The sequence below is a fragment of the Nocardioides sp. GCM10028917 genome (assembly GCF_042666175.1).
Lineage (GTDB): Bacteria > Actinomycetota > Actinomycetes > Propionibacteriales > Nocardioidaceae > Nocardioides.
The window spans coordinates 1,257,253-1,314,332 of the sequence record NZ_JBHTFL010000007.1; the positions used below are offsets into that span (position 1 = coordinate 1,257,253).

At 71.8% G+C, this 57,080-nt stretch carries 50 protein-coding genes and 1 pseudogene (1 of these 51 running past the window's edge); 34 read left to right on the forward strand and 17 right to left on the reverse strand.

Going from position 1 to position 57,080, the window contains the following annotated elements:
• On the forward strand, positions 1-72 hold the 3' end of the coding sequence (locus ACFQW6_RS15390; protein ID WP_378547587.1) for a diguanylate cyclase domain-containing protein. Its footprint begins 108 nt before the window's first position; only the last 72 of its 180 coding nucleotides appear in the window; its start codon lies off the left edge, out of view; its stop codon occupies positions 70-72.
• Positions 73-123: 51 nt separating this feature from the next.
• On the forward strand, positions 124-960 hold the full coding sequence (locus tag ACFQW6_RS15395) for a PfkB family carbohydrate kinase (RefSeq protein WP_378547590.1): 837 nt from the start codon (positions 124-126) through the stop codon (positions 958-960).
• Between the two features lie 21 nt (positions 961-981).
• On the opposite strand, the gene ACFQW6_RS15400 is transcribed toward ACFQW6_RS15395, so the two are convergent.
• Both ACFQW6_RS15400 and ACFQW6_RS15405 read right to left on the reverse strand, forming a co-directional pair.
• Positions 982-3,174: a glycoside hydrolase family 15 protein gene (locus tag ACFQW6_RS15400; protein WP_378546956.1), complete on the reverse strand. Its 2,193-nt coding sequence runs from the start codon at positions 3,172-3,174 to the stop codon at positions 982-984.
• Positions 3,175-3,249: 75 nt separating this feature from the next.
• Positions 3,250-4,263: a LacI family DNA-binding transcriptional regulator gene (locus tag ACFQW6_RS15405; protein ID WP_378546959.1), complete on the reverse strand. Its 1,014-nt coding sequence runs from the start codon at positions 4,261-4,263 to the stop codon at positions 3,250-3,252.
• 200 nt (positions 4,264-4,463) lie between these two features.
• Here ACFQW6_RS15405 and ACFQW6_RS15410 point away from each other — a divergent pair, with 200 nt between their 5' ends.
• From ACFQW6_RS15410 to ACFQW6_RS15470, 13 genes and pseudogenes are all read left to right on the forward strand, one after another.
• On the forward strand, positions 4,464-5,981 hold the full coding sequence (locus ACFQW6_RS15410) for a sugar ABC transporter ATP-binding protein (protein ID WP_378546962.1): 1,518 nt from the start codon (positions 4,464-4,466) through the stop codon (positions 5,979-5,981).
• Positions 5,978-7,081: an ABC transporter permease gene (locus ACFQW6_RS15415; RefSeq protein WP_378546965.1), complete on the forward strand. Its 1,104-nt coding sequence runs from the start codon at positions 5,978-5,980 to the stop codon at positions 7,079-7,081. The genes ACFQW6_RS15410 and ACFQW6_RS15415 overlap by 4 nt, the downstream gene beginning before the upstream one ends.
• Positions 7,078-8,160, forward strand: a complete 1,083-nt coding sequence (locus tag ACFQW6_RS15420; protein WP_378546968.1) for an ABC transporter permease — start codon at positions 7,078-7,080, stop codon at positions 8,158-8,160. Before ACFQW6_RS15415 ends, ACFQW6_RS15420 begins: the two co-directional genes overlap by 4 nt.
• A gap of 22 nt (positions 8,161-8,182) precedes the next feature.
• Complete coding sequence (rhaS, locus tag ACFQW6_RS15425) at positions 8,183-9,229, forward strand: rhamnose ABC transporter substrate-binding protein (protein WP_378546971.1); 1,047 nt, start codon at positions 8,183-8,185, stop codon at positions 9,227-9,229.
• A gap of 127 nt (positions 9,230-9,356) precedes the next feature.
• A complete protein-coding gene (locus ACFQW6_RS15430; protein WP_378546974.1) occupies positions 9,357-9,746 on the forward strand; it encodes an L-rhamnose mutarotase in 390 nt (129 codons plus the stop codon).
• Positions 9,743-10,924, forward strand: coding sequence for an L-rhamnose isomerase (rhaI, locus tag ACFQW6_RS15435; protein ID WP_378546977.1), 1,182 nt, complete (start codon positions 9,743-9,745; stop codon positions 10,922-10,924). The genes ACFQW6_RS15430 and rhaI overlap by 4 nt, the downstream gene beginning before the upstream one ends.
• 29 nt (positions 10,925-10,953) lie before the next feature.
• Positions 10,954-13,008 carry a bifunctional aldolase/short-chain dehydrogenase gene (locus ACFQW6_RS15440; RefSeq protein ID WP_378546979.1) on the forward strand — a complete coding sequence of 685 codons (2,055 nt, stop codon included), beginning with the start codon at positions 10,954-10,956 and terminating at the stop codon, positions 13,006-13,008.
• Positions 13,005-14,501: a rhamnulokinase family protein gene (locus ACFQW6_RS15445; RefSeq protein WP_378546981.1), complete on the forward strand. Its 1,497-nt coding sequence runs from the start codon at positions 13,005-13,007 to the stop codon at positions 14,499-14,501. The genes ACFQW6_RS15440 and ACFQW6_RS15445 overlap by 4 nt, the downstream gene beginning before the upstream one ends.
• Before the next feature lie 58 nt (positions 14,502-14,559).
• On the forward strand, positions 14,560-17,640 hold the full coding sequence (locus ACFQW6_RS15450) for a glycosyl hydrolase (protein ID WP_378546984.1): 3,081 nt from the start codon (positions 14,560-14,562) through the stop codon (positions 17,638-17,640).
• A gap of 4 nt (positions 17,641-17,644) precedes the next feature.
• Entirely contained in the window at positions 17,645-17,881 is a 237-nt protein-coding gene (locus ACFQW6_RS15455) for a response regulator transcription factor (protein WP_378546987.1), read from the forward strand.
• 42 nt (positions 17,882-17,923) lie between these two features.
• Positions 17,924-18,652 (forward strand): annotated as a pseudogene (locus ACFQW6_RS15460) ((Fe-S)-binding protein); the annotation flags it as partial.
• A 197-nt stretch (positions 18,653-18,849) separates the two neighbouring features.
• Positions 18,850-20,334, forward strand: coding sequence for a lactate utilization protein B (locus ACFQW6_RS15465; RefSeq protein WP_378546990.1), 1,485 nt, complete (start codon positions 18,850-18,852; stop codon positions 20,332-20,334).
• A gap of 86 nt (positions 20,335-20,420) precedes the next feature.
• Positions 20,421-20,990, forward strand: coding sequence for a lactate utilization protein C (locus tag ACFQW6_RS15470; protein ID WP_378547593.1), 570 nt, complete (start codon positions 20,421-20,423; stop codon positions 20,988-20,990).
• 103 nt (positions 20,991-21,093) lie between these two features.
• Here the strand turns inward: ACFQW6_RS15470 and ACFQW6_RS15475 are convergent, their stop codons facing one another.
• Entirely contained in the window at positions 21,094-21,330 is a 237-nt protein-coding gene (locus tag ACFQW6_RS15475) for a hypothetical protein (RefSeq protein ID WP_378546993.1), read from the reverse strand.
• A gap of 82 nt (positions 21,331-21,412) precedes the next feature.
• Entirely contained in the window at positions 21,413-22,081 is a 669-nt protein-coding gene (locus ACFQW6_RS15480; RefSeq protein ID WP_378546996.1) for a hypothetical protein, read from the reverse strand.
• Positions 22,082-22,193: 112 nt separating this feature from the next.
• Between ACFQW6_RS15480 and ACFQW6_RS15485 the strand changes: the two genes are divergently transcribed.
• The 9 genes from ACFQW6_RS15485 (at position 22,194) to ACFQW6_RS15525 (ending at position 35,320) form a co-directional block, all read left to right on the forward strand.
• Entirely contained in the window at positions 22,194-23,186 is a 993-nt protein-coding gene (locus ACFQW6_RS15485) for an aldo/keto reductase (protein ID WP_378546999.1), read from the forward strand.
• 25 nt (positions 23,187-23,211) lie between these two features.
• On the forward strand, positions 23,212-23,601 hold the full coding sequence (locus ACFQW6_RS15490) for a DUF1801 domain-containing protein (protein WP_378547002.1): 390 nt from the start codon (positions 23,212-23,214) through the stop codon (positions 23,599-23,601).
• Positions 23,602-23,725: 124 nt separating this feature from the next.
• The gene (locus ACFQW6_RS15495) at positions 23,726-24,601 is read left to right on the forward strand and encodes an NAD(P)-dependent oxidoreductase (RefSeq protein ID WP_378547005.1); all 876 of its coding nucleotides are present in this window, start codon (positions 23,726-23,728) and stop codon (positions 24,599-24,601) included.
• 761 nt (positions 24,602-25,362) lie between these two features.
• A complete protein-coding gene (locus tag ACFQW6_RS15500; protein WP_378547008.1) occupies positions 25,363-28,965 on the forward strand; it encodes a family 78 glycoside hydrolase catalytic domain in 3,603 nt (1,200 codons plus the stop codon).
• Between the two features lie 84 nt (positions 28,966-29,049).
• Positions 29,050-32,481, forward strand: a complete 3,432-nt coding sequence (locus ACFQW6_RS15505) for a glycosyl hydrolase (RefSeq protein WP_378547011.1) — start codon at positions 29,050-29,052, stop codon at positions 32,479-32,481.
• 547 nt (positions 32,482-33,028) lie between these two features.
• The gene (locus tag ACFQW6_RS15510; RefSeq protein WP_378547013.1) at positions 33,029-33,361 is read left to right on the forward strand and encodes a hypothetical protein; all 333 of its coding nucleotides are present in this window, start codon (positions 33,029-33,031) and stop codon (positions 33,359-33,361) included.
• Positions 33,362-33,718: 357 nt separating this feature from the next.
• Positions 33,719-34,384 carry an AIM24 family protein gene (locus ACFQW6_RS15515; protein ID WP_378547016.1) on the forward strand — a complete coding sequence of 222 codons (666 nt, stop codon included), beginning with the start codon at positions 33,719-33,721 and terminating at the stop codon, positions 34,382-34,384.
• A 67-nt stretch (positions 34,385-34,451) separates the two neighbouring features.
• Positions 34,452-34,601: a hypothetical protein gene (locus ACFQW6_RS15520; RefSeq protein WP_378547019.1), complete on the forward strand. Its 150-nt coding sequence runs from the start codon at positions 34,452-34,454 to the stop codon at positions 34,599-34,601.
• A 116-nt stretch (positions 34,602-34,717) separates the two neighbouring features.
• Positions 34,718-35,320 (forward strand): hypothetical protein, encoded by a 603-nt coding sequence (locus ACFQW6_RS15525; RefSeq protein ID WP_378547022.1) that lies wholly within the window; start codon positions 34,718-34,720, stop codon positions 35,318-35,320.
• 62 nt (positions 35,321-35,382) lie between these two features.
• Here ACFQW6_RS15525 and ACFQW6_RS15530 read toward each other — a convergent pair whose 3' ends face one another.
• The gene (locus tag ACFQW6_RS15530; RefSeq protein ID WP_378547025.1) at positions 35,383-36,006 is read right to left on the reverse strand and encodes a response regulator; all 624 of its coding nucleotides are present in this window, start codon (positions 36,004-36,006) and stop codon (positions 35,383-35,385) included.
• Positions 36,003-37,220 (reverse strand): sensor histidine kinase, encoded by a 1,218-nt coding sequence (locus ACFQW6_RS15535; protein ID WP_378547028.1) that lies wholly within the window; start codon positions 37,218-37,220, stop codon positions 36,003-36,005. Before ACFQW6_RS15535 ends, ACFQW6_RS15530 begins: the two co-directional genes overlap by 4 nt.
• Before the next feature lie 141 nt (positions 37,221-37,361).
• On the opposite strand from ACFQW6_RS15535, the gene ACFQW6_RS15540 reads away from it, so the two are divergent.
• Both ACFQW6_RS15540 and ACFQW6_RS15545 read left to right on the forward strand, forming a co-directional pair.
• Positions 37,362-38,336, forward strand: a complete 975-nt coding sequence (locus tag ACFQW6_RS15540) for an SMP-30/gluconolactonase/LRE family protein (RefSeq protein ID WP_378547031.1) — start codon at positions 37,362-37,364, stop codon at positions 38,334-38,336.
• Complete coding sequence (locus ACFQW6_RS15545; protein WP_378547034.1) at positions 38,333-39,637, forward strand: ankyrin repeat domain-containing protein; 1,305 nt, start codon at positions 38,333-38,335, stop codon at positions 39,635-39,637. The genes ACFQW6_RS15540 and ACFQW6_RS15545 overlap by 4 nt, the downstream gene beginning before the upstream one ends.
• Before the next feature lie 24 nt (positions 39,638-39,661).
• On the opposite strand, the gene ACFQW6_RS15550 is transcribed toward ACFQW6_RS15545, so the two are convergent.
• The 5 genes from ACFQW6_RS15550 to ACFQW6_RS15570 all read right to left on the reverse strand — a co-directional run bounded on the left by ACFQW6_RS15550 (position 39,662) and on the right by ACFQW6_RS15570 (position 42,732).
• A complete protein-coding gene (locus tag ACFQW6_RS15550; protein ID WP_378547037.1) occupies positions 39,662-39,958 on the reverse strand; it encodes a hypothetical protein in 297 nt (98 codons plus the stop codon).
• Positions 39,959-40,046: 88 nt separating this feature from the next.
• Positions 40,047-40,931 (reverse strand): homocysteine S-methyltransferase family protein, encoded by an 885-nt coding sequence (locus ACFQW6_RS15555; RefSeq protein WP_378547040.1) that lies wholly within the window; start codon positions 40,929-40,931, stop codon positions 40,047-40,049.
• Entirely contained in the window at positions 40,928-41,221 is a 294-nt protein-coding gene (locus tag ACFQW6_RS15560; protein WP_378547043.1) for a virulence factor, read from the reverse strand. Before ACFQW6_RS15560 ends, ACFQW6_RS15555 begins: the two co-directional genes overlap by 4 nt.
• 145 nt (positions 41,222-41,366) lie before the next feature.
• Positions 41,367-42,203, reverse strand: a complete 837-nt coding sequence (locus ACFQW6_RS15565) for a hypothetical protein (RefSeq protein ID WP_378547046.1) — start codon at positions 42,201-42,203, stop codon at positions 41,367-41,369.
• Positions 42,196-42,732: a sigma-70 family RNA polymerase sigma factor gene (locus ACFQW6_RS15570; RefSeq protein WP_378547048.1), complete on the reverse strand. Its 537-nt coding sequence runs from the start codon at positions 42,730-42,732 to the stop codon at positions 42,196-42,198. Before ACFQW6_RS15570 ends, ACFQW6_RS15565 begins: the two co-directional genes overlap by 8 nt.
• Before the next feature lie 233 nt (positions 42,733-42,965).
• On the opposite strand from ACFQW6_RS15570, the gene ACFQW6_RS15575 reads away from it, so the two are divergent.
• The 3 genes from ACFQW6_RS15575 (at position 42,966) to ACFQW6_RS15585 (ending at position 45,813) form a co-directional block, all read left to right on the forward strand.
• The gene (locus tag ACFQW6_RS15575) at positions 42,966-43,550 is read left to right on the forward strand and encodes a hypothetical protein (protein ID WP_378547051.1); all 585 of its coding nucleotides are present in this window, start codon (positions 42,966-42,968) and stop codon (positions 43,548-43,550) included.
• A 117-nt stretch (positions 43,551-43,667) separates the two neighbouring features.
• Complete coding sequence (locus tag ACFQW6_RS15580) at positions 43,668-44,720, forward strand: aldose epimerase family protein (protein WP_378547054.1); 1,053 nt, start codon at positions 43,668-43,670, stop codon at positions 44,718-44,720.
• Between the two features lie 70 nt (positions 44,721-44,790).
• Positions 44,791-45,813, forward strand: coding sequence for an NADPH:quinone reductase (locus ACFQW6_RS15585; RefSeq protein WP_378547057.1), 1,023 nt, complete (start codon positions 44,791-44,793; stop codon positions 45,811-45,813).
• Here ACFQW6_RS15585 and ACFQW6_RS15590 read toward each other — a convergent pair.
• Positions 45,800-46,960, reverse strand: coding sequence for an MFS transporter (locus ACFQW6_RS15590; protein WP_378547060.1), 1,161 nt, complete (start codon positions 46,958-46,960; stop codon positions 45,800-45,802). The genes ACFQW6_RS15585 and ACFQW6_RS15590 overlap by 14 nt on opposite strands.
• 38 nt (positions 46,961-46,998) lie before the next feature.
• Here ACFQW6_RS15590 and ACFQW6_RS15595 point away from each other — a divergent pair, with 38 nt between their 5' ends.
• A complete protein-coding gene (locus ACFQW6_RS15595) occupies positions 46,999-47,568 on the forward strand; it encodes a TetR/AcrR family transcriptional regulator (protein WP_378547063.1) in 570 nt (189 codons plus the stop codon).
• Between the two features lie 11 nt (positions 47,569-47,579).
• Here ACFQW6_RS15595 and ACFQW6_RS15600 read toward each other — a convergent pair whose 3' ends face one another.
• Positions 47,580-48,161, reverse strand: a complete 582-nt coding sequence (locus ACFQW6_RS15600; protein WP_378547066.1) for an exonuclease domain-containing protein — start codon at positions 48,159-48,161, stop codon at positions 47,580-47,582.
• A gap of 116 nt (positions 48,162-48,277) precedes the next feature.
• Positions 48,278-50,131, reverse strand: coding sequence for a DUF294 nucleotidyltransferase-like domain-containing protein (locus ACFQW6_RS15605; protein ID WP_378547069.1), 1,854 nt, complete (start codon positions 50,129-50,131; stop codon positions 48,278-48,280).
• Between the two features lie 118 nt (positions 50,132-50,249).
• On the opposite strand from ACFQW6_RS15605, the gene ACFQW6_RS15610 reads away from it, so the two are divergent.
• Both ACFQW6_RS15610 and ACFQW6_RS15615 read left to right on the forward strand, forming a co-directional pair.
• Positions 50,250-52,454, forward strand: coding sequence for a carbon starvation CstA family protein (locus ACFQW6_RS15610; protein ID WP_378547072.1), 2,205 nt, complete (start codon positions 50,250-50,252; stop codon positions 52,452-52,454).
• Entirely contained in the window at positions 52,451-52,639 is a 189-nt protein-coding gene (locus ACFQW6_RS15615; RefSeq protein WP_378547075.1) for a CstA-like transporter-associated (seleno)protein, read from the forward strand. The genes ACFQW6_RS15610 and ACFQW6_RS15615 overlap by 4 nt, the downstream gene beginning before the upstream one ends.
• Before the next feature lie 9 nt (positions 52,640-52,648).
• On the opposite strand, the gene ppk2 is transcribed toward ACFQW6_RS15615, so the two are convergent.
• Together ppk2 and ACFQW6_RS15625 are read right to left on the reverse strand one after the other, a co-directional pair.
• Positions 52,649-53,455: a polyphosphate kinase 2 gene (gene ppk2, locus ACFQW6_RS15620; RefSeq protein ID WP_378547078.1), complete on the reverse strand. Its 807-nt coding sequence runs from the start codon at positions 53,453-53,455 to the stop codon at positions 52,649-52,651.
• A 53-nt stretch (positions 53,456-53,508) separates the two neighbouring features.
• Positions 53,509-53,952 carry an SRPBCC family protein gene (locus tag ACFQW6_RS15625; protein WP_378547081.1) on the reverse strand — a complete coding sequence of 148 codons (444 nt, stop codon included), beginning with the start codon at positions 53,950-53,952 and terminating at the stop codon, positions 53,509-53,511.
• 97 nt (positions 53,953-54,049) lie between these two features.
• On the opposite strand from ACFQW6_RS15625, the gene ACFQW6_RS15630 reads away from it, so the two are divergent.
• Positions 54,050-54,547, forward strand: coding sequence for a nucleoside deaminase (locus tag ACFQW6_RS15630; RefSeq protein ID WP_378547084.1), 498 nt, complete (start codon positions 54,050-54,052; stop codon positions 54,545-54,547).
• A gap of 9 nt (positions 54,548-54,556) precedes the next feature.
• Here ACFQW6_RS15630 and ACFQW6_RS15635 read toward each other — a convergent pair whose 3' ends face one another.
• Positions 54,557-55,351, reverse strand: coding sequence for an SDR family NAD(P)-dependent oxidoreductase (locus ACFQW6_RS15635; RefSeq protein WP_378547087.1), 795 nt, complete (start codon positions 55,349-55,351; stop codon positions 54,557-54,559).
• Positions 55,352-55,425: 74 nt separating this feature from the next.
• Here ACFQW6_RS15635 and ACFQW6_RS15640 point away from each other — a divergent pair, with 74 nt between their 5' ends.
• On the forward strand, positions 55,426-57,036 hold the full coding sequence (locus ACFQW6_RS15640; protein ID WP_378547090.1) for an amidohydrolase: 1,611 nt from the start codon (positions 55,426-55,428) through the stop codon (positions 57,034-57,036).
• The last annotated feature ends 44 nt before the right edge of the window (positions 57,037-57,080 follow it).

Genomic DNA, 57,080 nt, shown 5'->3' on the forward strand with positions numbered 1-57,080 from the left:
GCGGCGCTCTACCGCGCGAAGGCGACCGGCCGGAACCGCGCCGTCCACCACGCCGCCCGCGACGCGAGCTGAGGCGCGATGGGCTCGGTGGTGGTCGTCGGCTCGATCAACGTCGACGTCGTGATGCACGTGCCCGGCTTCCCCGCGCCCGGGGTCACCCTCCTCGCCGACCGCGTCGAGCGCTCGCCCGGTGGCAAGGGGGCGAACCAGGCGGTGGCAGCCGCTCGGGCCGGTGCGGCGACACGCCTCCTGGGAGCGGTCGGTGACGACGGTGACGGCGCGCCCCAGGTCGACGCACTGGTCGCGGCGGGGGTGGACGTGTCGGGAGTGGAGACCTGCCACGGGCGGACCACCGGGACCGCGTTCGTGATGGTCGCCCCGTCCGGTGAGAACGCCATCGTGGTGGACGCCGGTGCCAACGGCGCCCTCGACGTACGTCGTGTGGTCGCCGCGCTGTCCGACCGCGGGGACGCGGCCCCGGACGTCGTCCTCCTGCAGTCGGAGGTCGGCGCCGCGGTGGTCGACGCCGCGGCCGCCGCGGCGCACGAGAGAGGGGTCCGGGTGGTCGTCAACAACGGCCCCTGGCTGCGCCTCGCGGCGGCGACGCTCGAGGCGGCGGATCCCCTCGTGGTCAACGAGCACGAGGCGGCCGAGGCCTGCGACGGGTCCGGCGCCGAGGGCGCGGACGTGGCTGACGCCGTACGACGGCGACACGGCTGCAGGTCGGTGGTGGTCACCCGCGGCGCCGGGGGAGCGTCGATCAGCGGCGCGGAGGCGTCCGAGAGGCTCGCCGCGCCGACCGTGGATCGGGTGCTGGACACGACGGGCGCCGGGGACGCCTTCGTCGGGACGCTCGCTGCGGTCCTGGCGCAGGACCAAGGCCTGAGGCGTGCGGTCGAGGAGGGACAGCGCGCTGGTGCAGCCGTCGTGGCCCGCCTGGGAGCTCGCGGTGACGGCTGACCACCGTGAACGGTGGGCGGCTCAGCGCAGGTAGCGCCTGGCCACGACCCCCTGCTGGTCGACCGGGGCGCCGCGCTGCATCGTCCAGGCCAGCCGGACCAGGCCGGCGTGGGACCAGGTCAGCGGCGTGGCGGCGCGGGTCCCCTCGCCCGCGGGGCAGCAGGCCTCACCCGTGGGCGGGCGGCCGTCCCAGACCTGCTCCGAGATCATGTCGCTCGTGCCGGCGGCCGCCGCCATCGCGGCGAGGTAGGACGTCGCGTCCTGCCCGGCCGTGACGGCGTACTCACCGCGCTCCCCGGTCAGCAGCGGCCAGGCACGACCGAGGGTCGTGCGGGTGTCGTCCTCCGTGATGTCCCACTGTCCGCCGTCGCGCTTCTCGCCGTAGCCGTCGAAGCTGAAGCGGTGCCAGAACGGCCCGTGGGGCGTCTCGACCCGCAGGTCCTCGTCCACGACTGACAGCGTGGACAGCACGTCGGGGTCGTCCGCCTCCTCGAGCCCGAGGCGGACCAGGTCGAGGAAGCTGGGGTCGACCACGCGCCGCTGGTCGACGGCGGACGGGCCACCGTCGCCGATGGCGTACTCCGTGCCGCGGTCGGGACGACCGTCCTTGGTGATCCGGAGGTAGTAGGGGCTGTCGCTGAGCGGGCCCGTGGTGGTGCGCGTCCACTGCTTGACCTTGGACTGCCAGCGGTCCGCCAGTCGCAGCCAGCGGCGCGCGGACGCGCGGTCACCGTTCTTGCGGGCGATGTCGGCGGCGCAGACCAGCCCGGCGACCTGGGTGGCGATCGAGTTCGGGGAGTAGCCGGACTGGTTCTCCCACCGCTCCTGCGGCGAGAACGGCGCCCGCCGCCCCGTCTCCTCGTCGCGGAAGCGCACGAGGAAGTCCGCCGCCCGCTTCACGCCGCGGTAGGTGCGGGGTCCGTCGCGGCCGACCAGCCGGGCCAGCACGATCGGCAGGGCCACCTCGTCGAGCTGGAGCTCGGACCAGACCGGTGTCCCCTCGACGTCGGAGTTCTGCGGGAACGAGCCGTCGGGCAGCTGCTGCACGTCGAAGAGCCAGTCGACCGAGCGGCGGGCGGCCGCCTTGTCGCCCATGGCCCACAACGCCGTGCCGAACTGGTAGGAGTCGCGTGACCACACCAGGTGGTAGGCGCCCGACGGGGAGGACAGGTCCTTCACCTCGTCACCCCACACCCATGGCGCCGACGGCGAGGCCACCAGCGCGCCCGGGTTCCGCTTGTCCTCCGCGGCGGCCAGCACGAGCGCCGAGGCGAGGTAGGTAGGGCGGACGGCCGCCGCACTGGCCGGGACCTGCCGGAGCGTGCGCAGGTAGCGGTGCCAGCCGCGGTCGTAGCGCGCAGCCGTGCGGCTGGCGCCTGCGAGGAGGCCTGCCCGGGCGGTGCGCTGCGCCTCCGCGCCGCTCCGCCCGTAGCCGAGCACCAGCGTCGCGCGCTGCTCACCGGCGAGCCCCGTCACGCCCGAGACCCGACCGGTCTGCACGACGTTGCCCGGACCCGCGACGCGCCTGCCCTCGTCGAGGCGCTGGTCGTCCTCGAGGTCGGTCCAGCCGTCGTCGAGGCCGAGGAGGCCGGTGCTGCTCCTGCCCAGGCCGGGACGCGAGACGAGGGCGGACGCGACGCGCTCCTTCGCATCGGTGGCCACCAGGGCCGTGCGCGTCGTGCGCCCGCGGTCGTCCATGCCGGAGTTGGCCAGCGCGGGGTCGTGGACGGCGTACAGCCGGTAGCTGCCTCCGTCGAGCGACTCGAGGCGGACGCGGACGACGAGCACGTCGCGGCGCGGGTCGGTGACGTACGTCTTGGTGATCCGGTAGCGGCCGGAGGTCGCGGTGCCGACCTGCTGGAAGCGCAGGCTGCGCTCGTCGGGACGCGTGGTCACCACGTCGACGTCCTCGGTCTCGCGGTCGGTGAACGTGCGGCCGTCCGTCACCACGAGCTCGAGGCTGCGGGTGCTCGGCGTCGACAGGTCGGGGTAGAACACTTCGCTGACCCGGCCGTCCTGCAGCGTGAACCACACGTTGCTCCGCCGCGTGCGCGCCGTGCCGAAGCCCGCCTTGTCGGCCTCGGTCCACGTGCTCTTCGAGCCGCGGTCGGGGACGGCGCGCTCGGCCGCACCGGGGCTGGCGCCCACGGTCGGGCCGAGGGTCGCCACGGCGAGGGAGAGTGCGATCGGACCGACGAGCAGGCGCAGCGACATGAGGGCCTCCGAGATGGGTTCCTCCCGTCGTACTCCTGCCGTGGGACCCGGGGCCACACCCCGCCGGGTACGGCGTCAGCCCCGGGTCGAGCGACGGGCGACGAGCTCGGGGGTGAAGACGACCTGCTGGTGCAGGTGGTCAGGGTTCTCGGCCTCGTCGAGCACCAGCTCGGCGGCCCGGCGTCCGAGCTCCTGGCGCGGCTGGCGCACCGAGGTGAGGGGCACGGCGGCGGCAGCGGCGTACTCGATGTCGTCGTAGCCGACGATGGCCAGGTCCCCGGGCACCGAGAGGCCAGCGGTGCTGAGCTGCTGGAGCAGGCCGAGTGCCAGCAGGTCGTTGGCGCAGAACGCCGCCGTCGGGCGTCGGCCGCTGGCGATGCCCATCACGCGCTCGCCCGCCGAGCGTCCTTCGGCGACGGTGAGGGCTTCGGTGCCGACCACGACCAGCTGGTCGTCGGGCAGGCCGGCGGCGGCCCAGGCCGCGCGGGCGCCCGCGAGGCGGTCGCGCACCTGCCCGATCGTCTGGGGGCCGCCGATGAACGCGACCCGGGTGTGCCCGGCCTCCACGAGGTGCTCGACGGCCAGCCGACCGCCGAGGACGTCGTCGACCGCGACGGAGCAGAAGTGGTCGTCGTCGCGCGTGCGGTCCACGATCACCAGCGGCGTGCCGTTGCGGCGTACGTCGTCCAGCGCGGCGGCGTTCGGGTCGACGGGCGTGACGAGGATCCCCTGCACCCGCTGCTCGACGAGGTGCGCCAGGTAGTCACCCTCGCGGGAGGCCCGGTTGCCGGAGTGGCACAGGAAGAGCGAGAGGCCGGCCGACTCGGCCGCGAGCTCCGCGCCCTGCGCGACGTCGGTGAAGAAGGGGTTGCGGGCGTCGAGGAGGACGTAGGCCAGCGTGCGGCTCCGGCCGGCGCGCAGCTGGCGCGCGGACTCGTTGCGGACGAACCCGAGGTCGCGCATGGCCTGCTCGACCTTGGCCCGGGTGGCGGGGGAGACCCGGTCGGGTCGGTTGAGGACGTTGCTCACGGTGCCGAGCGAGACGCGGGCGAGGGCGGCGACGTCCTTGACGGAGGAGGCCTTCGCCACGACAGGGCCCCCTCTCGCACCAGCCGTCCGTCGCGAGGGTCGCGCCGTGGCGTTGAAACGATTGTCGACGGGAGCGTACGCCATCGCGCCCCTCGGCGTGGCGAGCCGACACGGAACTGCAAATGACCCGTGACGACCCTTGACACGTGTGACGACCCTCACCTACCTTTCCGTTGAAACCTTTCAAACCGAGGAGCCACATGCCTGCCAGCAACGCCGCCGCACCGGTGCTCGAGCTGCGCGACGTCTCCAAGTCGTTCGGGCCCGTGGTCGCCCTGCGCTCCGGCAGCCTGCGCGTCGAGGCCGGCTCGATCCACGCCCTGGTCGGGGAGAACGGCGCCGGCAAGTCGACGCTGGTCAAGGTCGTCGCCGGCGTCCACCGCCGCGACTCGGGCACCTTCGAGCTCGGCGGCGAGCCCGTCGACTTCTCCTCCACCGCTGAGTCCAAGAAGTCGGGCGTCGCGGTGATCTACCAGGAGCCGACGCTCTTCCCCGACCTCTCGGTCACCGAGAACATCTTCATGGGCCGCCAGCTCCTCGCCCCAGGCCGGCGCATCGACCGCGCGGCGATGTACGCCGAGGCGGAGCGGCTCTTCGAGCGGCTCGGTGTGCGGATCGACCCCCGCCGTCCCGCCGAGGGCCTCTCGATCGCCGACCAGCAGATCATCGAGATCGCGAAGGCCATCTCGCTGGACGCCCGGCTGCTGGTCATGGACGAGCCGACCGCCGCCCTGAGCGGCGTCGAGGTCGACCGGCTGTTCGCCGTCGCCCGCAGCCTGCGCGACGAGGGACGTGCCCTCGTCTTCATCTCCCACCGCTTCGACGAGGTCTTCGACCTCGCCGACACCGTCACCGTCATGCGCGACGGCTCGTACATCGACACGAAGACGATCGCCGGGACCACGCCGTCCGAGCTGGTCTCGCTGATGGTCGGCCGCGACGTCGACGACCTGTTCCCCAAGGTGGCCGCCGAGATCGGCGAGCCGGTCCTGCAGGTGCGTGGCCTCAGCCGCGCCGGCGTCTTCCACGACATCGACCTCGAGGTCCGGGCCGGCGAGATCGTCGGACTGGCCGGCCTGGTCGGCGCCGGGCGCAGCGAGGTCGCGCGAGCGGTGTTCGGCGTCGACCCCTACGACTCAGGGTCGGTCTCGGTGTCCGGCAGGCCGGTGAAGGCCAGGGCCCCGCGCTCCGCGATCCGCGCCGGCATGGCGTTCATCCCCGAGGACCGCCGCAAGCAGGGCCTCGTCATCGACTCCTCGGTGACCCGCAACGTCGCCGGCGTCATCCGCCGCAGCATCGCGAAGGCCGGGCTGCTCACCTCCTCCATGGAGAACCGGGCAGCCGGACCCTGGGCCGGACGCCTCGAGGTGAAGACCAGCGCGCTGGACATGACCGCGGCCACGATGAGCGGCGGCAACCAGCAGAAGGTCGTCATCGCCAAGTGGCTGGCCACCGACCCCAGGCTGCTGATCATCGACGAGCCCACCCGCGGCATCGACGTCGGCACCAAGGCCGAGGTGCACCGGCTGCTCTCCGAGCTCGCCGGGCAGGGCCTCGCGATCCTGATGATCTCCTCCGAGCTCCCCGAGGTCCTCGGCATGGCCGACCGCGTCGTCGTCCTGTGCGAGGGCCGGATCACCGCCGAGCTGGACCGCGCCGACGCCACGCCCGAGGCCGTCATGCACGCCGCCACCCACCACCTGGAGACCGTCCGATGAGCCACACCGACGTCGAGCGCCCCGAGACGGGACCCGGGTCCGAGCCGGACCACAGCGACGTGTCCGCCGGCGAGGCGCTGCTGGTGGAGCCCAGCCGGCTGTCCCCGACGCGCCGCGCGCTGACGACCGTGCTGCGCTCGCGCGAGCTGTCGATCTTCCTCGTGCTGGTGGCCGTCGTCGTGCTCGCGACCACGAAGAACAACGCCTTCCTCTTCAGCAGCGACGGCTGGCGCAACTTCCTGCTCAACCCGTCGATCCTGGTGCTGCTCGCCGTCGGCCAGGCCGTCGTCATCATCACCCGCAACGTCGACCTGTCCGTCGGCTCGGTGATGGCGCTGACCGCCTACCTGACCGGCCGGCTCTTCATCGAGCAGCCGAACATCCCGATCGTCGCGGTGCTGGCCGCGTGCCTGCTGCTCGGCGCGGTCCTCGGCCTCGTCAACGGCGTGCTGGTGGCGTACGGCGGCGTGCCCGCGCTGGTCATCACGCTCGGCACGCTCTACATCTACCGCGGCATCATGCTCACCTGGGCGGGCAGCGACCGGATCAACGCCGGCGACCTGCCACGCGAGTTCCTCCAGCTCGGCACCCAGTCGGTGCTCGGCGTGCCCCTGCTCACGATCCTCGCGCTCGTCGTCCTGGCCGTCGTCGGCTACTACCTCTACACCGCTCGCGGTGGTCGCGAGCTCTACGCGATCGGCTCCGACCCGGACGCCGCGGTTCTTTACGGCCTGCCCGTACGCCGGCGCCTGCTCGCCGCGTTCGTGCTGAGCGGCGCCCTGGCGGGTCTCGCCGGCGCCCTCTACACCGCCCGCTACGGCACCGTGAGCTCGAGCGTGGGGCTGGGCATCGAGCTGCAGGCCGTCGCGGCGGCGGTCATCGGCGGCGTCGCGATCTTCGGCGGCAGCGGCACGGTGTGGGGCGCGGCGATCGGCGCCTTCCTGCTCGTCACCATCAACCGGGCCCTGCCCAGCCTCGGCATCGAGGACTTCTGGCAGCGCGCCGTCGTCGGCGCCCTGATCCTCGGCGCGATCGTGCTCGACCGCGTCCTCGCCGTCAGACAGGCGCGCAAGCTCGCCGAATCGAGGGACCACTCATGACGACCACCCAGTCCCCGGCCGCCCCCGCTGCGCCGACCCGGACGTACGCCGACTACTCGGCGCCGCTGTGGCGCCGCTGGCTCCTGACCCGCGAGATGGCCGTCATCGCGCTGACCGTCGCGGTCTTCGTCTACGCGACGCTCAACGTGGAGAACTTCGACGGCCCGCTGACCGTGAAGTTCCTCCTCCAGGACATCGCACCGATCCTGCTGATCGCCCTGCCGATGACGCTGATCATCATCACCGGCGAGATCGACCTGTCGGTCGCGAGCATCATGGGCCTGAGCAGCGTGCTGCTAGGCGTCTTCCACGACAGCGGCATGTCGATCCCGGCCGCCGCGGTCCTCGCGCTGCTGGCCGGGCTGCTGTGCGGCGCGCTCAACGGCTTCCTCATCGCGTACGTCGGGCTGCCGTCGCTCGCCGTCACCATCGGCACGCTCGCGCTCTTCCGCGGCATCGCGGTCGGCCTGCTCGGCACCACGGCCATCACCGAGTTCACCGACTCGTGGGCGGACCTCGCGACCAACACCATCGGCGAGTCGCGGATCCCCCTGGTGATGATCCCGTTCGCGGTGCTGACCGTCGCCTTCGTCGTGCTGCTGCACTTCTCCACCTTCGGGCGCGGCATCTACGAGATCGGGCTCAACGACGAGGCGGCCCACTTCACCGGCGTCAACGTCGCCCGGACCAAGTTCATCCTCTTCGTCCTCTCGGGCGTGGTGTCCGCCTTCGCCGGCATCTACTTCACCCTGCGCTACGGCTCGGCCCGCGGCGACAACGCCACGGGCTACGAGCTCCAGGTGATCGCCGCGGTCCTCCTCGGCGGCGTCTCGATCTTCGGCGGCCGCGGCCGGCTGCACGGCGTCCTCGCCGGCGTCGTGCTGATCGGCGTCATCTCCAGCGCCCTGCGCCTGGAGAGCGTGACGGTCAACGTCACCAACATCATCGTCGGCCTGCTGCTCGTGGCCTCGGTGATCCTCCCCAGCGTCCTTGCGTGGGCCTCGTCGAGGTTGCCGCGCAAGGCAACGACTCCTCCCGAGTCGAGCCCTACCCCGAACGCCGCATCCGCCGGCGTCTAGGAACACGAAAGGCAGAACCGACATGAAGTTCCACACCCGGCGGCCGATCGCTCTGGCTGCGATCATCCTCACCGCCTCCGCGGCGCTCACCGCGTGCGGCAGCGACGACGGCGGCGACAGCGGCTCTGACAGCGGCAGCGACGGCGGCGGCGAGCTCAGCATGACGATGCTGCCGAAGAACCTCGGCAACCCCTACTTCGACACCAGCACCGACGGTGCGGAGGCGGCGGCGGAGGAGCTCGGTGTCGAGATCGAGGAGGTCGGTCCCGAGACCGCCAGCCCCGACGCCCAGGTGTCCTACATCAACACCGTCGCTCAGCAGGGCAAGGACGCCCTGATCCTGTCGGCCAACGATCCCGAGGCCCTCTGCGACGCGATCGACGAGGCCCGCAGCGCCGACGTCAAGGTCGTCACCTTCGACGCCGACACCAACCCCGACTGCCGTGACCTGTTCATCAACCAGGCCACCGCCGAGGGCATCGCCGCCAAGCAGCTCGAGCTGATCTCCGAGCAGATCGGCGGCAAGGGCGAGATCGCCATCCTGTCCGCCGCTGCCAACGCGACCAACCAGAACGCGTGGATCGAGATGATGGAGAAGGAGCTCGCCGAGAACCCCGACTACGCCGACATCGAGCTCGTCGACACGGTCTACGGCGACGACGACGACCAGAAGTCGTTCGACCAGACCGAGGCGCTGCTGCAGAACCACCCCGACCTGAAGGGCATCATCTCGCCCACCACGGTCGGCATCGCGGCCGCGGCCCGCTACCTGTCGGACTCCTCCTCCAAGGGCAAGGTCGCGCTGACCGGCCTGGGCACCCCCAACCAGATGCGCGAGTACGTCGAGAACGGCACCGTCGAGTCCTTCGCGCTGTGGAACCCCAGCGACCTCGGCGCCCTGGCCACCTACGCCGCGGCCGCCCTGGCCAACGGTGACATCTCGGGCGAGGAGGGCGACTCCTTCGAGGCGGGCGAGCTCGGCGAGTTCGAGGTCGGCGCCGACGGCGTCGTCCTGCTCGGTGAGCCGTTCACCTTCAACGCCGACAACATCGGCGACTTCGACTTCTGAGTCGGACCACCACTTCGTTGGTCGAGGAGGCGCCCCAGCGCCGTCACGAGACCCCTCCAGCCGGGTCTCGTGACGGGCCTCCGGCCCTCCTCGACCAACGGACACCACCCACCGACAGGAGACCGCGATGCACCGCGTCTGCTTCACCCTGCAGGTCCGCACGGACCGCATGGAGGAGTACGCCGAGCGCCACGCCGCCGTGTGGCCCGAGATGCTCCGCGCCCTCCACGACACCGGCTGGACCAACTACTCCCTCTTCCTGCGCGAGGACGGCCTGCTCGTCGGCTACCTCGAGACGCCCGACCTCGCCGCCGCGCAGGAGGGCATGGCCCGCACCGACGTGAACGCCCGCTGGCAGGCGGAGATGTCCGAGTTCTTCGAGGACCTCGACCTCCCGCCCGACCAGGGCTTCTGGCAGCTGGCCGAGGTCTTCCACCTCGAGGACCAGCTCGCCGCCCACACCCCCACCAGCACGGCCACCGACTCACCCACTCCCACAGCTCAGGACCTGTCATGACCACCTCTTCCGGCCCTTCTGGCTTCTCCACCATCAGCGACCGACTCGGCGAGCTCGCGATCGAGGTGCCGTCCTGGGCGTACGGCAACTCCGGCACCCGCTTCAAGGTCTTCGGCACCCCCGGCACCCCGCGAACGGTCGAGGAGAAGATCGCCGACGCCGCCACCGTGCACCGCTTCACCGGCCTCGCGCCCACCGTGGCGCTCCACATCCCGTGGGACCAGGTCGACGACTACGCCGCGCTGGCGGCGTACGCCAAGGAGCAGGGCGTCGCGCTCGGCACGATCAACTCCAACACCTTCCAGGACGACGACTACAAGCTCGGCGCACTGACCCACACCGACCCGCGGGTGCGGCAGAAGGCGATCGACCACCACTTCGCGTGCATCGAGGTGATGCACCAGACCGGCTCGCAGGACCTGAAGATCTGGCTCGCCGAGGGCACCAACTACCCCGGCCAGGGCGACATGCGCGCCCGCCAGGACCGTCTCGCCGAGGGCCTCCGCACCATCTACGACCGGCTCGCCGAGGACCAGCGGCTCGTGCTCGAGTACAAGTTCTTCGAGCCGGCGTTCTACCACACCGACGTCCCGGACTGGGGCACGTCGTACGCCCACGTGGCCGCCCTCGGCGACCGCGCGAAGGTGTGCCTCGACACCGGCCACCACGCGCCCGGCACCAACATCGAGTTCATCGTGGCGCAGCTGCTGCGCCTCGGGAAGCTCGGCTCGTTCGACTTCAACAGCCGCTTCTACGCCGACGACGACCTCATCGTCGGTGCGGCCGACCCGTTCCAGCTGTTCCGCATCATGGTCGAGGTCATCCGCGGCGGCGGCTTCGGCGCCGAGAGCGACGTCGCGCTGATGCTCGACCAGTGCCACAACATCGAGGACAAGATCCCCGGCCAGATCCGCTCGGTGCTGAACGTCCAGGAGATGACCGCCCGCGCGCTGCTCCTCGACACCGAGGCCCTCGACGAGGCGCGGTCCGCCGGCGACGTGCTGCGTGCCAACGAGATCTTCATGGACGCCTTCTACACCGACGTACGCCGTGACCTGGCGGCCTGGCGCGAGGAGCGCGGCCTGCCGGCCGACCCGATGCGCGCCTACCTCGAGTCGGGCTACCAGCAGCAGATCGAGGCCGACCGCGTCGGCGGCTCGCAAGCCGGCTGGAACTGACCCCCACAACCCGTAAGGAAACCTGCACCGTGAGTGACCTCAAGCCCACCGTCAACCCCACCGTGGAGCAGCTCGTCGAGCGCTCCAACCGGCTGGGCGCCGACCCCAGGAACACCAACTACGCCGGCGGCAACACCTCCGCCAAGGGCACCGAGACCGACCCGGTCACCGGCGAGGACGTCGAGCTGCTGTGGGTGAAGGGTTCCGGCGGTGACCTCGGCACGCTGACGCCGGGCGGCCTGGCGGTCCTGCGGCTGGACCGGATGCGCGCGCTCGTCGACGTCTACCCCGGCGTGGACCGCGAGGACGAGATGGTGGCGGCCTTCGACTACTGCCTGCACGGCAAGGGCGGTGCTGCTCCCTCCATCGACACCGCGATGCACGGCCTCGTCGACGCGGCGCACGTCGACCACCTGCACCCCGACTCCGGCATCGCGATCGCGACTTCCGCCGACGGGGAGGAGCTCACCCGGACCATCTTCGGCGACGAGGTCGTGTGGGTGCCGTGGCGCCGCCCGGGCTTCCAGCTCGGCCTCGACATCGCCGAGATCAAGGAGAAGAACCCGCAGGCCCGCGGCTGCATCCTCGGCGGCCACGGCATCACCGCGTGGGGCGACACCAGCGAGGAGGCCGAGGCCAGCTCGCTCTGGATCATCGAGACGGCCTCGGCCTACATCGCCGAGCACGCGAAGGCCGAGCCGTTCGGTCCGGCGCTCGAGGGGTACGCCGCCCTGCCGGAGACCGAGCGCCGCGCGAAGGCCGCCGCCCTCGCGCCGACCATCCGCGGTATCGCCTCGGCGGACCGTCCGATGGTCGGCCACTTCACCGACGCCGACGTCGTCCTCGAGTTCCTGGCGCACGCCGAGCACCCGCGCCTCGGCGAGCTCGGCACGTCGTGCCCCGACCACTTCCTCCGCACCAAGGTCAAGCCGCTGGTGCTCGACCTGCCCGCCTCCGCCTCGGTCGAGGAGAGCATCGCCCGCCTCCAGGAGCTGGCGGTCTCCTACCGCGAGGACTACCAGGGCTACTACGACCGCAACGCCACGCCCGACAGCCCCGCGATCCGCGGCAAGGACCCCCTGATCGTGCTGGTGCCCGGCGTCGGCATGTTCAGCTTCGGCAAGGACAAGCAGACCGCCCGCGTCGCCGGCGAGTTCTACGTCAACGCCATCAACGTGATGCGCGGCGCCGAGGGCCTGTCGTCGTACGCCCCCATCGACGAGTCGGAGAAGTTCCGCATCGAGTACTGGGCGCTCGAGGAGGCCAAGCTCCAGCGGATGCCGAAGCCCAAGCCGCTCGCGACCCGCGTCGCCCTCGTCACCGGAGCCGCGTCGGGCATCGGCCTCGCCACCGCGAGGAAGCTCGCGTCCGAGGGCGCCTGCGTCGTCATCGCCGACCTGTCGCTGGAGAAGGCGCAGGCCGCGGCCGCCGAGATCGGCTCGGCCGACGTCGCCGTCGGGGTGCAGGTCGACGTGTCCGACGCCGCCGCCGTCGAGGCGGCCCTCCGGGCCACCGTGCTGGCCTTCGGTGGTGTCGACCTCGTCGTCAACAACGCCGGCCTCTCGCTGTCGCGCTCGCTGCTCGAGACCACCGAGCAGGACTGGGACCTCCAGCACGACGTGATGGCCAAGGGCTCGTTCCTCGTCGCGAAGGCCGCGGCCAGGGCGATGATCGAGCAGGGGATGGGCGGCGACATCGTCTACATCTCGTCGAAGAACTCGATCTTCGCCGGCCCCAACAACGTCGCCTACGGCGCCGCCAAGGCCGACCAGGCGCACCAGGTGCGGCTGCTGGCTGCCGAGCTCGGTGAGCACGGCATCAAGGTCAACGGGGTCAACCCCGACGGCGTGGTGCAGGGCTCGGGCATCTTCGCCTCGGGCTGGGGCGCCAACCGCGCCGCGGTCTACGGCGTGGAGGAGCAGGACCTCGGCAAGTTCTACGCGCAGCGCACGATCCTCAAGCGCGAGGTGCTGCCGGACAACATCGCCAACGCGGTCTTCGTCCTGTGCACCGACGACCTGAGCCACACGACCGGGCTGCACATCCCCGTCGACGCGGGCGTGGCGGCGGCCTTCCTGCGATGACCCAGCCTGCGATGACCCTGCGCGTCGCGGCCGTCGACCTCGGGGCGACGAGCGGCCGTGTGATGGCTGCCCGCGTCGGCCCGGGGCAGCTCTCGCTGAAGGAGGTGCACCGCTTCCCCAACGGCGGCGTCCCGGTCGGCGGCTCGCTCTTCTGGGACGTCCTCGGCATCCACCGCGAGGTGCTCGCCGGTGTCGCCGAGGTGGCACGCACGGGGGAGCTGCACGGCATCGGCATCGACTCGTGGGCGGTGGACTACGGCCTGCTCGACCGCGACGGCGAGCTGCTCGGCAACCCCTACAGCCACCGCGACCCGCGCACCCGCGACGTCCCCGAGCTGGTCGCCAAGACGGTGAGCGTGCAGGAGCAGTACGCCGTCAACGGCCTCCAGCAGCTGCCGTTCACCACCGTCTTCCAGCTCGCCGCCGCCCGCGGCACCGCCGCGCTGGAGTCGGCCCACGCCATGCTCCTGCTGCCCGACCTGCTCGGCTACTGGCTGACCGGCGAGGTCGGTGCCGAGCGCACGAACGCGTCGACGACCGGGCTGCTCGACGTCCGCACCGGCGAGTGGTCCAGCGAGCTGGCCGGCCGTCTCCAGCTGCCCTGGTCGATCCTGCCGCCGCTGCGGGACGCCGGCTCCGTGGTCGGACCGCTCCGACCCGAGGTCGCCGCCGGCCTCGGCCTCGCGCCGGACGTGCCGGTGGTGGCGGTCGGCTCGCACGACACCGCCTCCGCGGTCGTCGCCGTCCCCGCGGACCCGGGCACCTCCTTCGGCTACATCTCCTCGGGCACGTGGTCGCTCGTCGGCCTCGAGCTCGATGAGCCGGTGCTCACCGAGGAGGCCCGCGAGGCCGACTTCACCAACGAGGGCGGCGTCGACGGCACCGTCCGCTTCCTCAAGAACGTGATGGGCCTCTGGGTGCTTTCGGAGTGTCTCAAGGCCTGGCGCGACCGCGGCACCCCCGCCACCGACCTCGCGTCCCTGCTCGCCGACGCCAGCACCGCGGCGCCGCTGCGCACCGTCGTCGACATCAACCACCCGTCCCTGCTGGGCCCGGGCAGCGCCACCGACCCGATGCCCGAGCGCGTCGTGCGGCTGGCGCGGGACGCCGGCGAGCCGCTCCCGCAGACCCCCGGCGAGATCACCCGCTGCATCCTCGACAGCCTCGCGCTCGCCTACCGACGGCACCTCCGCACCGCCGCCCGGCTGGCCGGCCGCGACCTCGAGGTCGTGCACGTCGTCGGCGGCGGCTCCCACAACCACCTGCTCTGCCAGCTGACCGCGGACGCGCTCGGCGTACCGGTGCTGGCCGGCCCCGGCGAGGCCGCCGCGCTCGGCAACGCCCTCGTCCAGGCGCGCGCCCTCGGCGCCGACCTGCCCGACCTCGCCGCCATGCGTGCCCTCGTCCGCGAGACGCACGACGTACGACGTCACGACCCCCGCCCCGGCCTCGACTGGGACGCCGCCGACCGCCGCGTCGGCCCGACCGCCTAGCCACCGCTCCGACCGCCCCGCCACCCACAGGCGCCACCCCACCCCCCAGGGAGACCCGATGGACCAGCCCGGCCCGACCCACCTCACCCGCCGCACCCTGCTCGGTGCGTCCGCTGCCGCGGCGGGCTTCGTCGCCGCCTCCTCCTCGACCGCGGTCGCCGCCGCACCCGGCGGCGCCTCGGCCGCGACCGAGTGGCTGCCCAAGGACCTGGTGCGCCGCTTCGCCGCCCCGGGCACCGCGACCGCGGCCGGCTTCCGCTGGTGGTGGCCGCACGGCCTCGTCGACCCGGTCGAGATCGCCCGCGAGGTCGACCAGGTCGCCGACGCCGGGTTCGGCGTCCTCGAGGTCGCCGACGTCACCCACAGCCTTCGGGCGCGCAACATCACCATCGACGTCGGCACGCACGGCTGGGGCACCGCCCCGTGGGTCACCGGCGTGAAGGCCGCGCTGTCTCGAGCGGCCGAGCGCGACGTGCGCATCGACATCACCGTCGGCCCGTCGTGGCCGGCCGCCGTCTCCACCATCACCCCGGACGACGACGCCGCGTGCACCGAGCTGGCCCACGGCCTGGTCAACCTCGCTGCCGGAGCGACGTACGACGGACCGGTCCCCGAGGCCGTGCTGCACGCCGAGGGCGCCGTCACGAAGCAGGCGCTGGTGGCGCTCCAGGCCCACCGCTACACGCCCTCGACCAACACCCGCGTGCTGCCGCAGGTCGACCCGGACTCCTACGTCGACCTGCTCGACCAGGTGGTCGACGGCCGGATCACCTGGACCGCACCTGACTCGCCTGCGGGCGGCTCGTGGGTGCTGCTGTCCTTCTGGCAGCGTGGCTCGGCGCAGGAGCCCGAGGCGGCGCCGCACACCAGCCCGCGGTCGTACGTCGTCGACCACTTCAGCGCGCTGGGCTCGCAGGCCGTCGTCGACCTGTGGGAGACGAAGGTCCTCGACCGCGAGCTCCGCGGCCTCCTCGGCCGGGCCGGTGGGTATCTCTTCGAGGACTCGCTGGAGATCGAGACCGAGGCGACCATCTGGACGCCGCGGATGTTCGAGGAGTTCGAGAAGCGCGCCGGCTACGACCTCCGGCCCTGGCTGCCGGTCGTGATGGAGCTGAAGGAGAAGTACCTCTACGACCTCGGCACCGGCACCAACGCCGCGACGACGGACAGCCTGCGCACCAACCAGGTCCGCGACGACTACAACCAGGTCCTCTCCGACCTCTACCGCGACCACCACCTGCTCCCGCTGCAGGCCTTCGCCCGCACGCTCGGCATGGGCCTGCGGGTCCAGCCCTACGGGCTCGAGACCGACACGGTGGAGCACGCGGCGCTGCTCGACGTCCCCGAGACCGAGTCGCTCGGCTTCAAGAACCTCGACGACTACCGGGTGATGGCGGGCGGTCGCGACATGGCCGGTCACACGATCCTGTCCTGCGAGGCGATCTGCTACAACGGGGCGGCCTACAACACGATGCTCGGCGGCAACAGCGCCAGCCCGACCCAGCAGAACCAGGCGCTCTTCACCCTCAACAGCATCTTCGCCGCGGGCGTGAACCAGGCGATCATCCACGGGTTCCCCTACGCCGACGCGCCGGGCGTGACGTGGCCCGGCTTCGCCGCCTTCTCGCCCTACTACAACGGTGCGATCGGGTTCGGCGAGGCGTGGGGACCCCGCACCCCGCAGTGGCAGCACATGCCCGACATCGCGGCGTACCTCTCCCGCACCCAGCTCGTGCTGCAGACCGGGACGCCCAAGTACGACGTCGTCTTCCTGCGGCAGAAGGGCTGGACGTCGACCGGCATCGGCGCCTTCTGGGCGACCAACGACGGCATCCCGCTCGGGTGGACCCACTCCTTCGCGACGCCGGCGCTGCTCGACCTGCCGCTGGCGACGGTGCGCGGTGGCCGCCTGGCCCCCGACGGCCCGGCCTACAAGGCGATGATCATCGGCACCGACCAGTTCCGAGGCCAGGTCGCCACGATGGCCGTCACGACCGCGCGACGGGTGCTCGAGCTCGGCCGCGCCGGGCTGCCCATCGTCTTCGTCCGCGACTGGTCCGACCCGCGCCCCGTCGGTCTGCCCGAGGGTGCCTCGGACGCCGAGGCCGCCGAGCTCCGCGACCTGGTCGCGCAGATCAAGGCGTTGCCCACGACCCGTGTCGCGGCGGCCGACGCCGACATCCCGGTCGCGCTCGCCTCGCTCGGAGTCACGCCCGACGTCGAGCACGAGCGGTCGACCGTGATGACCCTGCGGCGGGTGGTCGGCGACGTGGACCTCTACTACGTCGCCAACGCGCGGCACGCGGAGAACCGCAGGCTCAACCGGGTGACCCACGACGTCTGGCTGACCACCACCTCGCCGCGCGCGGTGCCGGTGGTGCTCGACGCCTGGACGGGTGAGACCCGCCCGGTCGGCCTCTGGGAGCGCCAGGCCGACCGGGTGCGGGTCCGGGTCGACCTCGCCCCGGGCCAGTCGACCGTGATCGCCTTCGCGACGCCGCAGTCGGCCGACCCCGCCCAGCTGCACGCGATCGCCACCACGGCCGTCGACGTCCTGCGCGAGCCGGGCAGGCTCGTGGCCCGTGCCGGCACCGCCGGCGACCACACCGTCACGCTCGGCGACGGTCGTACGGTCCCCGCGAAGGTCGACCGTGTCCGGGACCCGGTCGTGCCGTCGTCCTGGCGTCTCGAGGTCGAGGACTGGCAGCCCGGCGCGTCGGCCACCGAGACCGTCAAGCCGGTGCGGACGGTGCAGCTCACGACGCTCGTGCCGTGGAGCCAGATCCCCGGGCTCGAGGACGTCTCGGGCCTCGGCCGCTACGCGACCGAGGTCGACCTCGGCTCCGACTGGACCGACCGCGACGGCGCCTGGCTCGAGCTGGGCGAGGTCACCGACACCTTCCGGGTCACCGTCAACGGCGTGGCGGTGGGTGGCTGCGACCCGCTCCACCCGCGCGTCGACCTCGCCGGCCTGCTGGGCCGCGGCACGAACGTCATCGAGGTCGAGGTGGCCTCGACGCTGCTCAACCGGCTGCGCACGGTGACGCCAGCCGTCTACGGCGTCGCCCAGCGCCAGGCGTACGGCCTCCTCGGACCGGTCCGGCTGGTGCCGTACGTCGACCAGCCGGTCCGACGCTGAGCCGATGGGGGCGCCAGGGGGGCGGCCGTCGGAGCCGGTCGGGCCCGAGCGGGTCCTCGGCGTCGACGAGCTCACCGTCCTGCGGCTGATGGCCGAGGGCAGGACGGTGCCGGCGGTCGCGCGGCAGCTGGACATGTCCGAGCGCACGGTGCGTCGCAAGGCGCGCAGTGCCTGCGACAAGCTCGAGTGCGACTCCACCATCGAGGCCATCGTGTGGGCCGTGCGCCACCGGATGTTCTAGCCCGGGAGAGCAGACTGTGAACGAGACGAGAGGAACGGTTGCGTGAAGGTCGCCCTGCAGGTCACCTGCGTCAACGACGCCATGTTCCCCGACACGGGGAAGGCCGTCGTGCGGCTGCTGCGCCGGCTGGGGGTCGAGGTCGACTTCCCACAGGCCCAGACGTGCTGCGGGCAGCCGATGGTGAACACCGGCTACCTCGACGAGGCGGTGCCGGTGGTGCGGACCTTCGTCGACGCGTTCGCAGGGTACGACGCCATCGTCACGCCGTCGGGCTCGTGCGCCGGATCGGCACGGCACCAGCACTCGATCGTCGCCGACCGGTCGGGTGATCCTGCGCTGGTCGCGGCCGTCGCCGAGACCGGACCGCGGACCTACGAGCTGAGCGAGTTCCTCGTCGACGTCCTCGGCGTGACCGACGTCGGCGCCTACTTCCCGCACCGGGTGACCTACCACCCGACCTGCCACAGCCTGCGGATGCTCGGCGTCGGCGACCGGCCGACCCGGCTGCTGGAGGCGGTGCGCGGCATCGAGCTCGTCGACCTCCCCAACGCCACTGAGTGCTGCGGCTTCGGCGGCACCTTCGCCCTCAAGAACGCCGACACGTCCGTGGCGATGGGCGCCGACAAGGCCCGCCACGTGCGCGACACCGGGGCCGAGGTGCTCGTGGCCGGTGACAACTCCTGCCTGATGCACGTCGGCGGGATGCTCTCGCGCCAGCGCGCCGGCGTCCGCGTGATGCACCTCGCCGAGGTGCTCGCCGCCACGGAGGACACCGAGGGCGACACCGAGCCCAGCAACCCACTGGTCGAGGAGGCCGCGATGCGGCCGTCACGAGACCGTGCCCCCCGAGACCGAGCCCCCCGAGAACGAGGCACCCGATGAACGCCCCACGCCGTTCTTCTCCTCCGCTTCGCTCCCCCGAACAACGCCGCGGGGACCCCGAACAGCGCAGCGGCACCTTCGTCGGCATGCCGGCCTTCCCGGCCGCCGCGCGCGAGGCACTGGCCGACACCCAGCTGCGCCGCAACCTCGCCCACGCCACCCGCACCATCCGCGACAAGCGCGCCGCGGTCGTCGCCGAGGTCGAGGACTGGGAGGAGCTGCGCGTCGCTGGCGCCGCGGTCAAGGAGGCCGCGCTGCGCGACCTCGCCACCCACCTCGAGACGCTCGAGGCATCCCTGGTGCGCGCCGGCGCGACCGTGCACTGGGCCCGCGACGCGGAGGAGGCGTGCGCGATCGTCGCGTCGGTCGCCCGCGACCACGGCGTCGACGAGGTGGTGAAGGTCAAGTCGATGGCCACCGGGGAGATCGGCCTCAACGAGGCCCTCGAGGCCGAGGGCATCGCCGCCTGGGAGACCGACCTCGCCGAGCTGATCGTCCAGCTGGGCGACGACCTGCCGTCCCACATCCTGGTGCCGGCGATCCACCGCAACCGCGCCGAGGTGCGCGAGATCTTCCGCCGCCGGATGGGCGACGTCGGGCGGCCCGCGCCCCCCGACCTGACCGACGAGCCGGCCGTGCTGGCCGGGGCGGCGCGCGAGCACCTGCGGGAGAAGTTCCTGCGGGCCAAGGTCGCCGTCAGCGGAGCCAACTTCGCGGTCGCCGACACCGGCACGCTCGTCGTGGTGGAGTCCGAGGGCAACGGGCGGATGTGCCTGACCCTGCCTGACGTGCTGGTCAGCGTCGTCGGCATCGAGAAGGTGGTCGCCACCTGGTCCGACCTCGACCCGATGCTGCGGCTGCTGCCGCGCTCGTCGACGGGGGAGAGGATGAACCCCTACACCTCGACCTGGTCGGGCGTGACGCCCGGCGACGGCCCGCAGGAGGTGCACGTCGTCCTGCTCGACAACGGCCGCACGCGCGCCCTCGCCGACGACGTCGGCCGGCAGGCGCTCCGCTGCATCCGCTGCTCGGCGTGCCTGAACGTCTGCCCGGTCTACGAGCGGGTCGGCGGCCACGCCTACGGCTCGGTCTACCCCGGCCCGATCGGCGCGATCCTCAACCCGCTCCTCAACGGCGTCTCCGACGAGCAGACGGCCTCCCTCCCGTACGCCTCGTCGCTCTGCGGCGCGTGCTTCGAGGTCTGCCCGGTCCGCATCGACATCCCGTCGGTGCTGGTCGACCAGCGCGCCGCCGTCGTCGACTCGCACCGCGGCGATCGCGTGCCCAAGCCCGAGGCTCTCGCGATGAAGGCGGCGGCGTGGACGTTCTCCGACTCGCGTCGGCTGCGCTGGGCCGAGCGCGCCTCGGGTGTGGCCGGTCGCGTCCTCGGCCGTTTCTCCCGTACGACGCTGCCCGGCGGCCGCACCGCCGCGGGCCGCCTGCCCGGGCCCGCCGCCGGGTGGACCGGCGCGCGCGACCTCCCCGCCCCGCCGACGGAGTCCTTCCGCGAGTGGTGGGACCGCACCGACGGTGGGCACCGTCCCGACGACGAGCAGGAGGGCCGTTCGTGATCACCCCACGACGTTCTTCGACTCCCCCGCTCCGCTCCTCCGTCGAACAACGCCGCGGGGACCCCGAAACTAGCGCCCGCGACGAGATCCTCGGGCGTGTCCGCTCGGCGCTGTCCGGCGTGTCGCCCGCGGTCGACCTTCCTCCGGCCCCTCGCACCCCGGACCGCGGTGACCTGGTGGCGCTGTTCGTGGAGCGCGTCGAGGACTACCGGGCGGTGGTCACGCGGTGCGCCCCGGACGACATGGGCTCGGTGGTCGCCGAGGTGCTCGGGTCGGCGACCAGCGTCGTACCTCCCGGGCTCGGTCTCGACGTCGCCGGCTCGGTCGTGGACGACGGACTGTCGGCCGCCGAGCTCGACCGCATCGATGCCGTCGTCACGCGCGCCCGGGTCGGGATCGCCGAGACGGGCACGATCGTGCTCGACCACGCGCCCGACCAGGGCCGCCGGGCGATCAGCCTCGTGCCGGACCTGCACGTGTGCATCGTCGACGCGGCGCAGGTCGTGGCCGACGTGCCCGACGCGATCGCCCTGCTCGACCCCGTGCGACCCACGACGTGGATCAGCGGACCGTCGGCCACGAGCGACATCGAGCTCGACCGGGTCGAGGGCGTCCACGGGCCTCGGACGCTGCACGTGGTCCTCGTCGTCTCCTGACGCCGACCGGGCGCCGCCGAGCGGTGCCTGCTCCCCGTAGGCGTGCCTCGTCAGGCTCGAAGATCACTCGTACTGGGTGCGAGTGATCTTCGAGCTTCGGGCGCTACGGGATGGCGTTGATCTGTTCCCAGTCCCGGATCCGCCCGTTCCACCGCTCCAGCACCCACGGCCACTTCTCGCGGAGCTCCGGCGGTCGCTGCTGGTTGCGGCTGGTCGCCCACTCGCGTGCGGCCTTCTCGGCCTCACGGCCGGTCACTGCGGTGAAGTCACGGAGCGTGCGGTCGCGCTCGGGCGGATCCTCCGGCCCGGGCGCGTAGGCGACGCGGTACATCACGTACATGAGCCCTCCTGAGTTTCTTCCTCCACCCAGACAGGAGAGGTCGGGAGGGACTTTGATACGCCGGCGCGTCAGGCCGCAGTCCTCACGGGCTGATGGAGAGCCTCGCCGCCTCGTCGGGAAGCTGGCGCAGGACGTCGGGCAGGAGGTGCTCGAGGACACCGACCTCCTCGACGTTGTGCCTGATCCACGCCTCGGCCATCGCCTCGGGGAAGACGCGTGAGGTGAGGTGCCGGTTGACCGGCGTGGCTGCCCGGAGGCGGGAGCCGAGGTCCATCACGCTGACGTAGTGCGTCCCGTCGGGTCCCCACGACCAGGTGTGCTCGAGCTGGAAGATCCGCACCCCGGCGATCCGACGCACCAGCCGGATACCGGTCTCGTCGAGCTTCTCGACGCGTTCGACGGAGTCGACGCGGAAGCGCTCGTCGCGCCCGAACGCCTCGACGATGCGATAGCTCGCACCCTCGTCGGCGCCGCCACCGGGCGCCGGCCTGGCCAGCTCCCACGTGATGTGGTCGAGCGGGTGCCAGGCGAGGTAGGCCGACATCCGCTCGCCGGCGTAGTCGATGTCGTCCCCGATGTGGCGGAACCACCACAGCAGCATCGGCGGGGTGATGCCGGCCAGCGGCTGGTGGTCGATGGTGACCCGCATCCGGTGGTGGGAGAGCCGGCGGATGGTGCTGCGGGCCGAGTCGGTGGTGCGCAGCGGGTGGAGCACGGGTCGCGGCTCCGGCAGGGTCATCGGACGGGCCACGGTCGTCACCTCCGGTCGGGGGCTCCCACGCTAGGGGTGGAGCTGCACGGCGGGCCAGAGGTCACCCCGTCGTGGGAGGCCGCGGCGTGCCGGGCCTGTGAGACTTGCGCCCATGGAGCACCGCACCCTCGGAAGGACCGGCCGCGAGGTCTCGGTCGTCGGTCTCGGCACGTGGCAGCTCGGCGCCGACTGGGGTGACGTCAGCGAGGCCGATGCGATGGCGGTGCTGGAGGCGTCGGCCGAGGCGGGTGTGACGTTCTTTGACACTGCCGACGTGTACGGCGACGGGCGCAGCGAGCAGCTGGTCGGTCGCTTCGTCGCGGCCCACCCGGATGCCGGGTTCACCGTCGCGACCAAGATGGGCCGTCGTGCCGAGCAAGTGCCGGCGAGCTACGTTGAGCCGAGCTTCCGTGACTGGTTGGACCGCTCGCGTCGCAACCTGGGGGTGGACACGATCGACCTGGTGCAGCTGCACTGCCCGCCGAGCGAGGTCATCGACGACGACGCGACGTACGACGTGCTCGACCGGCTCGTCGACGAGGGTGTGGTCGCGGCGTACGGCGTGAGTGTCGAGACGGCCGCGCAGGCGCTGAGCGCGATCACGCGACCTCACGTGGCGAGCGTGCAGATCATCCTCAACGCCTTCCGGATGAAGCCGCTCGCCGAGGTGCTGCCCGCGGCGGCTTCCGCGGGTGTGGGGATCATCGCCCGGGTGCCGCTGGCGTCGGGGCTGTTGTCCGGGAAGTACGACCTGGACACCACGTTCGCCGCGGACGACCACCGCACCTACAACCGCGACGGCAGCGCCTTCGACGTCGGCGAGACCTTCTCGGGTGTCGACTACGCGACCGGTGTGGAGGCGGCGCGGGAGTTCTCCGCGCTCGTCGCCTCGTCCGGGATGGACGTCACCCCTGCGCAGGCCGCGATCGCGTGGATCTGGCAGCAGCCGGGCGTGTCGACCGTCATCCCGGGTGCGCGGAACGTCGACCAGGCGCAGGCGAATGCTGCCGCCGGGCTGGTCGGGGAGCTGCCAACGTCGTTCCTCGACGGCGTGGCCCAGCTCTACGACCGGCGGATCCGGGAGCAGGTGCACGCTCGCTGGTAGGTCGGATCGCTGCCACAATCCCTCCATGACGGACCGGGCACATCCAGGGGTCGACGCCTACATCGCGAAGCTGCCCGAGTGGCAGCAGTCCATCTGTGAGCAGCTGCGCGAGATCATCTGGGCCACGGATCCTGAGATCGAGGAGACGATCAAGCGGACGGTGCAGCCCTACTTCGTCCTCGAGGGCAATGTCTGCGCCCTGTTGGCGACGAAGGACCACGTCAACCTGTTCCTGTACGACCCGACCGTGAGCGACCCCGCCGGCGTCATCAACCAGGGGCACGACAACCTGACCGCCCGGTCGATCCAGATCTACGAGGACGACGAGATCGACCGAGACGCGATCACCGGCATCCTGGGCGAGATCGTCGAGCACAACCGGCAGGGCGGCTGGCGTCGACTGACCCGGCCGTGACCGTCCTGGCGCCAATCCGGCGACAGCTGGCCGGATGCGCGCTCGTTCGCACCCGGGGCAGCGCGGCACGCTGTGAGCACGGCACGGGCCCGAAGGGAGCACGTGGGAGTCGCAGGAGGCATGCATGAGTGTCGGATTCATCGGGCTCGGGCACATGGGCCTGCCCATGGCCCTCAACATGGTGCGCGCGGGTACGCCGCTCACGGTCTGGAACCGGTCTCGCGACAAGGCGGAGCTCGTGGCCGAGGCCGGCGCCGTGGTCGCTCCCAGTCCGGCCCAGGTGTTCAGCGAGGCGAGGACCGTGTTCCTGATGCTGGCGAACGGCACGGTCATCGACGAGGTGCTCGAGCGTGGTACGCCGCGCTTCGCCCAGATGGTGGCCGGCCGGACTCTCGTCCACATGGGCACGACGGCGGCGTCGTACTCGGAGCAGCTCGCCGAGGACACCACGTCGGCAGGCGGCCGCTACGTCGAGGCGCCGGTATCGGGGTCGCGCCGCCCCGCGGAGGCCGGTCAGCTGGTGGGGATGGTGGCCGGCCCCGACGCATCCGTCGATGCTGTCCTTCCCCTGCTCGCACCGCTGTGCGCGACGACCGTGAGGTGCGGTGAGGTCCCGAACGCGACGCGCATGAAGCTGGCGGTCAACCTCTTCCTCATCGCCCAGGTGACGGGGCTGGCGGAGGCGTTCCACTTCGCCGAGAACAACGGCCTGGACGTGGAGGCCTTCCGTTCGGTGCTGGACTCCGGGCCGATGGCCAGCGCCGTCTCGCGGCTCAAGCTGGAGAAGCTGGTGCACGGCGACTTCGAGGTGCAGGCATCGATCAGGGACGTGCACTACAACAGCCGCCTGGTGGCGGACGCAGCCCGCGGGTCCGGCGTGTCCTCGCCCGTCCTCGGCACGTGCCGCGACCTGTTCGCGGAGGCTGAGCAGCTGGGTCACGGCCACGAAGACACGGTTGCGGTGCTGCGAGCGATAGAGGCGCGCACCGACGGAAGGTGACGTCGACGGGTGCACCCCAACGGCGGGTCGCGGCCGGCGCGAAGAAAGTCGCGCGTTCAACCATGGTTGTGCCGAGCCGACGCCCGGGGTAGACCTAGTCCTGCTCACGGGGTGCCCGAAGGTGCTCGCTCACGCAGCGAGCGCCGGCGGGCACCCGGTGAGACCAAGGCTGCGCGACCCCGGTGGTGAACGACCGCCCGCTCGAGGCACAGCCCCGACGCGGCGGAACCTGCGGGCCAGCGTGTATCGGGAGTGGCTACCTGGGAACAGGATGACAGCCATCCACGAGCGAGGGACCCAGTCATGAGCAGCCCGGACGACAAGACGGCCAAGCCCGCATCCGAGGAGCGACGCGCAACGCCGAACTCGTCGGGTCCTGAGGGAGCGGCCGGCGGCATGGGCTCCAGCAGCGAGCGCGTCGGTCCCACCGGGAGGGGCCAGGTGGGAACCGATGGGCTTCGGGACAACTCCGTGCTGGACACCCCGGCGGAGGCACCGCCGGAGCAGAGTGCAGGTGGAGCGGAGCCGCAGCCGGAAGGCGTGGAGCCGAAGGCGGGCTATCCCCGACTGGACCCGCGGCACGATCAGAAGCCCTACCGCCCCTGATCCGCTACGGGTAGGTCTGCGTCGGACTGCTGCCCCGCGGTATTCGACGCGTTTCAGGCGAGCCCCCTGTCCGAAACCGGACAGAACTCTTGTGCCTACCGTCACCCCGTGTGACCCTCCTCACTGAAACGATTCATTGACCTGAGGAGTCCATCGTGCATCCACTTCGCGCGCCCCGACCCACGGCGGCCGGTCGCACCACGCGGCGATGGCTCGGTGCCATGGCCGCCGCCTCGGTCGTCGCCGGTTCCGCACTCGCCGGCGGGCCCGCCGCAGCGGCAGCGGGTCCGGCCGCGGTGACCGTCGACGGACTGCGCATCGACAACCGTGACGACGAGCCGCTCGGTGTCGACGACACCCAGCCTCTGCTCAGCTGGCAGCTCGTCGGCAGCGGACCTGACGCACGACAGACGGCGTACGAGGTGCGCGTCGCCGACGCCACCGGTCGGTCCCTGTGGGACACCGGACGGGTGGACGGTTCCGTCGCGCAGGTGGAGTACGCGGGCAAGCCGCTGTCCTCGCGCACGCAGGTGTCGTGGCAGGTCCGCGTCTGGGACGGTGAGGGTGACGCCTCGGCATGGAGCGACGCGTCGACGTTCGAGATGGGCCTGCTCGACGAGTCCCACTGGGACGACGCGAAGTGGATCCAGTCCCCGCAGTCACCGCTCAACCGCGGCGTCACGATCGATCTCGGCGGTGCCCGCGACGCCCGCTACGTCCGGCTCGACGTCACCAAGCTCGGGCTGCCGACCGACGAGGGCGGCAGCCGGGGCATCGTCTCCCGCATCCAGCTCGTCGAGGTCCAGGTCCTCACCCCCAACGGCACCAACGTCGCACTTGGCAGGAACGTGTCGGTGTACGACCAGTTCGCCTGCCCCGGCTGCGGCACCAAGCTGCTGACGGATGGCAAGGTCATCAGCCCCGGCTACATGAGCCGGGACTCCAAGACCCAGGAGATCAGCCCGTCGAAGTGGGTGCAGATCGACCTCGGCTCCGCGCAGTCCGTCGATCGGGTGGTGTTGTTCCCCCGCACCGACGCGCGCCTGCCCGACGGTCAGATCCCCGGCTTCCCGGTCGACTTCACGATCCGCGCCTCGGCGACCTCGTCGACGCCGACGGACGTCGTCGCGACCGTCGTCGACCAGCCCAACCCGCAGGGCCCTGACCTGGAGAAGCCACTGCCGATCTTCGCCAAGCCGTTCGCGGCGACCAAGGAGGTGGCTGATGCGCGCCTGTACGTCGCGGGCCTCGGTGCCTACGAGGCGACGGTCAACGGCGCGAAGGTCACCGACACCGTGCTCAACCCGGGCGTCACCAACCCGTTGCGGTCGGTCGAGTACGGCACGTACGACGTGACGTCGCTCGTGAAGGACGGCGACAACACGCTCGGCGTCGCGCTCGGCAACGGGATGACGTACGTCTACCCGCAGGCCAATGCCGCGACCGGCCGGACTGACGTCTACACGAAGTTCAACTCCGCACCGGTCCCGGACGGCACGCTCACCGCTGCCGTGCAGGCCGGCGCGACCACGTTGGCGCTGTCAGGCGTCGGCGGGTACGCCGTGGGGGACACCGTCCACGTGGACACCGGCGACGGCGGCGGCCGGCTCGAGTCGCGCAGGGTCACGGCCATCGACGGCAACACCCTCGCCGTGGACGCGCCGCTCGGCAAGGACCACGCGGCCGGCGCAGCGGTCCTGGGCTCCGGTTCGCCCGCGAAGCCACAGATGTCCGTCTCGCCGCGGCTCATCGCGCGTCTGGAGCTGACCTACGCTGACGGTTCGACGTCCTCGATCGCCAGTGACCCCTCATGGCGCTACAAGGACGGGCCGACCACCACCGACAACTTCTACTCCGGCACTGACGTCGACGCGCGGCTGGTGCAGGCGGGCTGGGACGAGCCAGGCGCCGACCTGTCCGACGAACAGGGGTGGGCGGACTCGTGGATCACGTCCGCGCCCTCGCTCGACACAGAGCTGGCGTGGCGCAAGGCGCCGCCAGTGCGCGTTCAGGAGGAGTTCCGGTCCACTGAAGCCGGTATCAAGCAGATCGGTCCCGGCTCGTGGTCCTTCGACCTCGGCCAGAACTTCGCCGGCATGCCGCAGCTGAACCTTCCCGGCGGCGCGGTCCCGGGCGGCACGGTGATCCGGATGACGCCGGGTGAGAGCCGCAGCGGCAGCGGTGTGGTCAGCACTGCCTCCGCGGGCTCGGCGACCGGCATCCTCAACACCTACACCACGTCGGGTGCCGGGGGCGCCGAGAGCTTCACGCCCCAGTTCATGTACCACGGCTTCCAGTACGTCCAGGTGGACGGGCTGCCGGCCGGCTTCACCCCGACGCCCGACACCCTCGTCGGCCTGGCAGTCAATGCCGACGTGCCGTCCGGTGGATCCGTCACCACGGACAACGACCTGATCAACCGGATCCACGGGATGTCCGAGTGGTCCATCCGTTCGAACATGCAGTCGATCTTCACGGACTGCCCGCACCGCGAGAAGCTGGGCTGGCTGGCCGACATGATCCAGTCGATGGGCTCGATCCAGTCGAACTTCGACGTCTCGGCCTACCTGCGCGGCATGCAGCGCCAGATGCTGGAGTCGCAGCAGGCGGACGGGCTCATCCCCGGAACCGCCCCGGAGTTCCCGATCTTCGGGGGCGGCTACCGCGACGACGTCAACTGGGGCGGTGCGTTCATCCTCACGCCCTACGAGCTGTGGAAGACCTACGGCGACACCGCGACGATGGCCGAGTACTACGAGCCGATGCAGGACTACCTCTCCTACGTCCGTGCCCAGGTCAAGGACGGCCTGCTCGTCAGCGGCCTCGGCGACTGGATCGCCGGCGACACGACGACCCCGAAGGACGCCACGGGCACCTACGGGCTGTGGGTGATCGCCGACAAGCTCAGCCAGATGGCTGCCGAGCTCGGTCACGCCGACGACGCCGCCGACTACCGGCAGCTGGCCACGAGCCTGGGCGAGGCTTTCCACGCGAAGTTCTACAACGCGACGACGAAGTCCTACACCAACGCCGGGGCCGGCGGCACCACGGGCTCGCAGACCCTCGACGCTCTCCCGTTGGCCATGGGCATCGTCCCGGCCGAGGACAAGGAGGCGGTGCTCGACGACCTCGAGAAGCGGATCCGTGACTACCACCCCGGCGCGAACGGCGCCGGTCCGCACATGTCCGGCGGTACGGTCGGGCTCCAAGCGACCTACCGGGTGCTGATGGACAACGGTCGTGGTGAGCTGCTGTTCGACGTCATCCAGGAGCCGACGGCGCCGAGCTACGCCAACTTCGTGGCGCAGGGACGCACCACGATCCCCGAGTCGTGGGACTTCGCAGGCTCGCAGAACCACATGATCCTGTTGCAGGTCGACGAGTGGTTCAACGCCGGTCTGGCCGGTATCCAGCAGCCCGCGGACTCCAAGGGCTTCGACGAGATCATCGTCAAGCCGCAGCCCGTCGGCACGCTCCGCCACGTCGACGGTCGCCGCGAGACCCCGCACGGCACCGTGTCGAGCGAATGGACGCGCAACGCCGCTGGGATCCTGCGGCTGGACGTGACGGTGCCGGCCAACACGACCGGCGAGGTGTGGGTCCCGACGCTGGGCAAGGGTGTCGTGGCCCCGCCCGCTGCCACCTACGTCCGCGATGAGACGACGGGCGACACGACGTACGCCGTCTACAGGGTGGTCCCCGGCTCCTACACGTTCCGCGGTGGAGTCGGCTCCCCGAGGCAGCAGGTGCCGCGCTGAACGCCGGCGCAGCAGCTCGCGAACTTCTCCCTCCACACCGGCGCGTGCCAGCGCTGTGTGAACCTCAACTCGGAAGGACTTCCCATGAGTCGATTCAACACTTCGGGCCGGCTGGTGCCGGTCACCGCTGCCGCGACGGTCGCTGCCTTCGCCCTGTCGGTCGCGGCCACACCCGCCGGCACGGCGGCAGCAGGCCCTGACGCGGCCGCCACAGCGGCTCAGTCCGAGCAGGGCTTCGAACCCGCGGCCTTCGTGAACCCGCCCAAGGACAGCCGCCCGTCGGTGTACTGGTACTGGACCGGGACCGTCACCGCTGACGTCGTCGACGCGCAGATGGCCGAGCTGCGCGACAAGGGCATCCACGAGGCGGTGCTGTTCCCGTACGGCGGTCCCGGCATGAAGCCGGCGTACTTCACCGAGGCGTGGTTCGACATCGTCGAGCACGTCCTGCGTGAGGCGGAGCGCACCGGCATGCGCATCTGGCTCTTCAACGACAGCAACTTCCCGAGCGGCAAGGCCGGCGGGATCATCGCAAACGGCGGCACCGTGGGCGACACGACCTATGAGCCGAGCCCCGAGCTGCGGCTCAAGGCCCTGCAGCGCTCGACCCGGGTGGTCGAAGGGCCGGCGACGATCGACCCGAACGAGTCCAGCGGCTTGAGCATCGCCGAGGGCCGACTCGTCGTCGACGCAGCGATCCGCCAGGGCGGGCATCCGCTCGTGGCGGGGAAGGAGTGGACCGACTACACCGTCAGCGGCAAGGTGAGGCTGACCGCCTCGGGCGCCCAGCTGATCGTGCGGTCCTCGCCCGACGGCACTCGCGGCTACCTGGTCGACGTCGACGTCAAGGGGCGCGCGAGCGTGTGGCGCCTGGACGGCGACGAGCGGACGAAGCTGACGACGGGCGTCCCTGCCCCGGGCTTCCACCCGCGCAACGAGCAGACGATCACTGTCACCGTCTCCGGGGACAAGGTCGCGCCGGTCATCAACAAGACCGTGCAGCCGGTGGCGGTCGACGCGACGTACACCTCCGGCGGTCCCGCCGTGAGCGCTGAGCTCGGGGGCGTCGGGGTGCAGGACGCCGTCGAGGGCCTGCAGCGCGTCACCTGGAACAACCTCGCTGTGACCGACCCGGCCGGCGCACAGCTCTGGTCGAGCACGTTCGAGCGCGGCGAGGACGTCGAGGCGTTCGGTGGACCCACCGTGCGGATCGACGGCGCTGTCGCGGCCGCCGCTCGCCCGGTCGCCTCCACCGACGCCGCGGACCTCGTCGAGCTGACTCCGGACCTCGAGAAGGGTTCCTGGACGGTCCCCGAAGGCCGCTGGCAGGTCGACACCTACGGCAAGGCGATCCTGATCGACGACAGCAGCGGCTATCACCGCGGCTACCTCGACCTGCTCGACCCGGTCGCCACTGACCGGCTCTTCGAGGTCGCCCAGGGGGAGTACGTCCGTCGGTTCGGGTGGGCCATGGGCGCCGTCGTCCCCGGTTTCTGGGACGACGAGCCGTTCATCTCCTCCGCCGAACCGTGGCCTTTCAAGCGGCTCCCCTGGTCGGCGAGCCTCGACGCGCTCGTGGAGGAGGCCGGGTCCACCCCCGGTGTGGCCTACACCGCGGCGTTCGACGAGCTCGGCCGCAAGGGCGAGGAGTACTCGGGCGCCTACTGGCGTGCCGTGAACGATGCGTTCGCGACGAACTACTTCCAGCGCCAGGCCACATGGATGGAGGACCGGGGTCTGCAGCTGATCACCAACCCGTTGCTGGACGAGGAGAGCCCGCAGAAGCGGATGCACAGCACTGGTGACCTCAGCAAGAACAACCAGTACGCCCAGGTGCCCGGCACCGACATGATCACCACCGACTACGTCGCCGGTGAGCAGACGACGTTGGGCCGCAACGCCGCGTCGTCCATGCACCTCAGCGGCGGGGACCGTGCGCTGTCGGAGGTCTTCGGCAACTCGGGCTGGGACGTGGCACCCGAGTTCATGCACGCGACCATCGGTGGGCTCGCCACCCGGGGTATCAACGCGTTCGCGCTCCACGCGTTGTGGACCGACGAGCAGCAGGTGTTCTTCGCGCCGCCGTTCGGTCCGGCCAGCACGTTCTGGGACGCGATGGGCGATGTCGACGCCTGGATCGGCCGCGTGAGCGAGATGGCCCGCGGCGAGTCGCTCGCGCAGACCGTGCTGCTGCAACCGCAGCGCGCGGCCGAGCAGACCCGGACCACGGACGCCGAGCACCGGCTCGACGCCGACCTCAGTGACACGGCGTACGCCCTCGAGCGCAGCCAGGTCGACTTCGACATGGTCAGTGACGGATCGTTCTCCGGTGACCCGCACGCTCGATTCCACGCCGAGCCGGCACGCGGCGAGCTCGAGATCGGATCCTCCTCATACCGGATGGTGGTCGTCCCGACCACGCCGGTGCTGGACCTGGAGACCGTCCACACCCTGCAGGACTTCGTCAGCAGCGGTGGCCGCGTCGCGATCGTCGGGCCCCTGCCCGAGCACGAGGCGCGCGGTCGGGACGCGGCGATGACCGCCGCGCTCGGCTCTCTGTTCAAGGACGCCGCCAGCGGCTGGACGGAGCGCGGAACCGGCCGGGTAGCGGTCGCCGCCGGCGTCGAGGACCTGGATGCGTTGGTCGAGGCCGCCGGCGTGACCGCCGCCGAGCTGACCCCTGCGGTGCCGGCCGTGCGCGTGCTTCGCACCGGACGTGACGGCGACGTGGCCTACCTCGTCAACAACGAGAGCGGCGCGACCGTCAGCACCCGGGCGACTCTCCCGACGGACGGTGTGCCGGAGCTGTGGGACCCACGCACCGGCGCGACGGACGCGTTCACGACGTACGACGAGGCGGGCCGGGGCGAGACCACAGTCCCGCTCGAGCTCGACCCGTACGAGACCGTCGCAGTGGTGTTCGAGGAGGGCACCAAGGTGGAGCCGCACCTGGTCGGCGATCTCGTGGCCGAGTCCGTCGCCCAGGTGCGCAACACGATCGACGCGAGCCTTGTCTTCGAGAGGCCCGGGACCTTCGACCTTCAGGGCCAGTTCCACGGCAAGACCTACCGAGGCCAGACGACGGTCACCGACACGCTCGAGCCGATCGGGCTCGACGGCCCGTGGACGCTGCGCGTCGAGCGGGACGGCGAGACGGCCAAGCCCACCCAGCTGGGCTCGTGGACCTCGACGGACCCGACGTTCTCCGGCAGTGGCGTCTACCAGACATCCCTCAGCCTGACGAAGGGCGAGCTCGCGGACCGCAGGATGCTCCTCGACCTCGGCGACGTGCGTGAGCTCGCGCAGGTCACGGTCAACGGCGTCGTGCTTCCGCGCGCGCTGTGGGCGCCGTACGTCGTGGACGTCACTGAGGCGCTCCGCCCGGGCGCCAACGCGATCGAGGTGCGCGTGACCAACACGCTCCTCAACCGTCGCAGCAAGACTCCGCCGCCCTCGGGGCTGCTGGGTCCGGTGACCCTGCGGCCGCAGGCCGTCGTCGGGACCACTCTGAGGTGATCGCAGCCAGTCTCGCGGTCGTGGGCCGCGAGAGTGGCTGATCCCCCTGCTTCGAGCGGCGTCGTCCTCCGAGACGAGGACGGCGCCGCTCGCCGTTGAGAACACGGCGCCGCGGGCGTCGTCGAGCGCTTGCAGACGATCGGGAGCTCGGCATCTGTGCAGTGAGGGCCGGGTCGGCGATGTGAAGCTGAGCCCACCACGATGACCAAGCCACGTGCCGCTGGAGCATCGCAACTACCCGATTCTGGCGTTCTAGCCGTCGGGTCACGCTGTCACGATGCAGGGTGCAACCACGTCGCGTTCACACGTCGTGCTCGGGGCGACTCGGCCGCTCGACGCAGCGGCACAGCGTCGAGCAGACCGCACTCCTGACTTGCCTCAGAAGCGTTGCTTGTCCGTGGCCGCGCATGAGGAGGTCGACCCGCTCATCTTCGGAGGCTTCACCATGAAAAAGCCCCACGTCATCGCAGCTGTCCCTGTTGTCATGGCTGCGCTAGTAGTCACTGCCTCACCAGCACAGGCGGGGACCCGGGTCCCGGTCGTGCTCGTGGACGACCAGGTGTTCGGCTCGGAGACCTCGACCTTCACCAGCGACATTCCTGGGTGCCCAACCGGCACGTCCACAACGATCCGGGGAATGGTTCAGGACCGCGCCGGAGTGTTCCGTGGCACTCGCGTGTTCACCTGTGACAGCGGTGCCGCGTCGTTCACCGTGAACCTGTCGGCGCGATTCGGCGAGGGCGGTTCGGTCGGGACCTGGTCCGTCATCGGGTCCACCGGGGTGTTGAGCGACGTCCATGGTGCCGGCACCTTGGTCGGCACCCCGTTGCCCGGCGGGATCCGGGACACCTACTCCGGCACCGTGACAGTGACCGGCTGACAACGGCACGACCTACGCGACCGCAGGCGTCTTTCCCGGGGGACCGCGAGCGACGGCGTCCGGGAGCGTGCAGGTTGCTTGACGTGCGCGTACCTCAAGGCATCCGCCAACCGACGCGAGCGGCGCCGCCGCAAGCACGTCCTCGCGGCAGCCCTCGACCTGTGCACCGACCTGGCAACGGAGCGAGCACGGCCGACGTCGTCGCGTCCCGCGCCGCAGTGGAACGGGTGCGCGGCGGAGCGGAGCCCTCGTCCGAGGTGACGACCACGCCCGCATGACTTGCCGGTCAGCGAGCCGCAGCTCGCAGGTCATAGCCTTCGACACACAGAGGCCCACCACAGCTCAGAGGAGAGACCCATGCGCAGCGAACTGTTCGGCACGAACCTCGAGTCCTCCGGCACCGATCGGTTCGCGTTGCAGAACCCGAAGATGCTCCGGGTCGCGCTCGACGGGGAGGTGATGGGGCGACAGGGTGCGATGGTCGCCTACCAGGGCGAGGTCGACTTCGCCTACCAGGGCGCGGGCGGCATGGGGAAGTTCCTGAAGAAGACGTTCACCGGCGAAGGCATGCCGTTGATGAAGGTCACGGGACGCGGTGACGTCTTCTTCGCCGACGACGCGATGGAGATCCACCTCATCAACCTCGAGAACGACGCCCTGACCGTCAACGGCAGCAACGTGCTGGCGTTCGACTCGACCCTCGCGTGGGACATCAAGAAGGTCGAGGGGGCCTCGATGATGGCCGGCGGCGTCTTCAACACCACGTTCACCGGCACGGGCACCGTCGCCATCACCTCGCACGGAACTCCGGTCGTCCTCGACGTCGACGCGCCGACGTACGCCGACATCCAGGCAGCGATCGCCTGGTCGTCGTCGCTCACCACGACGGTACGACGCACCGCCGGCGCCGGCGCGATCATCGGTCGTGGCTCAGGTGAGGCCTTTCAGCTCGGTTTCAGTGGGCAGGGCTTCGTCGTCGTCCAGGCCAGCGAAGGCCGAGTGGTGGCCCCGCACAGCCACTGATGGTGTGCGAGGCCAACCCGCACACCTCCCACGACACCACCAACACGTCACTTGACGAGAGGCACGCGTGATCATCAGTCCCGGCAAGCACCGACCCCAGGGCCCGTGGGACCCCAATGAGAAGAAGAAGTACCTCGACACCTCGGAAGCATGGCTCTGGTTGCCGCTGCTGGCGTTGGTCGGTGCTGTTGTCGCCGCCGTGTACTTCCTCGGCTGAGCGAGCACCAGCCCTCCGGTCCGCAGGCCACGGGGTCATGTGCGTCCCGGTAGAGGCGTGGCGCGAGCAGTCCCGGCCTCATCGCGGCAGGTCACACGCCGTCGTACTCTCACGAGATGACGCGGGGGGCGGTGGTGGCGATGGTGTGTGTGCTGCTGGCTGGCTGCGGCGCAGACGACGGCCAGGTTCCTGGCGATGAGCCGATCACGCCCGCGGCGATCGCTGCCATCGTGCAGGAGCACGTCGACCTGGAGCCAAGGCGCATCGCGGAGTCGATGGTCCTTGCCCCCGAGCTCGGGGAACGGTCCACGGCCGCGTGGCTCGAGTATGGCGACGACGTGTCCCTCACGGTCGTCGTAGCGCCCACCAGCAATGGCCCGCTGGTCTGCGCCGAGCCGTCCTTCTTCGATGAGTGTGTCGACGACTCCATCGACGGCCACGAGGTGACGATCGCGTGGCAACAGCTCGAACCTGAAGAGGACCCTGGGGTCGTCTACGTCATCGACCGTCGTGAGGGCGAGGACGCCCTGGTCAAGGTGAGCGGCGCCTCCATCACCGACGATCCGCGCGACCTCGACCTCGGCGTGCCGCTGGCTGACCTCGCCGCTCTCGTGGTCGATCCGCGACTGAGTCTCACGACGTCCCAGACCGTTGTCGAGCAGGGCGCAAGCGTCGACATCGAACAGGGTGGACCGTATGAGACGCCTGCGCCGCGCTGACCATGCCTCGATCGCACCTGCGACGGCAGACCCACGCACTCGTCTCGGCAGCATTCCTGCGGTCACTGGCGGATGATGCGGCGCTCGATGGCTGCAGCCACGGCTCCGGCGCGGGTGTCGACGCCGAGCTTGGTGTACACGTGCGACAGGTGCGACTTCACCGTGGCTTCCGAGACGAAGAGCTCGCGCGCGATCTCGCGGTTCCCCAGCCCGCGCGAGAGCAGCTCCAGCACCTCGACCTCACGCTCGGTGATCGTCGAGGCGCCGGTCGTGCGGCGGACGAGGGTAGCGGCGACCGAGGGGGCGAGCACCGTCTCTCCACGTGCGGTGGCGCGGATGCCGGTGAAGAGCTCGTCGGGGGGCGCGTCCTTGAGCAGGTAGCCCCGGGCGCCGGCGTCCAGCGCCCGCAGGACGTCAGCCTCCGTGTCGTAGGTCGTGAGCACGAGCACTTCCGGCGGATCGGCCATCGCGCGCAGCGCGGCGGTCGTCTCGGCGCCGCCCTTGTCGCCCGCACCGAGGCTGAGGTCCATCAGGACCACGTCCGGCCGCTCCACCGCAGCACCGGCCAGGGCCGTGTCGAAACCGTCGGCCTCCGCCACCACGGTGAGGTCCTCCTGGCCGTCGACCAGGGCGCGCAGCCCCGCGCGCACGACGGGGTGGTCGTCGACGATGAGGACGCGGATCACGACTCGTCCCTGCCGGTGCCGAGGGGGAGGTGCACGGACACCGTGGTGCCCTCACCCGGGGTGCTCTCGACGTACGCGCGACCGCCGAGGGCCGCGGCGCGCTCCCGGATGCCGACGAGGCCCCGGCCGCGGACACCGCCGGGACGGACGCGCGACGGGTCGAAGCCGCGACCGTCGTCGCGCACGTCGAGCACCACCTCGTCGGAGTGGTAGGTCACGGTGAGCACCACCCGTCGAGCGGACGCGTGCTCGCGGACGTTGGCGAGGGCACCGCGGGCGGTGCGCACCAGAGCGGCAGCGACGTCGGCGGGCACGGCGACGGGTTCGCCGTCGACGCGCACCTCGACCGGCATGTCCGGTCCTGACTGGGCGACCGCCCGCTCGAGCACCGCCGCCAGCGCGCCCGCATCGGCGGTCTCGAGGTCAGTCGGAGCAAGGTCGCGCACCACGCGCCGCACGTCGTCCAGCCCTTCCCGCGCCGTCGATGCCGCGGTCCTGACCAGCTTCCTGGCCGCGTCGGGCCGGTCGTCCCAGTCCTGCTCGGCGGCCTGCAGCAGGAGGTTGATGCTCGACAGCCCCTGGCCGACCGAGTCGTGGATCTCCCGGGAGAGGCGGGTGCGCTCGGCGAGCGCGCCGGTGCGGTGCTGCTGCTCCGCGAGCTCCTCCTGGGCGTCGACGAGCTGGTCGACGAGGTCCTGGCGAGCCCGGGACTCCACGTCGAGCGCCCGGTAGGCCAGCACGGTCACCAGGGCGATGCCGATCGGACCGGCGACCTGGACCGGATCGAGGCCGTCACGGATCCGTTGCCACGACGCCGTCAGCAGCAGCGTCATGGCGACGACGGTCCCGACCGCCCAGGCGAACGGCAGGACGCGCAGCACCGCGAAGGCCACCGGGACCGCGCACCACGCGAAGGACGGCGCGACCGCGGTCAGCGCTCCCCAGAGCACCACCATGCCGACGACCCAGACGGTCGGCCACCAGGACCGACCGGGCAGCAGGCCGCGGGCGGCGTACGCCGCGCCGAGGACCACCGCCCCCAGCAGGACCGCGGCGCCGGCGGCGTCGAGGCCGTGCCGGTCGAGGTAGCGCACGGCGCAGGCGACCAGCAGGACCAGCAGGACGACCAGCAGCCAGCGGTCGAGCCGCTCGGCGGGCGCCAGGATTCCCCGCACGCCTTCGGGCGTCCGACGGAGGGATGCGGTCGCGGCCATGGTCGAGCCAGCCTAGGCAAGACGGGCCGATGCCGAATCAACCGATCAGCTATCGGGCGAGGGCCGACTGCCGGACGCGGACCGGCCGTCCCGGCCCGCACAGTGGTGGAACCACCCACACCGACCCCCAGGAGGCACCTCGTGCCGCACACTCGTCGCACGCTCCCCGCCCTGTTCCTCACGGTCGCCCTCGGTGCCGCAGCCGCCGTGGTGGCGCCGGTCGCCGCCACGGCGGACGCGCGCCCCACGTCGTACGCGCTCGCCGGCGACGCGGCCAGCCCGGTCGGCTCGAAGTTCGAGGGCATCGGCGTCGACGAGAGGCGCGGGCTCTTCTACGTCAGCGAGGTGACGGGCGGCGAGATCCACCGCGGTTCGGCGCACTCCTCCCAGACCGCGGAGTGGCTGGCCGGCGACGGCGCCGACGGCCGGTACACCGCGCGCGGCATCACCGTTGACGACGAGGGCCGCGTCTATGTCGCCGGCGGTCCCAACGGGCTCGGCACCGGTCGCCCGGACCTGTGGGTGTACGACGCCTCGGGCAGGCTGCTGGCAGCCCTGCGCGCCCCCGGGCAGGACGTCTTCCTCAACGACGTGGCCATCGGCGCCGACGGAGCGGCGTACTTCACGAACTCGAACGACGCTCACGTCTTCCGCGTGGCCGACGACGGCGCCGGCTGGCAGGCCGAGCTGTGGGCCGACGCCACCGACCGGATCGAGCGCCGCCCCGGCTTCAACCTCGGCGGCATCGTCCTGACCGCCGACCGCAGCGCCCTCGTCGTCGCCCAGGGCAACACCGGTCAGCTCTGGCGGTTCGCCGCCGCCACCGGCGACGTCACCGGGGTGGAGACCGGCGGCGCCGACCTGGTCGACGCCGACGGCCTGGTCCGCCAGGGGAACCGGCTCACCGTGGTGCGCAACTTCAGCAGGATGGTCGCCAGGCTGCGACTGGCCGCCGACGGCACCCGCGCCGTCCTCCTGCAGCAGGAGGCGAGCGCCGCCGACCGCGTGCTCACCACCGCGAAGGCGCTGCGCGGCCGCATCCTCTACGTCGACAGCAAGTTCGACGAGCCCGTCGCCAGCGGGCCCTACGACGTGATCACCGACCCGGCTCGATGACCCGCACCGTCACTCGTCTCGCCGCCGTCCTGCCGCTCGCGCTCGTGCTGGGCGCGTGCGGCGGAGGCGGATCGAGCTCGGTTCCCGACCCTCGTCGGGTCGCCGACCACGGCACCACCGCGCCCGGGACGGGTAGGACCTCCGTGCCCGACGACACCACGCCCAGACCCACCCCCAGCCCCCGCCCAGGCCCCGATGAGCAGGCGGCTCTCGACGAAAGACTCAGAGCCAGGGCGTGGGCCGACGACGTCGCCCACGCCCGGCGTCTGATCGCCCGGGGCGCCGACGTCAACGCCAAGGACGCGACCCAGCAGTCGGCCTACCTCGTCGCCACCAGCGAGGGGCACCTCGAGCTGCTGCGGCTGACCCTGCGCAACGGCGCCCGCGTCGACGACAAGGACAGCTGGAACGGCACCGGCCTCATCCGCGCCGCCGAGCGTGGCCACGCCGACGTCGTCGGCGAGCTCCTCCGGGCCGGCATCGACCGCAACCACGTCAACCGGATCGGCTACCAGGCGATCCACGAGGCCGTCTGGCTCGGTGCCGACGGCCCGTCGTACGCCACCACTGTCCGCGTCCTCGCCGCCGGTGGCGTGGAGCTCGAGCGGCGCTCACCGACCGCCGGCCTCACCCCGCTCGAGATGGCCCGAGCGCGCGGGTTCGACCAGCTGGAGAGGATCCTGTCCACCGTGACGACTGCCGAGCGACCCGCTGATCCCGACGCAGCCCTCCTGGCCGCGGCCAGTGCCGGGGACGCCGATGCCGTCGCGGTCGCCCTGCGCGCCGGTGCGGACATCGAGGCGCGTGACGCGCACGACCGCACCGCGCTGCTGCTCGCCGCGACCCACGACCACGTCGAGGTGGCCGCGCTGCTCGTGGCGACGGGCGCCGACCCGGACGCGTTCGACGACCGCCACGACACGCCCTGGCTCGTCACCGGGGTCACCGGCAGCGTCGCGATGCTCGAGGCACTGCTTCCCGCCGACCCCGACCTCACCATCCGCAACCGCTTCGGAGGCCTCTCCCCGATCCCGGCCAGCGAGCGGGGGCACGTGGCGTACGTCCGCCGCGTCGTGGACACCGACGTCGACCTCGACCACGTCAACGACCTCGGGTGGACCGCCCTCCTCGAGGCCGTCATCCTCGGCGACGGAGGCAGGGACCACCAGGAGATCGTGCGGATCCTCCTCGACGCGGGCGTCGACCCCACCATCGCGGACCATGACGGCGTGACGCCGCTGCAGCACGCCGAACGGCGACGGTTCGACGAGATCGCGGCGCTGCTGCGAGACGCCCGCTGACGGGCATGTGCGGTGGCGCGGGCTCTACGGCAGGTCGCGCGGCTCGATCCGGCGCCGTCCGAGGTGGAAGCCCACGCCCCCGGCCATGACCATCAGTCCGAGGGCCACGACAGCGGAGCCCGCCACCTGCCATCGCGACACGACCAGTGCTGACCCGTTGCTGACGGGGCCCCTCCAGCTCATGTCCCCCTCGGGGTTGTGACTCGGCGGTGTGTAGGCGAACCATCCGAAGTCGTCCGGCCCCGTCCGGGCCGACAGCGCGACCGCGACGCCGCCGCACACCAGCACGAGTCCCGCGACCCACCACAGATGACGAAGCACGCGGTGAGTATCGCTGAGTCGCGGCGGGTCTTGGGGCATGCACGTCGCCATCGGTGCAGGCAAGCACTCCTGATGGTGGAACAGAGGCTCAGGCTGGGATCAACGTGGCGCTCATGGCGGCGATGTGCTCCGGCGTCGAGCCGCAACAGCCGCCGACCAGGTCGATCCCGAGCTCCGCCAGCCGGGTGGCGTGCGCAGCCATGTCGCCGGCGGTGGCGTCGTACTCGAAGTGGTCACCCACCACCTGCGGAAGGCCGGCGTTGGACTGGGCGACCAGGAGGACGTCGTCGGTGCGGGCCTGCGCCATCTCCGCGGCGATGATCTCCATCTCCGCGGGACCGCGACCGCAGTTCGCCCCCGCGGCGTCGGCACCCGCTGCGGCAAGGTGCGCCACAGCGTCGCCCGGGCGGACGCCCATCATGGTGCGCAGGTTGGTGTCGAAGCTCATCGTCACGGCCACCGGAAGGCCGGGCGCGACCTCCCGCGCCGCGGCGAGGGCCGCGTCGGCCTCACCGAGGTCGCTCAGCGTCTCGACCAGCACCAGGTCGATCCCGCCCTCGACCAGGGCGGTGAGCTGCTCGGCGAACAGCGCCTGGGCCTCCTCGCGGGTCAGGGTCCCGAGCGGCGCCAGCAGCTCGCCAGTCGGGCCGAGGTCGCCGGCGACGAGCAGTCCGCGCTCGTCCGCCACCGATCGTGCCAGCCGCGCCGCCGTCCGGTTCACCTCGCCGACGCGGTCGCCGAGCCCGTGCAGGTCCAGACGCGGCCGGGTGCCCCCGAAGGTGTTGGTCGTCAGCAGCCGTGCCCCCGCCGAGGCGTAGGCCGTGTGCGCCGCGCGCACCGCATCGGGGTTCTCGAGGTTCCAGAGCTCTCCGGGTACGCCGTCCTCGAGGCCGCTGTCCTGGAGCAGCGTCCCCATGCCGCCGTCGAGCAGGACCGGACCGTCCGTGCGTAGCAGCGCCCTGAGCCGATTCATCGGCCCAGCTCGTCGAGGTAAGCGGCGATCCTGTCGGCCGGCCACTCCGCGTCGAGCTCGGCGGCGACTCGTTCGAGCACCTCGCTCGGCGTGCCGTCGGCCTCGGTCCAGGGAGACCGTTCCCAGCCCGCCAGGTAGTCGTCGGCCCCGGTGTCACCGAGCCGCATCGCGGCCTCGTCGATCGCCTCCTGGAACCGCGGGGCGAGCTCCGACTTCACCGTCTCGTCGTCCGCACGGACCACGAGCATCGACGGAAGGTCGCGCCACCGGGTCACCTGGTACTCCGCCATGCGTCGCAGCCTAGTTCCGGCTCCGGCGTCTCGACGGGACGTCCGGTGAGTGAGCGCAACCTCGTGGGTCCGTTCCTGAGGGTGTCGTGGCGGCACCCCGAGTCGGGGAGCATCGAACCCTGTACCGCCACATCGGCCGTGAGCCCTACTCCCGCCAGGGCAGCTGCCGAGGATGCAGCTCGATCGAGTCCGCCATGGTGAGCAGGTCCCGGACGACAGATGCCGGTGCGTCCCGCGTCCATCCGGCCACGACGAGCAGGGGCTCACCGTCGACGTCGATCAGCCAGATGTCGTAGGTGCCGCCGAGCCCGAGGTTGCCGATCGGTCCTCTGGCGTTGTGGAAGGTCTCGAGGGCACAGTCGGGCCCGGGGCGAGTCTCCTTCAGCCCTAGATGGAACGCGGCATGGCCGAGGCGGGCAGCGGGCGCGGGGCCGTACGTCACGTCGAGTCGGGGCAACGTCGTGAGGTGCGGCAGCAGCTCCGTCACCCCGGCGCCCATCAGGTTGAGCATGTCGCAGTTGGGTGCAGCGAGCCAGCCCACCTGGGTGACCAGCAGTCCCGCGTACCACCGAGAGCGCTCCAAGGCGTGGGTGTTGTCCGCGCCCACCGACCCGATGCCCTCGAACTTCTCCGGCCCGTACGACGCGTTCCAGCGATCCGGGACCCGCACCCGCGCCGCCGGGAGGGCGATGTCGGCGTACGGCGTGAGCTCGTAGGTGCCCGCCTCCACGGTGACCATCTCGGGCCCGGGGTACGGCCTGCCGGGGGTGTGCGTGTTCTCGGCCGGCTGCGGTTCGCCGTGGTCGCGACCCGTCGCGACCAGAAGACCCGTCACCAGCAGCGCGCAGGCCGCCACGGCACTCACGCCAGCGTGCCTCCGGTGCCGTCGGGCACGGCCGGCTGCCTGGATCGGCTCGAGCTCCGGCACCACGACGCCCCGCTCCGCGTCCTCCCGGAACGCATCCAGCAGTCGTTCAGACATGGTCGACCACTTCCTCGACATGGGCGAGGCTGATCGCGAGCGCCTCGCGTCCCCGGCTCAGCCGCGACTTGACCGTGCCCTCCGGAACGCCCAGCTCTGCGGCGATGGCACAGACCGGTAGGTCGGCCAGGTAGTACAGCGCGACCGCCTGGCGTTGCTGCTCCGGCAAGCCGCGCAGGGCGTTGATGATCTCGACGTGCTCCTCCATCGCGGCCGGGTCACGCGGGCGGAGCATCCGGTTGTGCGCCCGGCGACCGTTGCGCCTCTTGCGCCACCTGCTGCGGTGCGCGTTGACCGCCGTGGTGCGCAGCCACGCCTCCTTGTTGTCGACTCGCAGGAAGCGTCGACCGCTCGCGACCGCCCTCACGAACGCCTCCTGCACCAGGTCCTCGGCCTCGTCGTAGTCGCCGGTGATGGCGTAGAGCTGGACGACCAGCTTGCGGTAGCTGCCGTCGAAGACGTCCCGCACGGTGACGTCGCCATCTCCAGGATCCGGCATCCGCCCGAAGGTGACGGAGTCCTCGTCCATGCCGGCCTCCTGGAGGGGATACCTGAGACGACTCCCGAGGGGCCTCGTGCGTTCCGCAAAGGCCCGGTCCCTCTGCTCATGGTGCGCTCCTGGCCGTGCCTGGCGCGGCCTGGACTAGTCAGCCGACCCGTGCGCCGACCTGGTGTTCAGCTGGCGTGGGAGCCCGCGGAACCCGGGGGCCCCATCGGGAGTCGTCATAGGTGTCCCACCCCCGCCTCGGTCAGGAGACTCCGATGAGGACCACCTTGCGCACCACCATGACGCTCACCACCGCTTCGGCCCTGCTCGCCGTGGCGTCCGTCGCCGCTGGCGGCCCTGCCGCCGCCAAACCGATCGACCGCGGAACGTTCCACGAGGACCTCAGCTTCGTCCTGACGGACTTCTGCGGCGTCGCCGGCCTCGACATCGACTTCGACGCATCGATCGACTTCGAGTACACCGTCCGGTCCCAGGGCAGCACGCAGCTGCCGTACTTCTCGCAGTTCGTCATGGGCACCCGTACGTTCACCAACCCGGACAACGGCCGCTATGTCACCGAGTCGTTCCGCGTCATCGAGAAGGACCTGCGGGTCACGGACAACGGCGACGGAACGTTCACCCTTGTCGTACTCGCGACCGGCAACAGCACCACCTACGGGATGGATGGCAAGGCGATCGCGCGCAACCCCGGGCAGGTCCGCGACGAAATCCTGATCGACAACAACGGGACTCCGCAGGATCCCTCCGACGACGAGTTCCTGGCGTTCATCCGCGAGATCAAGGGATCGACCGGCCGCACGGACGACTTCTGCGCTGCCGCCGTGCCGGCCCTCGCGTAGCCGGCAGGCGGCGCACCGACGTCATCCCGGTCATCTCGGTCGGGCCTCCTGCATGCGACCGGTGCAGGCCGTGTGGACACCCGTGTGCGCTTACGCGTGATGCCCGAAGATGGCCCCGTGACCCGGAACCCGATCCACGACCGCGTGTTCGGCCAGATGCCCGACGGACGCGACGTCCGCCTGGTGACGATCGGCGCAGAGCCCGGGCCGGTGGTCGAGGTGCTCACCCTCGGTGCCACGGTCCACCGGCTGGTGGTGGCGGGCGGCGACGGCGAGCGGCGCAACGTCGTGCTCGGCCACCCGGACGTCGAGGAGCGGCTGGCGAGCGGGGACTACATCGGCGGCACCATCGGTCGGTACGCCAACCGCATCGCCGGCGGCCGCTTCACGCTCGACGGCCAGGACCTGGAGGTGCGCACCCACGACCGGGGCAACAGCCTGCACGGCGGGCCCGAGGGGTTCGACGTACGCCTCTGGGACGTCGAGTCGCTCGAGGCGGACGAGGTGGTGTTGTCGCTGATCAGCCCGGACGGCGACCAGGGATTCCCGGGCACCGTGAGGGCGACGGTCCGCTACCGAGTCCAGGGCAACACCGTCCGCGTGGCGATGGAAGCGACGACCGACGCCCCCACCGTGGTCAACCTGACCAACCACGCCTACCTCAACCTCGACGGCGAGGGCGCCGGGACGATCGACGGCCACGAGCTCGTCGTCGAGGCCGACGAGCTCACCCCGGTCGACGGGACCGGCATCCCGACCGGTGGCCACGCCCCGGTCGACGACACCCCGTTCGACTTCCGCACGAAGAAGCCGATCGGTCCCGCGGTGCGCACCGAGCACCCGCAGGTGGTCGACGCACGCGGCATCGACCACAACTTCGTCGTGCGCGGCAGCGGACTGCGCCGGGCCGCGGCGCTCACCTCCCCGAAGACCCGCGCCAGCGTCGAGCTGTGGAGCGACCAGCCGGGTCTGCAGGTCTACACCGGCAACTTCCTCGACGGCACCCGTCGCTCGACCAGCGCTGGCCGCTACCGCCAGGGCGACGGCGTCGCGCTCGAGCCGCAGCTGTTCCCCGACTCGCCCAACCGGCCCGAGTGGCCGTCGGCGACGCTGCGGCCGGGGGAGACGTACGCCGCCCACCTCGAGTGGCGCTTCGGGACGACGACCTGATTCAGGCGGCATAGTCGACGGGGTGCGTGCGTTGAGGCACACCACACGTCCCCGACGAAGGAGAAGCGCGATGCGTGCCGTGGTCTACACCGAGACAGGCGACAGCTCGGTCCTCGAGGTGGTCGAGCGCGAGGCGGCCGACCCGGGCCCCGGTGAGGTCCGGGTGCGGATCGTCCGCGCCGGCGTCAACCCGACCGACTGGAAGTTCCGCGCCGGTGGCATGGGCGAGCTCGCCTTCCCCGAGGTCGTGCCCGGCCAGGACGGTGCCGGTGTCGTCGACGCCGTCGGACCCGAGGTCGACGACCTCGCGGTGGGCGACCGGGTCTGGACGATGCTCGCCCAGCACCAGCGCCCCGGCGGCACCGCGCAGGAGCTCGTCGTGCTCCCCGCCGCACACCTGACCACGCTGCCCGAGGGGGCGTCGTACGACGTGGGCGCCTCGCTCGGAGTCCCGGCGATCACCGCCCACCGTGCCCTGACCACCTCCGAGGACGGGCCTGACCGGCTGGCTCCGGGTGCCCTGTCCGGGCGGACCGTGCTGGTCGCCGGTGGTGCGGGTGCGGTCGGCAACGCGGCCATCCAGCTCGCACGGTGGGCCGGCGCCACCGTCATCGCCACCGTCAGCAGCGACGAGAAGGCGCGGCTCGCGACGGCAGCCGGCGCCCACCACACCGTGAACTACCGCGAGGGCGACACCGTCGAGGCCGTGCGCGACCTGGCGCCCGACGGCGTCGACATCGTCGTCGAGGTCGCGCCCGCGCAGAACCTCGCGCTCGACGTCCGCGTCATCAAGCCGCGCGGGACGATCGCGATCTACGCCAACAACGGCGGCGACGAGGTGACCCTCAGTGTTCGGGAGACCTTCTCGACCAACGCGCGCTTCCAGTGGGTGCTGCTCTACACGGTGGGTCAGGCGGCGCTGCGCGCGGCGGCCGACGACGTCACGGCCGCGGTCGCCGACGGCGCCTACGGGGTCGGCGAGGACCACGGGCTGCCGCTCCACCGCTACCCGCTCGAGCAGACCGCCGAAGCGCACGCGGCGGTCGAGGACGGTGCCGTCGGCAAGGTGCTCATCGACGTCAGCGACGCCTGACCAGCGAGGCGCCCGCGAGGCAGAGGAGGGCGGCGGTGAGGCAGGCGGTGACAGCTCCGATGACGTCGAGCCACGCGTCGAAGCAGACCGCGCCCACCGCCTGCCCCACGGCGAGGGCGACGAAGAGCGACGAGGTCCCTCGACCCGCCGCCTCCGGCCACACCTCCCGCGCCCACAGGATCAGCACGCCCGACAGGCACATGTAGCCGGCGCCGAAGCACGCCATGGCGACGTACGCCGGCCACGCGAGGCCGAGACCGACCGCGCCGCCCAGGATGACGGAGGCGACGGCGACCGCGCCGACCGACCACGCCCAGGCGCGCGCCAACCCGCGGCGCTCGACGAGCCGACCGGTCAGCGGGCCCAGGAACCCGCCCAGCCCGAGGGCGATCCACAGGAACCCGACGCTGCCGTCGTCGACCGGCCCCGGCCCGGTCGCGACGAGCGGGCCGTAGGACCACAGGAGCGCCGAGCCGGCACCGACGACCGCCGCCGCGGCAGCCGGCGTCGCCAGGGGACGCCAGTCGTACGACGTCCCGCTGCCCGACGCGGTCGGTTCGCCGGGCCCACCGCTGCCCCGGACGAGCAGGAGCACGCCCCCGGCGGCGACGGCGTTGAGCGCCGCCATGGTCCACCAGGCGCCGGCGGTGGACGGGACCCCGAAAGCGAGGGCGCCGGCCACGACGACGCCGACCGCCGTCCCGGTGTTGACCAGGGACTGGGCGGTCGCTGCCGCCCGGGGCGGCGTGACGGCGTCGACCAGACGGACCAGGGCGGGGGAGGCGAGGCCAGCGCCCGTGCCGCCCACGAAGACGAGGGCGACGAACCACCCCGCGGACGCGGTCGTCGCGACCCCGACGCAGCCCAGCGCAGCCGTGGTCCCCGCGAGCAGGACGGACCCCCGCGGCCGGCGGTCCGAGACCCGGGCCGCGACTGCCGCGGCGACCGAGTACGAGACGAACTGGGCCGCCGCTGCCCAGCCGACGACCGGCGCCAGCTCCGGGCGCTCGGCCACGAGACGCGGCGCGAAGAGGCCGACGCCGAACCGCGCCATGCCGTACGTCGAGGCGATGAGCAGCGTGCCTGCCACCGCGACGGCGACGCTCCGCACGGAGGAGCGCTGCTCGACGGGTGTCTCGGCGATCATAACGACCGTTCTACCATAACGAACGTTATGCTGCAGGCGTGGCCAGGACCGACACCCGCGAGCGCATCCTCGACACCGCCGAACGGCTCTTCTTCGTCGACGGCATCGGGGTCACCGGCGTCGACCGGGTCGCGTCCGAGGCCGGCGTCGCGATCGCCACGCTGTACCAGCACGTGGGCAGCAAGGACCGGCTGCTGACGGCGGTGCTGGACCGCCGGCTCGCGGCCTGGACGGCCCAGTGGGAGGCCTCGATCGCCGCGGCCGGCTCGCCGCGGGAACGGGTGCTCGCGCTCTTCGACGCGCTGGTGGAGTTCCGCCGCTCGTCGGGCACGACCCAGTGGTGCTGCTTCCTCGCGACCGCGTCCGAGCGCCCGCGCGGCGTCCGCGCGCACGACCCCGTCATGGCCCTCGTCGAGGCGGACACCACCGCTCTGGTGGAGCGGCTCCGCCAGCTCGTCGACGAGGCGGGCATCGCCGATCCCGAGGTGACGGTCGCCCGGCTCCTCGTGGTCTACAACGGGGCGCTGGCCAGCCTGCTGCGTGGCGCGCCGGCCGATCCACTGACCGAGGCGCGGGCCATCGCCGACGCGCTCCTGCCGGCGTCCTGACGGGCGGTGCCCTACTCGGACCGCTTCGGCGCCAGGTCGCGCAGCAGCACCTCGCGCCCCAGCCGCTGCTCCAGCTCGGCGACCTGAGCGAGCAGCAGCTCGGCGGCCGCGACCGCGTCGGTGAGCGCGTGGTGGGACGCGTAGCGGGGCAGCCCGTGGGTGCGGCGCGCCGCGTCGAGCCGCAGCGATCCCTGCACCTCACCGTTGACGTCGGCACGCAGGCGGTGCTCCAGCGCCAGGGTGTCGACGACGGTGAGCGGAGGCCGGGCGCCGTACGCCGACACGGTGGCGGCCCCGACGAACTCCACCTCGATCGGCGCGTGGTGCGCGAGCAGCACCCGGCCGTGCAGGGCCCCCAGCAGCCGCGGCAGCACCTCGGCGAGGGACGCGGCGCCGGCGAGGGCGTCGTCGGTCAGTCCGTGGATCGTCGCCGACGACCCGACGTCCACGCCGTCGGGAGGACGGACCCGGTGCTCGCACGCATCGGCCAGGAGCACCTGCCCGCCCGCAACCGGCACCCAACCGACGGACAGGACGTGGTCGGTGCGGGGGTCGAGGCCGGTGGTCTCGAGGTCGAGCGCGAGGAGCTCCACCTGCGACACCGGTGCGGTGCCGGGTGGCGGGGGTGCTGCCGCGAGGTCCCGCAGCGGACCGGATGGGTAGTGCCCGGGACGGCGCGGACGGCGACGGAGGAAGTGAGGGCGCGTCCTCACTCGAACCCCGGCGGCAGGGTGCTGGACAGGCGGTGCTGCGCGGCCCGCACGATCTCGAAGGCGTCGCGCAGGTGGCGCCGCTGCCGCTGGGTGAGGTCGGCGGGGCGGAGGTTGTTGTCGGGCGTCCGCCCCGCGCGCGCCTGCGCGGCCTGGTGGTGCAGGCGCAGGTAGGACATCAGCTCGAGGGCGTCGGCGAGCTCGGAGGCGGCGTCGTTCTCGATCGTCCCGGCCGCTGCCGCTGCAGCGAGTCGTCGTCGCGTCGACAGGGCCGGCGAGCCGGACCGCAGGGCGTGGATGCGGGCCAGCTGCACGACCGCCGAGATCGGGCGCTTGATGTCGAGGGTGTCGCGGTGATCGCCGTGCCGCTCCAGCACGAGGCCGCGGAAGAAGCCGAGCGGCGGCCGCATCGCGAGCGCCTGCCGCGACAGGTGGCCGAGCAGGCGCGGCGACGCGGTCGTGAGGGAGGCCAGGTGCACCCGCTCGGTGAGGTCCCGGTCGCCGGCGAGGTGGCGCATGTCGTGGAAGACCGCCGTGTGCAGAACGGCGTCGGGCCGGGGCTCGCGCGACCAGTCGGCGAAGTGGGCCCGCCACTGCGGGACCGTCAGCCGCCAGTCGGGGTTGGTGGCCATCACGTCACCCGGGCAGCGCGGCCAGCCGCACTGCTCGAGCGCCGCCGTCACCCGCTCGGCCAGCGCGGCGAACCACGCGTCGCCCGCCTCGTCGGGCTCCGCGCCCAGCACGATCGCGTGGTCCTGGTCGGCCGTGAAGCCCTCCTCGTCGCGGGCGGCCGAGCCGAGCACGATCCAGCTGTACGGCACCGGCGAGGGCCCCAGCTCCTCCTCGACCAGGGCGAGCACGCGGCGTCGTACGGCGTCACCGAGCGCGGTCGCCACCCGGGAGACGTCCGCGGCGCTGACGTCGCGCTCGACGAGCTGCCCGAGGACGGCGCGGATGCCCGGGGGCTCCGCCACGACGCCGGCCAGGGTCGTCTGCCCGCCGATCGCCGCGGCCAGGTAGACGGGGTTGGCGTTCTCCAGCCGCACCAGGTCGGTGGTGGTCACCAGCCCGACCGGCCGGCCGGTCCCGTCGACGACCGGAAGGTGGTGGATGTCGCGGCTCACCATCTCGAGCAGCGCCTCGACGGCGAGCGCCTCGGCGGACAGGGTGACCGGGTCGGGGGTCATCACCGACCGCACCGGGCTGACGGTCGGCAGGTCGGCGGCGAGCACCCGGTTGCGCAGGTCGCGGTCGGTCACGATGCCGACGAGCGCGAGGTGCTCGACGACCAGGACGCAGGAGACGCCGGCCGTCGACATGGCGGCCGCGGCGTCGCGCACCGACGCGGCCGGTGTGGTCGTCACCGGCTCGCGCGTGACCAGGTCGCCCACCCGGGTGCCCAGCGCCGTGCTGCCGGAGGTCGCCCGCTGCAGGTTGCCGATCGCCCGGGACAGCCGGGCGTGGTGGGTGGCGGCGAAGAAGGTCGCGAAGTCCGGGTGCGCCTGCGACAGCTCGCCGTACGCCGTCGGCTCGAGGACGACGAGCAGGGTGTCCTCGACCGCGGTGCACCGGTAGCGGGTGGGCCGGTGCTCCAGGAGCGAGCTCATCCCGAACGCCTCGCCGGCGCCGACCCGGTCGACCAGCTCGGCGGTCTCGTCGCGCACCTCCACGGCACCGGAGCGGACGACGTACAACCCGTCACCGCGGTCGCCCACGTCGAGCACGACGCTGCCGCGCCGGGCGTAGCGGATCGTGCAACGTCGCGGCAGGGCGGCGAGCTCCGAGCCGGGCAGCCGGTCGAACGGCGCGTGGCCGGCCAGGAAGTCGCGGACCTCGGCGAGCTCGACCTCCATGGCCCCATCGTGGCACCGATCGGTGCGGAGGGTCTTGTGGTCAGGCCCCGAGCGGGGTACTCATCAGGGGAGGGCTCGCGGCCCGCCGGGGCGCGCCCGAGCACGAAGGAGTCGCACCATGTCCACCCAGTCGACACACACGCCTCCATCCCCAGCGCCGATGGGCGGCCCCCGCCGCATGGACGCGAAGTCGATCGCCATCTGGGGGACGGTCGCCGTCGTCGGTGCCGTCTGCTGGGCCGTCCTCGCGCTCTCCCGCGGGGAGGAGGTCTCGGCCCTCTGGATCCTCTTCGCGGCCCTGGCCTCCTACGCCATCGCCTACCGCTTCTACGCCCGCTTCATCGCCTACACGGTGCTCGAGGTCGACGACACCCGCGCCACCCCGGCGGAGCGGTACGACAACGGACGTGACTTCGACGTCACCCACCGGCATGTGCTGTTCGGGCACCACTTCGCCGCGATCGCCGGTGCCGGCCCACTGGTGGGTCCGGTGCTCGCCGCCCAGATGGGCTACCTGCCCGGCACGATCTGGATCATCGTCGGCGTCATCTTCGCCGGCGCTGTGCAGGACATGGTGGTGCTCTTCTTCTCGATGCGCCGCGACGGCAAGAGCCTCGGCCAGATGGTGCGCGAGGAGATCGGCGTGGTGGGCGGGATCGCCGCACTGATCGCGGTCTTCGCGATCATGATCATCATCCTGGCCGTGCTCGCACTGGTGGTCGTCAACGCCCTCGCCGAGTCGCCGTGGGGGGTCTTCTCGATCGGCCTGACGATCCCGATCGCCCTGTTCATGGGCTACTACCTGCGGGTGCTGCGCCCCGGCCGCGTCTCGGAGGTCACCGCCATCGGTGTCTCGCTGCTGCTGCTCGCGATCATCGGCGGTGGATACGTCGACCAGATGGGCATCGAGGAGGCGCTGACCCTCTCGAAGGAGCAGCTGACGCTCGCCCTGGTCGTCTACGGCTTCGTCGCCTCGATCCTGCCGGTCTGGATGCTGCTCACGCCGCGCGACTACCTCTCGACGTTCATGAAGATCGGCGTGATCGTCCTGCTGGCCGTCGGGCTGATCCTCGCCGCCCCGGTCCTGCAGCAGGAGGCGGTCACCGACTTCGCCCGCGAGGGAACCGGACCCGTCTTCGCCGGCAAGCTGTTCCCGTTCGTCTTCATCACCATCGCGTGCGGTGCGCTGTCGGGGTTCCACGCCCTCATCGCCTCGGGCACCACGCCCAAGATGGTGGCCAAGGAGAGCCAGGTCCGGATGATCGGCTACGGCGGCATGCTGATGGAGTCGTTCGTCGCCATCAGCGCCCTCATCGCCGCGTCCGTCATCGACCCGGGCCTCTACTTCGCGATGAACAGCCCGGCCGGCGCCACCGGAGGCGACCCGGCCACCGCGGCGGAGTTCATCGCCGGCCTCGGCTTCAGCATCACCCCCGACCAGCTGACCCAGGCGGCCGCGGCGGTGGAGGAGCAGACGCTCATCTCCCGCACGGGCGGCGCACCGACGCTCGCGCTCGGCATGTCCCAGATCTTCACCGAGGCGTTCGGCGGCGGGCTCGCCGCCTTCTGGTACCACTTCGCGATCATGTTCGAGGCGCTCTTCATCCTGACCGCAGTCGACGCCGGCACCCGGGTGGGTCGCTTCATGCTGCAGGACACCGTCGGCAACGTGTGGCCCAGGTACGCCGACCTCTCGTGGAAGCCGGCCTCGTGGTCCGCGAGCGCCGTCGTGGTAGCGCTGTGGGGTTACATGCTGTACGTCGGTGTGACCGACCCCCTGGGCGGCATCAACCAGCTCTTCCCGCTCTTCGGGATCGCCAACCAGCTGCTCGCGGCGATCGCGTTGACGCTCTGCGTGACGTTGCTGATCAAGCACGGCAAGGTCAAGTGGGCGTGGGTCCCGGGGATCGGTCTGGCCTGGGACCTCGTCGTCACCATGACGGCCAGCTATCAGAAGGTCTTCTCCGACAACCCGGCCATCGGCTACTTCACCCAGCGCGAGCGCTACGCCGACGCGCTCGACGCCGGTGAGCTGCTCGCACCCGCGACCACCGTCGACCAGATGGAGCAGGTGGTCTTCAACTCCACCGTCAACGGCACCCTGCAGTCGATCTTCGCGCTCCTGGTGATCGTGGTGGTCGTCAACGCCTTCGTCATCTGGTTCCGTGCGGTGCGCGCGGGCAGCCTGCCGACCACCGAGGTGCCGCGGCAGGAGTCGCACCTGGTCCAGCCCTCCGACTTCTTCGCAACTGCCGAGGAGAAGGAGGCCGTCCGGGAGTGGGAGACCGCAGGGCGTGGCACCGGAGTGGGGAGTCACCGATGAGCGCGGTGCTGGAGATGGCTCGCACGCTGCGCCGGCGCGTCCGTGAGCTCACCGGTGAGGCCAGGTGGGACGACTACGTCGCCGAGTGCGCGGACTTCGGCGAGCAGCCGATGTCCCGGCGCGAGTTCGAACGTCTGCGGGACGACGAGCGCGAGCACCTGCCGGGCGACGGACGCTGCTGCTGAGGTGAGCGCTCAGAACACCTGCGGCACGAAGGTCTGCTCGTGGAGCGGCGGGCGGACGTAGGGGATGTCGCGGATCTCGGGCAGCTCGACGCGCGGCGGCGCCACGTCCTCGTAGTCGAACTGCGAGAGCAGGTGGTTGATGCAGTTGAGCCTCGCCGCGCGCTTGTCGTCGGACGGGACGACGTACCAGGGCGCCTGCTTGATGTCGGTGTACTGGAAGGTCGTGTCCTTGGCCATCGAGTAGCGGACGTAGAGCTCGCGCTCGGCGAGGTCCATGTCGGACAGCTTCCACCGCTTGAGCGGTTCGTCGTTGCGGGCCTCGAAGCGGCGCCGCTGCTCCTCGGCGCTCACGGAGAACCAGTACTTCAGGACCACGATCCCGGAGCGCACGAGCATCCGCTCGAACTCCGGGCAGCTGCGCAGGAACTCCTGGTGCTCCTCCTCGGTGCAGAAGCCCATCACCCACTCGACGTTCGAGCGGTTGTACCAGCTGCGGTCGAGCAGGACCATCTCCCCGCCGGCCGGCAGGTGCTCGACGTAGCGCTGGAAGTACCACTGGGTGCGCTCGCGGTCGGTCGGCCTCGGCAGCGCGGCGATCCGCACGGTGCGCGGGCTGGTGCGCTCGGTGATCCGCTTGATCACGCCGCCCTTGCCGGCCGAGCCGCGGCCCTCGAAGATCACCAGGACCTTGAGCCCCTGCGACTGGATCCAGTACTGCAGCAGCACCAGCTGCTCCTGCAGCCGCTCCATCTCGGCGTCGTAGACCGATCCGCGCAGGCGCCCTGCGGAGGTGTAGCGCTCGTCGTGCTCGGCCATCGCCCCTCCGCTCCTCGTCGGCGTGGTGGCACCGAGACTACGGCGCGGCGAGGTCAGTCGGCCAGACGGTTGAGGACGGTCGTCATGTCGTCCGCGGTGTCGCTGCCGATCTTCTCGAAGACGATCTTCATGACCGGGTCGGCGACCTTGGCGGCGCCCTTGAGCCGGATCTCGGCCTCGTAGGTGATCCGGCTGCCCGGCCCGTCGGGGCTCGGCACGACCGTGATCGTGTCGACGGAGCGTGCGGTGTCGTTGTGGCCGACCAGCGTGATCGTGTCGTCGGTCAGGTGCTGGAGCGTGTAGGTCAGCTCGGTCGTGACACCGGCGATCTTCGAGACGTTGTGCCACGTCGAGCCCACCTGGACGGGACCCGAGTCCTGCCGCGTGCACGACTCCGTGCCGGGGTCCCACTGCTCGGCGTTCCCGAAGTCCTTGAGGTAGTCGATGACGACTGCGGGCTGCGGACGGACGTCGAAGGTGCGGCTGACATTGGTCATACCTTCGACAGTAGGCAGACCTCGCGCAGGGCAGACCGCCCGAAGGGGTGCGCGCCCCACCCTTGTCGGTGCGGGCCGGGTCGGCGAGATTGGGCCCATGCCCCACAACCTGCCGGACCTCCCCGGAGCGGCCGACCACCTCGAGCTGTGCCTGCGACTCGCCGAGGAGGCGCTCGGGGACGGTGACGGCGCCTTCGGCTCGGTGCTCGTCGACGCCTCGGGTGCGGTCCTGCGCAGCGGGCGCAACCGCGAGGTCTCCGGCTCGGACCCGACGGCCCACCCCGAGCTCGAGCTGGCCCAGTGGGCCGCCGCCCACGTGCCCGAGGAGGAGCGCGCGGGCTGCGTCGTCTACACCTCGGGCGAGCACTGCCCGATGTGCGCCGCCGGCCACGCGTGGGTCGGCCTCGGGCCGATCGTGTACGCCGCCTCGTCCGCTCAGCTCTCCCAGTGGCGGGCCGGGTGGGGGCTGCCCGCCTCGCCGGTCGCCGCACTGCCGATCACCGACGTCGCCCCGGACGTGCGCGTCCACGGACCCGTGTCGCCGTACGACGACCGCGTCCGCGAGCTGCACCGGCGCGGGCTCGACGGCGGCTGAGGGCCGTCGTCAGGGCAGGACGGCGTCGACGTACCCGCCGTCCACCCGCAGGGCACCGCCGGTGGTCGCGGAGGCCAGCGGGGAGCTGAGGTAGGTCACCATCGCGGCGATCTCGTGGGGCTCGATGAGCCGCTGCAGGAGCGACTGCGGACGGTGCTTCGTCATGAACTCGCGCTGTGCCTCGTCCCACGGCAGGTCGTCACCGACGAGGCTCCGCACGAACTCCTCGACCCCGCCGGTGTGGGTCGGACCGGCGATGACGGAGTTCACCGTCACGCCCGTCCCCGCGGCCTCCTTCGCGAAGCCGCGCGAGACCGCCAGCAGCGCTGTCTTGGACATGCCGTAGTGGATCATCTCGACCGGCGTCACGACGGCCGAGTCGCTGGCGATGTAGAGGATGCGCCCCCAGCCGCGCCGCGTCATCTCCGGCAGGTGGTGGCGCGTCAGCCGCACGCCCGCGAGGACGTTGACCTCGAAGAACCGCCGCCACTCCTCGTCGGTGATCTCCAGCGCCGGCCGGCTCTCGAAGATGCCGAGGTTGTTGACCAGCGCGTCCACCTCCGGCATCGCCTCGACGGCCGCGGCGAAGCCGTCGTCGGTGGCGACGTCGGCCACGACGGGTACGACGTCCGCGCCGGGGACCGCGGCTCGGAGCTCGTCGACCGCTCGGCCGACCGACTCCTCGGACCGCCCGTTGACGCCCACTCGGGCACCGGCGGACGCGAGGCCCTCGGCGATCGCCAGGCCGATGCCCTGGGTGGACCCGGTGACCAGCGCAGTCTTGCCGGTGAGGTCGATCTGCATACGGCCGACCGTAGCGCGGGCCATCGGTCCGGTCCCGGTGGCGACCGCGCGGCGGAGCCGCCACGATGGGCGCCATGCCGGACACCGTCTTCACCGACGCACGCGTCTTCAACGGCTTCCGCCACCTCGGCGACGTGGGCGACGTGCTGGTGCGCGACGGCCGCGTCGTGGCGGTCGGGGGCTCGCTGCGCACGCCCGCCGCCGACGTCGTCGACTGCGGCGGGGCGCTGCTCCTGCCGGGCTTCACCGACGCGCACGTCCACCCGGTGCAGGGCGGGCTCGAGCGGCTGACCTGCGACCTCAGCGGCCTGCCGGTCGACCGCGCCGCCTACCTCGCGCACGTGGCGTCGTACGCCGCCTCCCGCCCGCAGCTCGACTGGGTCCAGGGCGGCGGCTGGGCGATGGCGGCCTTCCCCGGCGGACTCCCGACTGCGGCCGAGCTCGACACCGTCGTCGCCGACCGCCCCGCCGCGCTGGTCAACCGCGACCACCACGGCATGTGGGTGAACAGCCGTGCGCTCGAGGTCGCCGGCATCACCCGCGACACCCCCGACCCGGTCGACGGCCGCGTCGAGCGCGACGCCTCGGGCGTTCCGACCGGCGTGCTGCACGAGGGGGCGATGGGCCTCGTGCTCGACGTGCTCCCGACGGCGACGGCCGACGAGCTCCACGCCGGCCTGCTCGAGGGCCAGCGCCACCTGCTCTCGCTCGGGATCACCGGCTGGCAGGACGCGATCGTCGGTGCGTACGCCGGCATGCAGGACACCGGGCCGGCCTACCTGCGCGCGGCCCGCTCGGGCGACCTCGTGGCCTCGGTGGTCGGGGCGCTGTGGTGGGAGCGCGAACGCGGGCTCGAGCAGGTGGCCGAGCTGGTGGAGAAGCGGACGGCGTACTCCCACGGGCGGTTCGCCGCGACCTCGGTCAAGATCATGCAGGACGGCGTCGCGGAGAACGGGACCGCGGCCCTCGTCGAGCCCTACCTCGACCGGTGCGGGCACGCGACGACCAACACGGGACTCTCCTTCGTCGACCCGGTCGCGCTGCGCGGCATCGTCGGTGCCCTCGACGAGGCCGGCTTCCAGGTGCACGTCCACGGCCTCGGCGACCGCGGCGTCCGCGAGGCGCTCGACGCGCTCGACGGCACCGAGCCGCTGCACCGCCACCAGGTCGCGCACCTCCAGCTGGTGCACCCGGCTGACGTGCCGCGGTTCGCGGAGCTGCAGGTCGCGGCCAACATCCAGGCGCTCTGGGCCTGCTACGACGACCAGATGGTCGACCTCACCATCCCGTTCCTCGGGGAGGAGCGGGCGGCGCGGCAGTACCCGTTCGGCGGCCTGCACCGCGCCGGTGCCCGCCTCGTCGCCGGCAGCGACTGGCCGGTCAGCACCCCCGACCCGCTCCAGGCGGTCCACGTCGCGGTCCACCGGATGGCGTACGGGGAACCCGGGCGTGCCGGGAGCGAGCCGTTCCTCCCCGACCAGGCCCTGTCCCTCGAGGTCGCCCTCGCGGCGTACACCTCGGGGTCGGCGTGGGTGTGCCACCGCGACGACGCCGGGATGGTCGAGCCCGGCGCGGTCGCCGACCTCGTCCTCCTCGACCGTGACCCCTTCGACGCCCCTGACGAGATCGGCGCCGCCCGGGTCGAGCGGGTGTGGATCGGGGGAGAGGCGGTCGCGGGCGCCTGACGTGCACGCACCATGAAGGCAGTTCGCGACCTGGAAGTCGATCC

Excerpts from the sequence above, each read along its gene's own strand:
- ACFQW6_RS15395 (WP_378547590.1), top strand. The coding sequence starts at position 124 with ATGCACGTGCCCGGCTTCCCCGCGCCCGGGGTCACCCTCCTCGCCGAC.
- ACFQW6_RS15400 (WP_378546956.1), bottom strand. The coding sequence starts at position 3,174 with ATGTCGCTGCGCCTGCTCGTCGGTCCGATCGCACTCTCCCTCGCCGTG.
- ACFQW6_RS15410 (WP_378546962.1), top strand. The coding sequence starts at position 4,464 with ATGCCTGCCAGCAACGCCGCCGCACCGGTGCTCGAGCTGCGCGACGTC.
- ACFQW6_RS15415 (WP_378546965.1), top strand. The coding sequence starts at position 5,978 with ATGAGCCACACCGACGTCGAGCGCCCCGAGACGGGACCCGGGTCCGAG.
- ACFQW6_RS15420 (WP_378546968.1), top strand. The coding sequence starts at position 7,078 with ATGACGACCACCCAGTCCCCGGCCGCCCCCGCTGCGCCGACCCGGACG.
- rhaS (WP_378546971.1), top strand. The coding sequence starts at position 8,183 with ATGAAGTTCCACACCCGGCGGCCGATCGCTCTGGCTGCGATCATCCTC.
- ACFQW6_RS15430 (WP_378546974.1), top strand. The coding sequence starts at position 9,357 with ATGCACCGCGTCTGCTTCACCCTGCAGGTCCGCACGGACCGCATGGAG.
- rhaI (WP_378546977.1), top strand. The coding sequence starts at position 9,743 with ATGACCACCTCTTCCGGCCCTTCTGGCTTCTCCACCATCAGCGACCGA.
- ACFQW6_RS15445 (WP_378546981.1), top strand. The coding sequence starts at position 13,005 with ATGACCCAGCCTGCGATGACCCTGCGCGTCGCGGCCGTCGACCTCGGG.
- ACFQW6_RS15450 (WP_378546984.1), top strand. The coding sequence starts at position 14,560 with ATGGACCAGCCCGGCCCGACCCACCTCACCCGCCGCACCCTGCTCGGT.
- ACFQW6_RS15455 (WP_378546987.1), top strand. The coding sequence starts at position 17,645 with ATGGGGGCGCCAGGGGGGCGGCCGTCGGAGCCGGTCGGGCCCGAGCGG.
- ACFQW6_RS15465 (WP_378546990.1), top strand. The coding sequence starts at position 18,850 with ATGCCGGCCTTCCCGGCCGCCGCGCGCGAGGCACTGGCCGACACCCAG.
- ACFQW6_RS15475 (WP_378546993.1), bottom strand. The coding sequence starts at position 21,330 with ATGTACGTGATGTACCGCGTCGCCTACGCGCCCGGGCCGGAGGATCCG.
- ACFQW6_RS15485 (WP_378546999.1), top strand. The coding sequence starts at position 22,194 with ATGGAGCACCGCACCCTCGGAAGGACCGGCCGCGAGGTCTCGGTCGTC.
- ACFQW6_RS15490 (WP_378547002.1), top strand. The coding sequence starts at position 23,212 with ATGACGGACCGGGCACATCCAGGGGTCGACGCCTACATCGCGAAGCTG.
- ACFQW6_RS15495 (WP_378547005.1), top strand. The coding sequence starts at position 23,726 with ATGAGTGTCGGATTCATCGGGCTCGGGCACATGGGCCTGCCCATGGCC.
- ACFQW6_RS15505 (WP_378547011.1), top strand. The coding sequence starts at position 29,050 with ATGAGTCGATTCAACACTTCGGGCCGGCTGGTGCCGGTCACCGCTGCC.
- ACFQW6_RS15515 (WP_378547016.1), top strand. The coding sequence starts at position 33,719 with ATGCGCAGCGAACTGTTCGGCACGAACCTCGAGTCCTCCGGCACCGAT.
- ACFQW6_RS15525 (WP_378547022.1), top strand. The coding sequence starts at position 34,718 with ATGACGCGGGGGGCGGTGGTGGCGATGGTGTGTGTGCTGCTGGCTGGC.
- ACFQW6_RS15535 (WP_378547028.1), bottom strand. The coding sequence starts at position 37,220 with ATGGCCGCGACCGCATCCCTCCGTCGGACGCCCGAAGGCGTGCGGGGA.
- ACFQW6_RS15545 (WP_378547034.1), top strand. The coding sequence starts at position 38,333 with ATGACCCGCACCGTCACTCGTCTCGCCGCCGTCCTGCCGCTCGCGCTC.
- ACFQW6_RS15555 (WP_378547040.1), bottom strand. The coding sequence starts at position 40,931 with ATGAATCGGCTCAGGGCGCTGCTACGCACGGACGGTCCGGTCCTGCTC.
- ACFQW6_RS15560 (WP_378547043.1), bottom strand. The coding sequence starts at position 41,221 with ATGGCGGAGTACCAGGTGACCCGGTGGCGCGACCTTCCGTCGATGCTC.
- ACFQW6_RS15565 (WP_378547046.1), bottom strand. The coding sequence starts at position 42,203 with ATGTCTGAACGACTGCTGGATGCGTTCCGGGAGGACGCGGAGCGGGGC.
- ACFQW6_RS15570 (WP_378547048.1), bottom strand. The coding sequence starts at position 42,732 with ATGGACGAGGACTCCGTCACCTTCGGGCGGATGCCGGATCCTGGAGAT.
- ACFQW6_RS15575 (WP_378547051.1), top strand. The coding sequence starts at position 42,966 with ATGAGGACCACCTTGCGCACCACCATGACGCTCACCACCGCTTCGGCC.
- ACFQW6_RS15585 (WP_378547057.1), top strand. The coding sequence starts at position 44,791 with ATGCGTGCCGTGGTCTACACCGAGACAGGCGACAGCTCGGTCCTCGAG.
- ACFQW6_RS15590 (WP_378547060.1), bottom strand. The coding sequence starts at position 46,960 with ATGATCGCCGAGACACCCGTCGAGCAGCGCTCCTCCGTGCGGAGCGTC.
- ACFQW6_RS15605 (WP_378547069.1), bottom strand. The coding sequence starts at position 50,131 with ATGGAGGTCGAGCTCGCCGAGGTCCGCGACTTCCTGGCCGGCCACGCG.
- ACFQW6_RS15610 (WP_378547072.1), top strand. The coding sequence starts at position 50,250 with ATGTCCACCCAGTCGACACACACGCCTCCATCCCCAGCGCCGATGGGC.
- ACFQW6_RS15615 (WP_378547075.1), top strand. The coding sequence starts at position 52,451 with ATGAGCGCGGTGCTGGAGATGGCTCGCACGCTGCGCCGGCGCGTCCGT.
- ppk2 (WP_378547078.1), bottom strand. The coding sequence starts at position 53,455 with ATGGCCGAGCACGACGAGCGCTACACCTCCGCAGGGCGCCTGCGCGGA.
- ACFQW6_RS15625 (WP_378547081.1), bottom strand. The coding sequence starts at position 53,952 with ATGACCAATGTCAGCCGCACCTTCGACGTCCGTCCGCAGCCCGCAGTC.
- ACFQW6_RS15630 (WP_378547084.1), top strand. The coding sequence starts at position 54,050 with ATGCCCCACAACCTGCCGGACCTCCCCGGAGCGGCCGACCACCTCGAG.
- ACFQW6_RS15635 (WP_378547087.1), bottom strand. The coding sequence starts at position 55,351 with ATGCAGATCGACCTCACCGGCAAGACTGCGCTGGTCACCGGGTCCACC.
- ACFQW6_RS15640 (WP_378547090.1), top strand. The coding sequence starts at position 55,426 with ATGCCGGACACCGTCTTCACCGACGCACGCGTCTTCAACGGCTTCCGC.